The organism is Alteromonas abrolhosensis, assembly GCF_001953635.1.
GTDB classification, from domain to species: Bacteria; Pseudomonadota; Gammaproteobacteria; order Enterobacterales; family Alteromonadaceae; genus Alteromonas; species Alteromonas abrolhosensis.
The window spans coordinates 865,071-922,741 of sequence record NZ_MEJH01000003.1 but is presented as its reverse complement, the minus strand read 5'-3'; the positions used below and the strand labels follow the sequence as shown (position 1 = coordinate 922,741).

The window sequence follows — 57,671 nt, the reverse complement described above, 5'->3', positions numbered from 1 at the left end:
ATTGACAGTTTTGCGCTAAGTCTTTTACGTCGTAACCACGATAGGTTAAACCAGAACCTGATTTACCTACGGTTGATAATGCTGTTTTACCTGCAACTTGGCCGCGTAAACCCGCGCCACTTAACTGTTTAGCCATCTTGTTGTCTCCGGTCTTGTAAAATTTGTAAGGTACTTTTTTTTAAATTTAGAAATAAAAATTACATTGAACTCAGCAGGCGAGTGGGGTGCGAGGCACCGAGAGAGTGGGGGCGGTGCACAGGGCGTTACCCCTTTGAGGCATGGATGCCGAAACGGAGCCCCCATGGATGGGTTCACGGCGTGGTAACGCCCTGTGTACCGTTCCAGCTTCAATGGTGCCTCGCACCTCACTCGCTTCCTGCTGTTTCGTATTCGTGTTAATTCTTACCTTCGGCGAATAGGGCATCTAGTTTTTGCTCGTATTCGTGGTAGCCAAGATAATCGTAAAGCTCCATGCGTGTTTGCATGCTGTCCACAACGGCTTTTTGATCGCCATTTTCAAGTATAGATTTGTACACCATTTCTGCTGCTTTATTCATCGCACGGAACGCACTTAGTGGGTAAAGCACCATGTCAGCACCCCATTCACCAAGCTCTTCTTTGTTCCATAGTTCGGTTTTGCCGAACTCAGTGATATTGGCAAGGATCGGAACGTCTAACGCTTCAGCAAATGCACGGTAGTGCTCTTCGGTTTGTATTGCTTCGGCAAAAATACCGTCTGCGCCCGCTGCAACGTAGGCTTTAGCTCGTTCAATCGCTTTCTCTAATCCTTCCTGAGCAAACGCGTCGGTGCGCGCCATAATGAAAAAGTCTGGGTCAGTTCTGGCATCTACCGCTGCTTTAATGCGATCGACCATTTCTTCAGTGCTTACAATTTCTTTGTTAGGGCGGTGGCCACAGCGCTTTTGCGCAACCTGGTCTTCCATGTGCACTGCTGCCGCACCGGCTTTTTCCATGTCACGAATGGTTTTGGCAATGTTAAATGCACCACCCCAACCCGTGTCGATGTCTACCATTAGCGGAAGGTCACATGCGCTGGTGATTCTCTGTACGTCTGCAACCACATCATTTAGTGACGTCATGCCTAAGTCGGGTAGGCCGTAAGACGCATTCGCTACGCCGCCACCTGATAGATATATAGCTTGGTGACCAATAGCTTTCGCCATCATGGCGGTGTAGGCATTAATGGTGCCCACGATTTGGAGCGGTTTGTTGTTCTCTAATGCTGTTCTGAATTTCTTTCCTGCACTCATGATAATTACTCGCTTATTTGAAAGTAGGGTAGAGGTGAATTAGGTGTGAAGAAGACTTATTGGTGTTAGCCATTATTAAGCTTCTTCTCGATATTGTTTTTTGAATAAAGTATGTGGCGACGCATTAGCATTTCAGCCAGTTCCTCGTCGCGATTGGCAATGGCATTTACAATGTGTCTGTGCTCATCAAACGCTGTGCTTACGCGGGGGCCTGCCATCCCCAACTGTACGCGGTACATACGCACAAGATGGTAAAGCCCGTCTACAAGCACGCTGATAAGATGATCGTTTTTACTGCCAGTTACAATTCTGTAGTGAAAGTCTACATCACCAGCTTCTTGATAATAGCTTTGGCCATCTTTCACTTTATCGAAGTGGCTATCAAGCAATGCTTGCATGTCTGCAATCTCATCATCGCTCATATAGCGAGCAGCTAAGCGTGCGGCCATACCTTCTAACGCTTCGCGCACTTGATATAGCTGAATAAGGCCTTCAGGTGACAGTGCTACCACGCGGGCGCCTACATTAGCTTTCCGTTCAACAAGGTGACAAGTCGCTAAGCGATTAATGGCTTCGCGAATGACCGCACGGCTCACTTCATATTTTGTCGACAATTCCATTTCACTAAGCTTGCTGCCTGCTGGAATCGCACCTTCAACAATATCCTTCCTTAACTGAAAGAACGTACGGTCGGCGTTGGTGATGGCTTGTTCGCTTTTTGCTAACACTGTATAGAATCTTAAAATGACTAATGTCGACAATATATGCCTATTTACGGCCATTTTCAACCTTGGTGAGCTTGGATTGTCGACAACGACGATAAGATTTTGGTCTTATATTGGCGGTGTAAGCCAATGCGAAAGTAGGGAAAAGGATAAATTGATTTGCGCGTAATAGAGAAGGCGAGGTTCTCGCCAAAACGTTCATCGCATGTCGCGAGTGTGGCGCATTGATGTTTGCGAAAGTAGTTTTCAAAAATAGCGCGAATTATTGTTCAAAGTTTGTCCGTTTGGTCAGGGCTGTGATTAATGGAAATGGGCTTGGGGAGTAGTCTGGTGATTTTTATGTATAGTTATGATAAATAGATGTTTTTAAGTTTTTTATCGACAAGATGTAGTTATTGAGATACCTAACCAATTAGTCTAATTTTGAAGTCTTATTTTAGTAAAAGTGTAATATTTTACTTTGCAAGATCACAAACTAACGGTAACATATCGTTCCAGTCTTCAAGCCTAAATTCTTCTACTGAATTTCAGAGGACTGGAAAAGTAGTTTCTACTTTTAAAGCAGCGTTTTATTGAAAGTAAGTTTGTAATGTTTTATTGCGACTTACTTTTTTATTGCCTGTAATCCAGTATAAGCACACGGTTATGTGCGCCTCTTAATTCGTTGAGTTTAGTCTTTCAAAGTTCCAAAGAAGAACTTGAAGCGGCCAAAAAAACAATTTTACACCTAACACTCACGCAAAGGGGTTATACCATGAAAACCAATACTGACGTGTCAAAGGCACTCGCCAGTAAGCTTTCACCTGTCGCACTTGCAGTAGCGATGACCGTTCCAGCTCTTTCAAACATTGCCGTTGCTCAAGAAGCCGAAGCAACTGAAGAACAACAGTTTGAAGCCATTACCGTTACCGCAACAAAACGCCCTCAAGTTATCTATGAAGTTCCAATCGCTATTAGCGCCTTTGACGGCGACAAGTTAGCAGACCAAGGTATTACAGACTTAACAGACGTTGGTAAATTCGTTCCAAACTTAAACGTTACTGGTTTCTCTGCCGGTCACACATCTTCTGTAAACCCATTTATTCGTGGTATTGGTCTTCAAGACCACTTAATCACAACTGATCCGGGTGTGAGTGTTTATGTAGATGGCGTTTACCTGGGCCGTCAGGTTGGTCAAAACTGGAGCCTAAACAACATTGAGCGTATTGAGGTACTTCGTGGTCCTCAGGGTACGCTTTATGGTCGTAACTCAATTGGTGGTGCAATTAACATCATCACTAAAGAGCCTGATCAAGGCGATGTGACCAAAATCAACACAGAATTTGGTACCCGTGGTCGCGTTAAAGCAGATCTTTTTGTTAACCACGGCCTATCAGAAACCGTTGCGTTCAACATGAACCTGTCATTCAACAAGCGCGATGGCCTTGGTGAGTTCATTAACGTACCTAACGCTGAATATGATGTAGGTGAGACAGAAGACGTTTCTGGTCGTGTATCACTTAAGTGGGAGCCGTCAAATGACTTCCGCATGGTATTAACAGCAGACGCTAACAATGGTGACGGCGGTCTACGTCCTTACACCGTGCTTATCGATGAAGTGGGTTCAGTGCGTTACTTCGGTGGTGAGAATGGCGTTGGCGTACCACTACGCAATACTGATGTAACACCTGAAGGTTACGATATCTATGACAATGCCACAGGTACTGAAGCGGTAACTGGCGTATCAAATGAAGCTCGCGGTCTTTCACTGACAACCGAGTGGGATATCAACGAAGATTACACCGCTAAGGTTGTTGCAAGTCAGCGTACATCTAAGTACAAAGCGGGTCTTGATGATGATGGAACAATTTACTCGCTAGATCAGTTCCCAGAGCGCGGTGAAGCAGATCAAACTTCAATCGAGCTTCAGCTTAACGGCTACATCAATGAATACACTGACTTTGTAGCTGGTGTTTACTACTTCAACGAAGAAGGTAGCAACCGCCAGGGCGACGACTCTAGTTTTGATGGTGGCGCGAACCTTCTAGAGCTAGACCAAGAAACGACCTCAAAAGCCGTGTACGTAAATGTTCGTCGTGACCTTACTGACGAGCTTAGCGTATCTGGTGGTCTTCGTTACACGAAAGATGAAAAAGAAGCGTCAGCAAACGTATTTTCAGCACTTGGTACTATCTACGACTCAAACGACTGGGACGAAGTGACGTGGGAACTAGCCACTAACTACACCTTTGAAAATGGCATGACAGGTTATGCAACTATCCAGTCTGGCTACCAGTCAGGTCAGTTCCCTGCACGTCCTTACTGCCTAATTGGTCAGTTCTTCGGTGCGGGTGGCTTTGATGATATCGAAGGCGCACAAGCAGCAGTTCGTGCAAACAACTGTTTCACAGCCTCTGACAACATCACGGCGACGAACTACGAAGTAGGTATCAAAGGTCGAGTGAATGATTACTTCGACATTAGCGTTGCTGTATTTAACACTGAGTTTGAAGATCTTCCATACCAAGTAAGCCGCGTAAGCGAAGGTGGTTTCGATACAGCAAACCTTGTGGTAGAGCAAACATCTCGTGGTGTTGAAGCTGATGCTACGTTTAACTACGGTAACTTCAGCATGATGACCAGCATTGGCTATATGGATGTTGATGTTGAAGAGCAAGATGGCTTCAATCCTGTAGCGCCACTTACTCCAGACCTAACCCTTGCAATTGGTCCGCAGTATACCTTTGAGCTTGATGGTGGTGATTCGATTCGCGTGCGCGCAGATTACTCATATCGCGCAGAAATGTACGGCGAGCCTACTTCAGCGCCTGAGCGTATGACTAAACTTGATAGCCGTGAGCTTGTTAACTTCGATATCGCTTATACGCCAGCGAATGATGCGTATACCGTAGCACTTTATGGTCGCAACATTTTCGATGAGCGTTATGACAATGCGCGCTTGAACACAGGTGACTATATACTGCAAATTCTAAGCAACGATGCGAGCGAGTTTGGCGTTAGATTCTCAACTGAATTCTAATATCTACAACAAGTTACGAATATAAAGCCAGTCTTAGGACTGGCTTTTTTTTGCTTATTTTTTCTTGTTTTATATCCATTATTAGCATAGTTTTAAAGCTGTTCTGGAAATGCCCGATGATTATTTATGAAAGTAAGAGTACTTTACGGCATAAGTTTGCTTGCAGTTTCTACGCTTTTATTTGGCTGCACCTACACTGTGTATTTGCCCGATGACGAAGAAAGTCACGCTAGTAAAAACGATAAGGTTGCAGTTACTAAGCCTGAGTTTGGTAACCAATGTCGCTATAGCGGAGATGGCGAGTATGGCGTATGTCCAACGTCAAATGGTGACATGGTTGGCGCGTCGTGTTCATGCCCCACACCTTCAGGGCAAATTATGGGTACAGTGTCGAAATATTAGAAGCGCTTTTGCAGTAAGTAGGGCCTTTCAATCATACGGAGATGGAGCGTGGGATTGTTTACCAGTTTTAAAAAATCGCGATTAGAAAAAAAGTTTAAGAAAAATGAATGGGTAATCATTCAGCCTATTCCGTTCGCTCAATTTGAACAACTTATCGTAGACCATGTAGACGGCGGTTGGGAGATTGAAGATGACTACGAGCGACTCGCTGAGACTACAGCCAAATGGCAGTGTGAATTGCGCAAAGGGACGAGTATCTTAACCTGTGTGTGGACCGCAAAGCAGCAAGGTATTGTGTATGGCCCCGAGCGTGTGCTTAATGGTTTGTCTGAAAAGCTCAAGATACCTACATCTAAATCGATAGCAACAACGTGGTTCTAAAGCTCTATTAAAGCCACCCTTTTTGTTTTGCTATGCGAGCAGCATCCACGCGGTTGGTCGCGTCGAGTTTTGAGATAGCTTCCGATAAATAATTGCGTACCGTTCCTTCAGAAAGGAATAGCTGCTGTGCAATGGCTTGTGTTTTTAGGCCGTCAGAGGCAAGTTTCAGCGCCGACATTTCTTTTTGTGACAATGGATTATTATCATCGAGTGCCATTATCGCAAGTTCAGATGAAATTACCTTGTCTCCTGCAGATACTTTGTGGATAGCATCAATTAAATAGTCACTGTCAGACTCTTTTAAAATAAACCCCTTAACCCCAATACTTAAGGCGCGCTTAATATAGCCTGGTTTAGAAAATGTGGTCATTAATACCACCTTGCTACTGAGGCTTTGTTTTGTAACGTAAGCGGCTAAATCTAGCCCTGATACCAGTGGCATTTCTATATCGCTAAGAATAATGTGTGGGGTAGGGTTATCATTTAAATAATTAATTGCCTCCTGACCATTGCTGCATTTAGCGACAATAGTTAGGTCGTCTTCCAATGACAGCAGCATGGCGATGGCATCGCGGACTAAAGACTGATCTTCTACAATTAAAATGGAAGTGGTTGGTTCTAGATTCATTAAGCAGTTCCTATCGACGACGTTTGCTCAATATTAAGCTGTACAGTAACAACAGGAGTAGGGCTGAAGGAGATGTCCACATCTGCACTTAATGACGCCGCGCGCTCTCTAATTCCCATTAATCCGTTCCCTTCTTTTAATGGTGTAGAGTTCTCAACAACGCCATTGTCCTTATAGGTCATTTTCACCGTTTTTCCGATAGCTTCAAGGCCAAGCGATACTGCGTTTCCTTTTGAGTAGCGCAGTGTATTTGTTGTTAGCTCTTTGATAATAAGCGCAAGCTGACTTTCTTGTTTTGCGCCTAAACGCACCTCAGCGCTGCTGTCGATATTTGTTGTAACGTTAAAGCCGTTTTCTTCCAGTAGCGCCTTATCCTTTGCTATTTCATCGCTAAGGGAGAGCTGCTTAATATCTGACACCGCTTGGCGAATATCGCTTAGCAGCGCTTGCGAAAGCTGCGCCAATGCTTTCACCTCGCGATGCGCGTCTTCAATTTTGTTCCTACTAATAAGTTTGTCAGCCAGCTGTGCTTTTAATGAAATAGAGCTCAGTGCGTGCCCTGCCACATCATGTAAGTCTCTGCCTATTCGTTCGCGCTCAGCAATAGCAGACAATACCCGCAACGCTTCTGCCTGCTGGCTTTCTTTTATGCTATGAAGCGTTTCATTGCGCTCCATCACGCCAAACCCGAACAAAACTAAACTATTGAGTAACGATGCGCTTAAAAGAAAATGTGCATTTTCAAACACGGTAAGGTGCAGCGAAACGAGTAGTAACATCATAACGCCTATGCTCATAACCCCCGTCTTAAGCGAGTTGTAATATCCGACGATAAACGCAATAAAGCCGACAATTGTGGCTCCACCTGGGTTTTGAAAGCTGCATGCGACCGACAATAAAAACATAAGCAGCAAATAAGTGGGCAGTTTCTTAACCGGCTGGTTTATGGCCTTAACGTAAAGAATGACAAAACTAAGGTAGCCAAGGGTTTGCAGCACCCACGTTTCTAAGGGATGAGGACGAGAAACAATAAGGGGGACAAAGAAAAACAGCGAAAAAAACAAGCTACCGTGTGACCAGCGCTTTTTGCGCCCGCTTGCCAAAAGAGGCATGTCAGGCGCAGCACTTTCATTCTCGGTATAGGTGCTAGTGTGTTTATTTATTCGATCCGAGCCTTTACCTATATGAGCTGTAGGCACTGCTGAGCTGTTACTATTTCGTATGCTTTTTTCGCTGAGCATTGTGAGTACTTCGTCCCTACTGAAATACAACGGCAGACTTGCTAGTAATAAGCAACGTGCCTGAGATAATTAACATAATACCCAGCACGGCATAAATGTCGAAAGTTTGTTTCCAAAATACCACCGAAGCAGCGGTTATAAGCGCAATACCCATACCCGACCAAATGGCGTAGGCGACGCCAATTCCCATGTTCTTCAATACCATGGAAAACAACATTCCAGACACAGCATAGAAAAATATAGCGCCGTACCCAAAAGCCCACTTCTCCCATCCATTCGACATTTTTAGCAGCATGGTCGCGGTAACTTCGGTGATGATAGCAACAGTTAAAAGTAAGTAGGTCATTGTATATTCCTAATTATTAAGACTTGATTGTTTGAAAACGACGTTCGAGGGTGATTAACGACACAATGTATACAGCGACAATCACAGCCGAAATTGCTTCTACTCGAGCTTCCGGAAATAGATACCAGACGGCGACAATGCCAAAAGTTCTTGTGAGGGTATGAAAGTAGCCTATCCAGTGCTCGATAGCCCAAGATAAAGGCATCCACATCAGGCCTGCGAGAATACCAATACTGAGTGGCACGGTGGTGTGGTCTATTGCGGCAACAGGGAGTGCTATTGCGAACACCAAGAGGCTCATGATCATGCCTACAAAGAATAGGCGGTCGAAACTGTTCTTTGCAGCCTTTTTAGCGAAAAATCGCTCTCCGGTTAGGTAGGATAAACCAGCGCCTAGATAGAATATGGCACCAGTGCCGATATATAGCATCCAAGTTATGGTCAATTCAGACACGAAGGGGGCACTCATCCCTAGCAGAGCCCAAACAAGCGTGCCTGCCAGCGGCATGGCAATGAATCGGTTCTTTTTAAAATCTTCTCGTTGCTGTTCCAGTGAAAGAGGTGGATGTTGAACGCTGGTTATTGATGGTGAATGGGATACCTGTTCCATGTGCTTTACCTACTGTTGTAATAACGATAGGTAAAGTATGCGAAAGTTCCTTGGTCTGCGTTAGTCACAAACGTCATCAATCGCATGTGACATTTGTCACCCGTTCACTTAATGAAGCCTATGAGCTAAGTCTGCCGTGCTTTTTTCGCCTTACGCTTATTTAATACTGAATCACCGTCTTCTTTTGACAGCATTAAGCTGTCGTAAATACTAACAAGCGCCACGGCACCCATAAACATCATAGACAGCGTAAAGGTTTGCAAATTTGGCGCTCCGGCGCTTTGCCCAAGAATGAAGGCGGCTGCAGCAATAGCAAGCGCGGAAAGCGTAATGCCAAGGCCGCGGTTCATTTGCATTAGAATTGCGCCTAACGTGTTCGCGTCTCGCATTTTATTGGGTGGAACGTCGGCAAAAGCAATGGTGTTTATTAGCGTTAAGTGCATTGAGCGAGTGATACCGTTAACAAACAAAATAGCGGCAATAGTAAATGACGATGTCGTGTGGTTTATCATCGCCAAAGCCACAAAGCCAAGGGCGATGAGCACGCCGTTTACTACAAGCACGCGTTTGAAGCCGAAGGTATTCATGATCCACGTTGTCGCTGGCTTTATCGCTAAGTTTCCAGCAAACAGCCACAGCAAAAGTGAGCCGGCTTCTACAGGCGAATAACCTAGCCCAAGCTGCAACATTAGCGGTACAAGAAACGGGGCACTGCCAAGTGCTACGCGCACGACAGAGCCACCATAGACAGTGAGCCTAAATGTCTTATGCTGCATGGCGTCGAATGAAAACAGCGGGTTTTTAGCTGTTTTTACGTGCCGAACCGCAAATACCATAAGAACTAAGCCTAATGCGATGATGCCAAGTGAGTGAAGGAGTTTATCGCTGGTACTGGCTAGAAATTCGATCCCCGCCATGAATAGTGCAAAGCCGACCCCTGTGAGTAAGAAGCCTTTAATATCGAATTTACCCACATCGCCTTTGATGTTTTTGAGTAAATACAGAGACGCAATAATAGCGATGATACCCAGTGGAATATTCATATAAAAAATCCACTGCCAGCTAAAATGAGTCGCAATGTAGCCGCCTAATACAGGGCCTAGCAGGGGGGCGCTTAACGCAGGCCAGGTTATAATGGCCACGGTTTTTACTAGCTTTTCCTTTGGCAAGTCCCGCAGAACCACTAATCTTCCCACGGGAACCATCATTGCCCCGCCTAAACCTTGGAATATGCGGGATAAAGTGAATTCAAATAAACTGGTACTCAATCCACACAGTACCGAGGCTAAGGTAAATACAGCAATCGCTGCTACAAATATAGTGCGAGCGCCAAATTTATCGGCTGCGTAACCACTTAAAGGAATAAACAAGGTGACGGCTACCAAGTAAGCCGAGACACCAATAGAAAGGTGAGCTGCCGGTACATTGAAGTCGGCAGCAATGACAGGTAAAGCCGTGGTGATAACCGTGGCGTCTAGTATTTCCATAAAGAGTGCCCCTGCAACTAAAAGGGCAGTGGCTAACTCTCTATTGAACAATTTCAAAGGCTCTGACTACGCGTGCGACACCCGTAATATTACGGGCGATATCTACCGCAGCTGTCGCTTCCTGGTTGGTCAGTCGACCCATCAGAAATACTTCTGAGTCTTGAACTACTACCTTTACCTGTAATGCAGGTACTCGCTCGTCTGCGACTATTTTAGTGCGAACTTTCGATGCTAACCAAATATCGTTGGCTTGAGTCCCGGCGCCAATGGGGTCACCAATTCGAATTTGGTTGTGAATTTTTTTGATATAACTTACTTCTTGGGCGCGGCGCACAGCTTCGTCAACTAAGCCTTGGTTTGGCGCTTGCCCGGTTAGCAATGCTACACCGTTATAAACATCCACTTGAAGGTTAGCCTGCTCTTTAAGCGTATCGCTTTTTGACCACTGGTACGACACAGCAGCATCGGCATTTTGATCATCAAGTTGAGTGCCCACCGTACGTCTGTCGTTAGCCACTTTCGCTGCCATAGCGCCAGCAGCACCTACGGCCACCACACACCCTTGTAATGTAAGAATAAGGGCTAATAAAGAACCCAGTAGTCCTAAATTTTTCACTTGTGTCCTCATCATCTTTTTAAATTACTCGTCGCCGTGATCGGCTGGAAATAAGCTGTCATCAATGCATTCACATAAGTTGTGAATTACCAATAAATGAACTTCTTGAATGCGAGAAGTGCGGTTTGACGGTACGCGAATTTCTACGTCATGCTCACTTAAAAAGCCCGCCATTTCACCGCCGTCTTTGCCAGTAAGTGCGACAATTGTCATATCGCGAGATAATGCCGCTTCCATCGCTGCAATGACGTTACGAGAGTTACCGCTGGTTGAAATAGCTAACAATATATCTCCGGGTTGACCGAGCGCTCGCACTTGCTTCGCAAAGATTTCTTCGAAGTTATAGTCGTTTGCAATCGACGTTAGGGTAGAGGTGTCTGTGCTTAGCGCGATTGCCGGTAAGCTGGGGCGATCGCGTTCATACCGGTTGAGCATATTAGAAGCAAAATGCTGCGCGTCGCCCGCAGAGCCACCATTACCACAGCTTAGTACTTTATTACCTCTAATTAAGGCTTCTACTATCATGTACGCCGCTTTCTCAATATGCTCTGGTAATATTTCCGATGCCGCTATTTTGGTTTGAATACTCTCAGTAAAATTTGCTTTTATTTGTTCAATCATGTGTCGTCTCTTTGTTTTCACCTGACGGCAGACCATTTGGTGAAATTTGTAGCACTCATTGCAGCGCGCTGTTACATATCATCGTCAGTATCTGTGTGACACCTGCTTAAGCCGACGTTTCAAAGTGAGAAAGCTCGACTTAACGTTAATCATTAGCGCCATTTAATACGCGTTTTTTATTGAAGTGTTCGAAAAAACTCAACCAGGTTTCTAGCTTCATCTTCAACCTTAAAATTTTTCACAACGTGTTCGCGTCCGGCTTTGCCCATTTTTGCGAGTTTGTCCATATCTGAAAGAAGTAAATCCATCTTTTCTGTGACAGCTTGCTGGTCTTTGGTAGGAACAATATACCCGTCAACGCCTGGCCTAACGATGTCTTCCCATGCACCCGCCTGAGTAGCCAATACCGCAGCTCCAGCACTCATGGCTTCGGGCACGGTTAGACCAAAGCCTTCGTTATAGCTAAGCGCGCTTACTAGTGACAATGCACTGAAGATTTTAGGAATTTGCTCAAACGGTAGCTCACCGGTGAAAACAATTCGGTCGGTTAACCCGGCTTTAGAAATTTTTTCTTTAAGCTCGTTTACAAACTCTTGGTTACTTGAGGATATAGCACCTACAACTACTGCGTTTACGTCAGGGTATTTGGGTAATACTTTGATACACGCTTCAACAAATAGATGAACGCCTTTTTGTTCTCTTACTCTGCCCAAAATACCAATGCCGTACTTTCCGCCATAACCTAATGCCTGCCAAGCTTCTTGCTTGTTTTCTGCAGGCGTGTAGTTATCTATTTGAACGCCATGAAGGTTAATTTTTGCTGGAGGCTTATTTAAATATTTCGCAGAGCGGTTGCTCATGGCAATCACCGCGTCCATTTTATTACTTAACCACACAGTTGAAGCAGAACGCTTTCGCTGAGCGGCCGAGCTAAATACAAGCTTTATTTTGGCGCGAAAAACGTATTTGAGGATCACTCCCTGAATCATCTCGTCAACACGGCGTGCATGAAAAATTCGCCACTTACCGTTACTTAGCGGGCGTCGACACATTTTTGCGGCTTCCCAAAAGGTAATTGTCATCGATGGGTCTGGAACAAAGTGCTTGCCCATTATTCGCAAATTTATCATGTGCTTTTGAATTGATGTCACTTGCAGCATTGTCGACGTTACGCCAGAAAAGTTAGAGCTGGAGTTGCCAACTATTAATTCAATTTCTTGGTTATCAGCGCTGCTGGGCGAAATCTTGTTATTGGGATGACTCATTATTTGTGGGAACCTAAGAATCTTTCATCACATAGATGAAGGGTTGCAAATCATAAGATAAAACAAACGGAATACTCCTCGCCTAAAGACGTTTTCGTTTATTTTCGGACGCGTTCACCATCGGCACACGTTTATCGCCCTCTCAAAACAACGTCGGTCATATAACCGAACGTTTTCGGTCTTTAGCCAATGTTCTTCAACCACTGAAGGTTGCTTCCGTCTATGGCAACAACGTCTATTCGCAGAGGAGTAGACGCTGGATTTAAGCCATTATCTAACAAATAGAAATCAAACGCAGCCTGAATTCTCTGCAGCTTTTTGGCAGTAACAAACTCTAAAGCACTGCCAAACTGATTTCGTTTTCGGTATTTAACTTCGACACACACAATTGTGCTGCCATCTTGCATTACAATGTCGAGCTCACCGCGTCGGGTGTGGTAGTTTCGACATCGAAGAGTAAGGCCTTGTTCCATCAGATATTTACAGGCCTTGTCTTCTGCTGCACTCCCTTGCAGTACTGACATATTTTACTCCGAAAGCATTTGAACTTTTTCGTTACGAATAATTGCCTGAGGCTGCTTGCGTATTACTTCACCTTGTTGATTAAGTGAAAGCGTACCCGTTAACCCCTCGTGTGAAAGGTATTTCAGGGTGTTAAGCATGCCCAGTTGTGGAAGCAACTGATAAGCGTCAAAACCAAACGCAAACAAACGCTTCTGCATGGTATTTTGATTTTGCCAAGCCTGTTCGACTTCTTGCTGAAGAGGCTGCCATTTATGTGAAGGCATTAACCATGGCATATCGATAAAATGAACATTTTGCAGATCGCGCCACTGATTCTTACCACTGTCGTAATCCATCGAACGAGACGTGGCATATACAGGAACTAACTTACCGTCATACGGGTTTAAGCTCGCTTCAATGATTGGGTTAAGTAGCTCGGTATCTTGAGGAGATGCAAAAGCAACAATGGCATCAATATCGCGTCTGCTTCGCGGCATGTTGTACACTTCATCGTTAGTCATGTACTCAATTTGATTAATACGCTCATTACTTTGAGCTACATCTAACGCCTGTGTAATCCCTTCTCGAAGTGAGTTACTGTCGTTAAATGACACAGATGTGATATTAGCGCGTTGCTTGTTTTCCTGACTATTTAGCATTCTCCAGTGCTTTTTAAACGTGGTGTCCATTCGTTGATAAAGGCTGCTTTGTGCGGCAATCACAATGGGAGCACGGCAACCCTTGTTAAAGATAAATTCAGCAAGTTGCTTTGCCTCATCTTCTGGTGCCAGCCCGTAATAGTTAAGCGAGGTGGGTAAATCTAATGAACGGAATTCGTCTTGTGTGCTTTCACCAACGAGGTCTGTGCTGCTGGTCAATGAGCCTTGCGCTGCCAATGCATTAGAAGACGTCACCGCTGAGTTTTTTGCTGGTGCATTCTCTGGCAACTCTTCCGGTCGGTTTAATGCAAGTACATTTACACCCACAGGTAAAATGGGGATCAAGCTCTCAACAGTGTCTTTTAAAAGAGGGCCAATGATAAATTTGGTCTCGCCAATTTCACTTAGTAAATGCTGTGTGTCAGCATTATTGGTGTCGATGAAACGCAAGCGAGGTAGGAGGTGCTCATCTTGGCGCTTCTCTACATCGGCATAATAAGCCGCCATAATTCCATCTTTCACTACCTGCCCTGTGCGTTCTAGTCTGCCTGAAAGTGGAAGTAACACTGCGATGTCATTGGCGCCAGCATCAGTAAGCTGGGTGGCTTTAATTACATTTTCTGGCAGGGCATTTTCTAAGACGTGCCCGCGATAAACTTGTTTAAATTGCTGCAGGCTTCTGGCTAATTTGTTCGGTGACGACGCGTTCTCTTCGGTTAATTTGCGAAGCGTGATAAAAGGCGATAGGTCGGGGTAAGCTTTTCCAACTGAATCAAGTGAGGAAGTGGGTATGGAGGTAATCCACTCCCAAACCTGTTGCACTTTTTCATCGTCAGTTAAATTGGTTTTCAATACGCTATTTGCTGCGGCGGCAAAGTTGCCTTGTTTCGTGTATAACTGAGTTTGCAGTTCTGCTTTTTGAAATGCCGCTTCACCCGTTGCGTTCACACCATCTAACATTGCCAGCAGCTCTTCTGCCGGCGCATCAGGCATTCCCGCATAAGCTTTAGTAACTAAAAGGGAATAATAGGATTGATTTGCTCCTGTTACCCCATCTTCTTTTACTTCATACAGAACCTGCTGAGCTAATACAGGCTGGTTGTTTTGAAGGTAGAGATCAGCTGCTTGCAGTAATAGCTTGTCGCGCTGCTCTTTATTGCGGGTGCGCTCCCACACTTTTCTAGCTTCTACGAGTTTGTGCTCTGGAGTGACGTTCTCTTCAACCTGTGTGGTTTCAATTGGGTTCGGTTTCACTACCACAGGCTTTGACTGAGTTTTAGGGGTACTTCCACAACCCGATAACACCAATACCGAAGCAATGGCTGATAGCGTAAAAAATTTTCCAGCTTGTCCAATATGACGCACAGTTTCATTCCTTTTACATCGTTATAGGCCAAGTTTATCTTAACCAGTATGAAAATCTACGCTTGCCAGCATAATCTGGACTAATGGCGTGATACACTTATCGCATAATCTTCCAATTCAACGTAAGACTTAACCACTGTTATGACAGACATCGCTACCTTATATATTGTTCCAACGCCTATCGGTAATTTAGACGACATGAGTGCCAGAGCAATACGCGTATTAAGTGAAGTAAGCTGGATTGCCGCCGAGGACACCCGTCACAGCGCTCGACTTTTACAGCACTTTAGCATTGGAACGAAGACCCTTTCTCTGCACGAACATAACGAAGACAAGCGCACAGCCATGTTGTGTGAGCGCTTGAAAGGCGGGGAATCGGTAGCCTTAATTAGTGATGCTGGAACACCGCTCATCAGCGATCCGGGTTTTGTTTTAGTGCGCAAATGTCGCGAGCAAGGTATTCCTGTCATTGCACTACCTGGGCCTTGCGCCGCCATAACGGCATTAAGCGCGTCAGGACTTCCCACCGACAAGTTTATATTCGAAGGTTTTTTGCCGGTTAAAACCCAAGCGCGAGAAGGCGTGTTGTCAGCTCTACTAGATAGAACCTTTACCACGGTTTATTACGAAGCACCGCGAAGAATTTTAGACACGGTTACCGATATACAGCGCGTTTTAGGCGAACGCCAGATTGTGGTAGCAAAAGAGCTTACTAAAACCTTCGAAACCTATGTGAGTGGCAGCGCGCAAGATGTAATTGATTATCTCAATGCTGATGCTGCACACCAAAAGGGAGAATTCGTGGTCATGATAGGCCCTGCTAAGGTAAGTGACCAAGAAATACCCAGTGAGGCAATGTCGCTACTGAACGCCTTGTGCGAACATATGCCACTCAAAAAGGCGGCAGCCGTAGTGGCTAGTCACTACGACTTGAAAAAAAATGCGCTTTATCAAGCGGGACTAGACGCAAAAGCCTAGCCAACTAGATGTATTGTTGATCTTAAGCGGCGTGGGATAAATACAAAGGAGTGTAATTTACGTCAGCCATACAGTTGATAATAGGCTGAAGCTAAAGGAGGCGCATATGACAAAGACACTTAAGATCACCATGTCTGACGGAAAATGGTTGGTTGATATATTCTCTAAAGCAAACGATTCTGGTGTTTATGATTTAATTCATCCTAATACCTTTGCGGAAGTTTCCCTAAATAAAGGCGAAATGTACGGCTTTCGTTATAGCTTGCAGGGAAAAGCAGGAACCTCCTTCAAAATAGAGTTAGATGATGAAGTGTTAGCCGAAGGAGAAATTGATAAAACTGAAGCAGCATCGGGAAGTGGGGTCGTTTAGAGATCATTACTACGCATATTTGCGGTATACTCGCCTGATTTAGAAGCTTTCTTTAGGAACGAAGTATGCGCCAAACTCTCTCAGTTATTGTCATTACTAAAAACGAAGAAGATCGCATAGCTCGCTGTCTGAAATCTATCGAAAAAATAGCTGATGAAATTATTGTTTTTGATAGCGGTAGTACAGATAAAACGGTAGACATAGTTCGACAATTTACTGACAAAGTATTTATTACCGATTGGCAGGGGTTTGGTATTCAAAAGCAACGAGCTTTGGAAAAAGCTACGTGCAATTGGGTCTTGTCCCTCGATGCAGATGAGGAAGTGGACGAACAACTAGCGTCCACAATTTCAGCGTTACTCAAATCCGAACCTACGCATAGTGCCTACAAATTGCGATGGCGCAACATCTTCCTTGGTAAAGTTACCAGGTTTGGAAGAACCGGAAGAGCGCCAACAAGGCTTTTTAAAAGAGAAACGTCGCATTTCACCAAAGATATCGTTCATGAAAAAGTGGTTCATCAAGGTGACGCAATTTGTTTGAAAGGTGGCTATTTAAAACATTATTCAGTGCGCGATTTCGAACACTTATTGTATAAAAACCGTGATTATACGTGCTTGATGGCGACTAAAAAATTTAAAGCAGGTAAAAAGAGCCACGGAATTCCATTAGCGCTTTTACGTTCAATGCTCACCTTTATCCAAATTTATATATTTCGATTAGGTATATTGGATGGCAGCAGAGGGTTACTATTCGCGGTTTTGTTCGCGCAATATCAGTTTAATAAATATGCAGGCCTGTGGGCATTAGAGCAATCGAACTCTAGTAAATAATTAGCATCTACCAAATTAAAGAAAAAGCCCGTGACGTCTATGTCACGGGCTTTTTTCATAGTGAATCGCTAATAAATTTCCCGTCTCAGATTTAAGACAAACGGCCTTTGAAGTCTTCGTAGCTGAATTCGCGAACCAGTTCAAAGTCGCCGTTAGAGCGCAAAATACCGATAGCAGGATGTTCTACACCGTTGAAGAACGTGGTTTTTACCATGGTGTAATGCATCATGTCTTCAAACTGTAAACGATCGCCTGCTTTAAGTGGCGCATCAAATGAATAGGTATCAATAACGTCACCGGCAAGACACGAGTTACCGCCTAGCTTCACATTATATGCTTTTTCATCAGGCATGCCCGCGCCCAAAATTGTAGGGCGATAAGGCATTTCCAGTACATCTGGCATATGTGCAGTAGCTGAAATGTCTAGAATAGCGATATCTCCGTCGTTTTCTACCATATCAACCACTTCGCAAATTAATGGCCCTGTCTGCCATGCGACGGCAGAGCCTGGCTCAAGAATTACGTCTAGGTGTGGGTAACGGGCTTTAAAGTCTTTTAGTGTTTTGATGAGGTGCTCAACATCATACCCTTCACGGGTCATCAGGTGCCCACCACCTAGGTTTAACCACTTTAACTGACCAAGCCATTTGCCAAAGCGTTTTTCGATAGCTTCAAGGGTGCGTGCAGTAGCAAAAGAATCACACTCACAGAGGTTGTGGCAGTGGAAGCCTTCAATACCAGATAAGTCTACACCTTCAAGCTCACTAGCACGTATGCCTAAGCGCGAACCTGGCGCAGCTGGGTCGTACAGTGGCGTATCGGCTTCTTGATGCTCAGGATTAATGCGAAGGCCTAACGACACGCCTGCTAGCACGTCTTTATGCGCGTTCCACTGGGACAGACTATTAAAAGACAGGTGGTTAACAAGACCCGCCAATTCCTTTGCGTCGTTTGCTTTGTACGCTGGAGAATAAGCATGAACTTCTTTACCCATCTCTGCAGCAAGCTTTGCTTCCCAAACCGAACTGGCCGTTGCTCCGTGCAGATACTGTTTAATGATGTCGAAACAAGACCACATAGAGAAGCCTTTAAGGGCTAGAATAATACGTGCGCCAGATTCGTCTTGAACCCTTTTCATCAGCTCAAGATTACGAATTAATTTTGCTTCTTCCAGTACATAGCAAGGAGAGGGAATATCAGTGCGTTGAGTTAAATCGGTCAATGGGATAAAGCTCCAAAAAATAAAACTACTTTCAATATTTGCGCAACGCTTAATGTATTACATAACTGGCCTTAGCTCAAAAAATGGCTGCCTAGTGCAGTTTAACAACCTAGGATAATTTGAGACGTTTCGAATGCAGTTATAGCGTTAACAAAAAAGGGCGCTTTATTTAAGCGCCCTGATATTTCGATTATTTGGTGAAAGGGCTGCTTTCACATTCAAGTACGTGCCATGGTAGGCCGTGCTCATTAAGCATTTCCATGAATGGGTCTGGATCGAATTGTTCCATGTTCCAAACACCCGCTTCTTTCCACGTGCCGTTAAGCATAAGCGCCGCGCCAATCATAGCAGGAACACCAGTGGTGTAAGATACTGCTTGCGCCCCCACTTCTTCGTTACACTTCGCGTGGTCACAGTTGTTATAGATAAAGATAGTTTTTTCTTTGCCATCTTTAATACCTGTGATGTAAGTACCAATGCACGTCATACCGCTGTAACCTTCGGCAAGTGAGCCAGGGTTAGGCAGTACTGCTTTTAAGAACTCTAGAGGTACAATCTTCTGGCCTTGGAATTCAACCGGCTCAATGCTAGTCATACCAATACCTTCAAGTACGCGCAGGTGGTTTAAGTAAGCATCACCAAAGGTCATCCAGAAGCGTGCGCGCTTAAGGGTAGGGAAGTGCTTAACAATAGACTCCAGCTCTTCGTGGAACATTAGGTAAGACGCGCGAACACCAATGTTTTGGTAGTCCAGATCTTCACGTACACTTAGTGGATCCGTTTCTTTCCACTCGCCATTTTCCCAATAGCGACCGCGCTGAGTAATTTCACGAATGTTGATTTCAGGGTTGAAGTTAGTCGCAAAAGCCTGACCGTGATCGCCGCCATTACAGTCTACGATATCAAGGTAGTGGATTTCGTCGAAATAATGCTTAGCTGCATATGCTGTGTAAACGTTAGTCACACCTGGATCGAAGCCACTGCCAAGAAGAGCCATAATACCTGCGTCTTTAAACTTGTCCTGGTAAGCCCATTGCCACGAGTATTCGAATTTCGCTTCGTCTTTAGGCTCGTAATTGGCGGTGTCTAGGTAATCAGTATTAGTTGCAAGACATGCATCCATAATTGGAAGGTCTTGATATGGCAACGCTAGGTTGATTACTAGGTCTGGTTTTACTTCGTTGATAAGTGCTTCAACTTCTTTTGCGTTGTCAGCATCAACAGCGAAAACACCCTTAACGCGATCTGCACCTACTTCTTGTTGTAGCGCTTCGCACTTAGATACCGTGCGGCTTGCTAAGTAAATTTCGTCGAAATGTTGCGGTAAACGTGCACATTTTTTCACAGTTACCGACGCAACACCGCCAGCACCAATAATTAAAACGCGAGACATAATAACTAATCCCTAATTTTGCTAATGAATTTTGGGCTGAATGCTAGCAGACCAATGGGATTTGGCAAGCAAAGACAGCCCATGACAGTACAAAAAATTTTAATCGTTACAACGAATCTAAAAGGTATTGCACACCTACAAATGGCCTACCTTTTAAAGCGCTCGTTATTGACCGTTTATGGTCCACACCGAGATACGTCGTTTAATCGATGTTTGAGCTGATACGAAAACAGACACGTTTTTTATCACTAACGTGTCTGTAGTTCCGCTCGGTTAAAGGTCTTAATTCGCTAGGATTCTAGCGAGTAACCGTATCTATAGGCGGTGAAATGACTACCTTATCATCAACTTTGTAATAAGGGTAAAGAATCAATCGCTCTTCATGGTTTGGTGTTGCGGTAGCGATGGCGATGGCGTCGAGGGTTTTGCTGTCTTGCGTATTAACTGCCGCAGCATAAACCAATACGCTGTAGCTGTTTGTGTCGGTGGTGGTATCGATAATTCGCCACTGAAGCTGCTCGATAAGCTGCGACTCGCGCTTCTTGCCTTGCGTTTCGTCGTTGAAAATACATCCTACCCGGCCGTTTTCATAGATGGCCGCAAAGGGATAAAACACATCGCATACGGGTAACATAAGCTCACATAAGCTTAGTGACTTCGACACGAGTACGTTTAATGGCGTTGGCAATGTAACTGGACGGTCGATCATAGCGCATCTCCTGTGAGTTAGCGTTGCTGGACACTTGCTAATACCTACGCTTACAACGTCACATTAGTTTAATAATCACTATTGCGATAGCTAAACATTACCATTTCATACTAAAAGATTAAGAGACTAATCCTAAGGCGATTGCTTTTTATCGGTTCTTTTTCAACGCGACTTAATAGTTCGTCGATGAGGAAGTGGACACTAGCTTTAATGCGCTAAAAGTTGTTTTTGGTATTTCAGTGGTGTTGTTGAGTACCATTTCTTAAAGGCGTGGGTGAATGATGATTGTTCCTGAAATCCCAATAGGTCTGCGGTATCAGCGATGGAGTGATGTTTCAGTAATTCGTTTAAGCGAGCTTTGCGCTCATTGTTGAGAATTTGTTGAAAGCTGGTGCCACTTTGCTTCAATTTTCGCTGTAGAGTACGGGGGCTGATAAATAGTGCATTGGCTACACGTTGCTGATCGCAGTCTTTGAGTGTTGGGTTTGCCTTTAAAAGCGCAACAACTTTATGACTTATATCTTCATGCTGATTGGCGTTGAACTGGCTACTGGCAGATTGAATGCGATCACCACTTTTGCACGCCATTAGTTCTTCTTCGGTCACTTTCACCAGCGCACTAAACATTGCTTTGTTCTCGCTGGTAAATGGAATATGTAAAAGGTGCTGAGGAAAAATAATCGCATTGGTGTTGGCGTTATCAACCACCCCACAATTAAACCACTTCTCTAGTACCGCTTTTTCCGAATCGCTCAACGGAAAAGTAAAGGTAACGGCATTCAGTTTACAGGCAGAACCTAATATCTTGTAGACGGTGGCTACCCAGGCTGTGGTGTTGCGCAATACCATCTGCTTGCAATCTGCGCCTTTGGGTACCCACTCTACGCGGGTATTGTCTTGTTCGAAAAACACGCTAGTGGTGCCGATGTCAGCAACTAAAGCGTCAAAGCGGGTAAGCGCATTTATGGCTTGAGCCAAGTTTTCGCAGCTTTCAACAAGGTAACCCAGCACCCCGTAATCTTTCGCCTGAATATGTTTACCTAATTCAAAACCAAATAACGAATTGTTGGTTAGTGCTACCCCTTGGTTTAATAGCTCCACGTATACATCCATATCAACACGTGAAGAACCAGCCAGAGAGTACTGCTTCTGGGAAGTTAACGAAATATCGTCGGTATTAATTCCTAAGCTAACTAAATAGCTCACCGTACTTTGAATGTAGGCTGGGGAAACTGATGGCATATGCTTGTCGCAAAATAACAAAAACACTGTCGCATTAACGCAAGATAAAATAAAAATGTCAATTTATGCTAGGGCCTGTTGACCTTTGGTGTACGAATTTTGGTCTAAATGGAAGCCTTTTAATCGCGAAGCAGTCCTGCAAGCCTAGCGGGCTAAGTTAAAGGACTGTGACAAAGAGTAAAAGGCTTCCATTTAGACCCCTTCGGGCAGCGCCTTTGTGCCATCTATACTGCGTTGAATGTTCTCGATTTAGAACCACTAAACCGTCAAACATTCGCCTTGTCTAGATGGCACACAGACCGCTGCAAAAATGTACAACAAAGGTCAACAGGCTCTAGGAGCCATCAGAAAAGGAAATAACGTAGATGGTTAACGTTTACTACCAAAAAAATATTGCTGCAACGCCCAAAGAACTGCGCGATACGCTGCTTGATCACCAGAATTTAAGCGATTTTTTCAACGCGTCGTTTAAGGTATTGAAAGCAGAAAATGATAATGAGATTAGCGGCGGAAAGGGCTGCGTAAGAGAAGTCACTATTCTTGGTGTACGTTTTAAAGAAGAGATTGTTCACGCAGATACAAACGGCATTGAATATAGAGTCATTGATGACTTTCCAGTGAAGGCTCACAGGGGCGTTATTGCGTTCACGCAGCAGGAAAATGCCACAAACGTTTCTTATCGCATTACCTGTCGGGCGCCCTGGTATATACCAAACTGGTTACTGACGCGCCTGTTGCAAAACGATATTGAGCAATGTCTAGATAAGTTAGGAGCACGTTTTGATCCCCGTTGAACTTATTTTGCTAGGGTTAAGCCCTGTTTTTCTACTTTGCGTCTTTATTGAGTTTAAAAGAGCGCGACAGTTTTACGATGTTAAAGACAGTGTGAACAATGCCTTACTTGCACTACTGCATCAGGGCTCTGATGCATTGGTCTTGCTTCTATTAATGCCTTTTTTTATTTGGTTACACCAATTTTCACTATTTAAAATAGAGCTTAGTGCACTGTCACTTTTTGCAGGTTTTATCCTTCAAGACTTTTTGTACTACTGGTTTCATCGTGCTTCACACAACATACACTGGTTTTGGCTAGCGCATGTGGTACATCACAGCTCGACAAAAATGAATTTCACAACGGCCTTCAGGCAAAGCATTTTGTATCCTTTTGTCGGCATGTGGCTGTTCTGGGTACCAATGATTCTTATTGGTTTTTCGCCAAGTCTGGTCTTTGCCATTGTCGCTATAAATCTGGCTTATCAGTTTTTTGTACACACTCAAACGATTGGAAACCTAGGCTGGGTAGAGCATATCTTCAACACGCCTACGCATCACCGAATCCATCACGCTACGAATAAACCATATATCGATAAGAACTACGGTGGCGTGCTTATTACATGGGATAAGTTATTCGGCACTTTCGCTAAAGAAGACAAAACGATAACGATAAAGTACGGCATTATAGGAAAAATGCCTGAGGACAACCCGCTTAGCGCCAACTTCAGTCAAATAGGTGTGCTTCGTGAACAGCTTCAGCAGGCAAAAGGGATTAAAGCAAAGTTAAAGAGGTTGTTTGGCTATCCTGTCGCAAATTGATGAAATGGCCTTGCGCCCTGCAAACCGCCGGTGTGCAATATCACAATCCGCGAGCCGTCTTTAAACATACCTTTGGCCAGCATATCTTTAACTGCCCAAAAGGCTTTGCCGGAATAAACAGGCTCGATATCAAAATCGAAAGTATTTTTAAAATCGTTGCAGAAGGTTTGAAGCTCATTTGGCGCTTTGGCGTAACCACCAAAATGATAGTTGTGGTCAATATGCCAATTTGATCGACCAAGCGAGGCTGGAAGAAATTGCTCGACCAACGCCTCTAAATAGTCTTCACCTTTCAACACGCCAACACCGATAGCTTTGCAAACGACCAGTTGGTGCGTGTCTGCTGCATTATTTTTATTACGTTTATTTAATGCACTGACTATTCCCGCCAATGTAGCTCCACTAGCGACAGGAGCGACAATAAAATCAAAGTCTATGTCAATTTCATCAACCATGTCCTCTATCCCTTGAAGCGCTTGCGCTTGGCTTCCTCCCTCAGGAATGATGGTCGCATCAGGGTGCTGTTGCTTAAGTTGTTGTAAATATGCGCTATCGTTTCGCTTTTTGTACGTGATTCGGTCTACATAATTGATATGAGTACCCCAACTCTTCAGATCCTCAATCATGGGTGTAGGTGAAGCGCTGTAGTCACCGCGAATAATGGCGTTCAAAGGAATGCCCAATTTATGACAAACAAACCCTAGTGCATGAAGGTGGTTAGAAAAGCCTCCGCCGAAACTCACTATGGCTTTTGGCAACGGGCTTGTGAGCGCATGGCTTAGCTTGCGCCATTTATTACCTGACATCACAGGGTGAATAGCATCATCACGCTTAACAAATAGCGAAACTTTGTCGGCTCCTTCCCAAATTGGCCTAAATGGGATTAGCGGCGATGGCAGGGTTAGTGACGTTTTAAATGCATCAAGGGAAAGCACAACGAGAGCCTAGTGTCAGTTGATCAAATGTGTGAAGGCAAGAGTATAACCAGTTAGAAATTCAATAAAAGACCTGTAATTTTTATTACGGTTTATAAGAGCAAATTTATGGTTACTAAAACACATAGCCTACATCGCCAGTTGATGGAGCTCTTCTTATCGACACCTAGTAACAGCACCAAAACTAAATGGAAATTGATGGAAAATAGCGCTAGCAAGGCTGCAAAGGTATTTTCGTTCATTCTTTTTGTTTCGCTATCAATAAGCGGGCTAGCTATGTCAAACAATGCGGTAGCGCAAGAGCCAGATGCTAAGCACATCAATAGTTATGTGCCCAACGCAAAACTGGTTGGTAAAGGCATGTTCTCTTACTACTTCTGGGATGTGTATACCGGTGAGCTTTATGCGCCTGATGGCGCTTACCAAAACCAGCCCCCCTTTGCACTCAAGTTAACGTACCAACGAGATCTTGAAGGTAAAAAAATTGCTCAACGCTCTATTGATGAAATGAAAAAGCAAGGGGACGTGTCTGCTGATGATTCAGATAAGTGGCTTTCATTAATGGAAGCTATCTTTCCCGACGTGAGCGAGGGCGACGTTATAACGGGTATTGCCACAAAAGAAGGCACAAGCGTGTTTTACGTTAACGGTGAAAAGGCTGATGAAATCGACGACAAGGCATTTACACAGCGTTTTTTTGACATCTGGTTAAGCGATAAAACGTCTGAGCCAAAATTTAGAAAAAAACTGCTGGGAAACGGGTGAAGGCGGCTATTTATTAGCGTCACCCCTGGCTATCTCATTTATCGAGTAGGATTATGAAAGTGATAAAAAAGACGATGAACTTTGTATTAGGATTAGGGATCGCTGCACTGACAGTTGCGGGGCTTTCAGGCTGTTCAGTTTCGGTAGAAGGTGAAGACTATAAGTCTGTCTCGCCAGCCTTCAATATTGAGCAATTTTTTGATGGAAATGTTAAGGCGTGGGGCATTGTTCAAAATCGCTCGGGCGAGGTGGTGCAAAGGTTCGTAGTAGACATCGATGGTTCAGTAGATGGCGATACGTTAACCCTTGATGAATCCTTTAATTACGGTGTAGGCGAGGGCCCAACGTCCCGTACTTGGACCATTGTAAAACAGAGCGATAATAGCTTTGTAGGACGAGCAAGTGACATTGAAGGACCTGCCAAAGGCACAAGCTATGGGAATGCGTTCAACTTCCACTACGAGATGGATTTGCCGGTGGATGATACTACTTACTCAGTAACCTTTGATGATTGGTTTTGGGCATTTGACGACAGCACCATGATGAACCGTTCGTACATTCGCAAGTTCGGCATTGTGATGGCAGAAGTCACTATTTTTATGCAAAAACAAACAGATTAATACGCTATTTTTTTACCTTACACTAAACGCTGACCAGTAGATTTACTGGTCAGCAACTCGCTGCTAGTCGACCCTCCATCTCTCATATATTTTCCTTTTCGTTTCATATTTGAAACTAATCGCCATTTACTTTCGCATAACCCGTGAGGTGGCATTTCGTTCCGTGCTAATGTAAGCGTTTAATTCGTTATTTTTCTTTGCTTAGGAGCGTTCATGAAAGTTGCATTGATGATGGAAAACAGTCAGGCGGCTAAGAATCCGGTAATATTAAATGAGCTCACAAGCGTGGCGGACTCACTGGGGCACGCTGTATTCAATGTGGGTATGGACAGCGAAACTGATCACCATCTTACCTATGTACACTTAGGTATAATGGGGGCCATTTTACTTAATTCGAAAGCTGTCGATTTCGTGATTTCAGGCTGTGGTACGGGTCAAGGAGCGATGATGTCTTTAAATGCTCACCCGGGCGTGTTTTGCGGTTATTGTATCGACCCTTCAGATGCGTTTTTGTTTAACCAGGTTAATAACGGTAATGCGTTAGCGTTACCTTTTGCAAAAGGCTTTGGATGGGGCGCTGAACTGAACGCGCGCTATATCTTTGAAAAAGCGCTAACGGGCGAGCGTGGCGCTGGCTATCCCGTTGAGCGTAAAGAGCCTCAAGTAAGAAACGCTGGTATTCTTGCAGATTTGAAGCGTGCGTTGGCGCCTGAGAGTTATGTTGATTCACTGAAAAAAATGGACGTTGAGCTGGTTAAAACAGCTGTGTGTGGCGAGCGTTTCCAGCAATGTCTGTTTGAGCATGGTCAAGATGAAGATATTAAAGCGTATGTGAAGTCGCTATTAGCGTAAGCGGCCGCCACACACTACAACGTTAAAAATATTGTTTTAAAAGACGCTGATGCTCTGAAAAAGACCTCAGCGTTTTTTGTTCGCAAACAAAAAGCGAGAATCTAGAACTTAACGCTTAAACGTAAACACCACGCCCAACCCGTGCCCCTTCACAAGCGGGTCGTGAACAAACCAAATGTGACCATCGTGTAGCTTCACAATAGCAGATACTAGTGACAAGCCCAACCCATTCCCTTTACTGGTTCTACTTCCGTCTGCCCGATAAAATCGGCGTTCTAGATTAACAATTTCATGTTCACCCACGCCAATTCCCGCATCGTTCACAGCAATCACGATATGACTCGCCGTGGTAGAGAGCTGTACGGTGACCACACTATTTTCATTAGAGTACTTTATGGCGTTGTCTAACACGTTAGCTACAGCTTGAAATAGCAGGTTAGGATCGGCAAGCATAGTAACTGCATCGAGCTCGCTCGATAGGGTAATGTCGCGCTCTTCTGCAAGGGGGTGATATAGGTCAACTACGTCTTCTACAATAGCGCGTACGTCAGTGGTACAAAAGCCTTCTTTTTTATTGGTGGTTTCAAGCCCACTTATGCGTAACAAGCTGTTAAACATATTAAGCAGGTTATCGGCTTCTTGTGTTGTATCTTCCCTTAGTTGATCGTCTTCGATTTTTTCTAACGTGTTGCGAAGTCTAGATAGGGGCGTTCGCAAGTCGTGTGCAATGCTATCGGTCACTGACTTAATATTGTTGACTGAGCTTTCGATAGTATCGAGCATTTGATTAAACACCAATGACAAACTGCTCAGATCGTCCCAATTACTGTCAATTTCTAAACGCTCTTGCAAGTTTCCCGTTTTGATAATCTTATCCGCCGTTTGCGACATGCGGTTAATTCGATTTACCACGTAAACGGCTATGGCAAAACTAAGGACACTCAGGGTACAAAGCAACACCACAATGATCCAGCTGAAAGTTTTACCAAACCACTGTGCACTATATAAATCGTCAATGCCACGACCCACGTAAAGCACATGGTCACCAAGGGTAACTTCTCTCATAAGGGCTTGACGTAATGTTTTTCTCACGGAGCTATTGGGTCGGGTGATAACTATCTCTGAGATGCTAAAACTGGCGCCTTCATGGCGCTCCAGCACAAGAGGGACAGAGGACAAATTGCCTGCCACTACCTCCTCACCTTTACTTAGCACAACAAATGAGCGCAGGTGGTCGGTTTCTGAAGCTATCGATTTGTCACCAAGATAAGACTGGCTATCGCTTTTCGCTATCGCCAACTTAACGGCATCAATGCCGAGGTTTTCGTAGAGGGTTATCAGTGCATTAGTTTTGGCATTGACCGCAGCATGAGACTCTGAAATAAACAGGTCGCTGCTGGTCAATCGCCAAAAATAAACAATTAAAACGATAGCAATACAAGCTAGGGTGGTGAGCAATACGCCTACGCGAAAACTAGAACTACGCGTAAAGTCGCGTATTGCTATCATGCAAGCCCATCCGCTATTCGATAACCTGTGCCTCGCACAGTCTCTATAAGCGGGACGTTAAACGCTTTATCCACTTTCTGACGCAAACGGCTAATATGAACATCAATCACATTAGTTTGGGGGTCGAAATGATAATTCCAAACTTGCTCAAGCAGCATACTTCGCGTCACAACTTTGCCTTTATGACGAAGCAAACATTCTAGTAATTGAAATTCCTTAGACTGTAAATCAATCTCTTGGTCACCACGCAGAACTTTGCGGTTGACCAAATCTAGCGTAAGGTCGCCGACTTTTATAAGCGTCTTGTCTTCGCCTTCTTTATTACGACCTGCAAGGCCTTCAACGCGGGCAAGCAGTTCTTCAAAGGCAAAAGGCTTTGTGAGATAGTCATTTGCCCCTGTACGCAGGCCTTTAACTTTATCTTCAACTTGGCTTTTTGCGCTTAACAACAAAACAGGCGTTGTATTTCCTTCTTCGCGAAGTTTTTCCAACACCGAAAAGCCGTCAAGCTCAGGAAGCATTACATCTAATATCACCGCATCTAAATCGTTATTTGATGCTTGGTGGTAGCCTGATGCTCCGTCACCTACAGTAATACATTCATGCCCTTCACCCAATAGTCCGTTTGCAATGTGCGAGGCAACCTTAGGATCATCTTCTACAAGTAGCACTTTCATTATTACGCTTCTTTTGTTCGTCAACATTCACACGCTTGATTGGCGTCGCTGTTACCGTTATGCGGTATTTAAAAATCAGCGCGCGAAGACAAGCAGTCGCAAAGCGGTATCGCTTTCACATGCTTTTACGAGAGTTAAGTAATGAACCGATCACTTTTAAGCATTTTGGCTCGGCTCACCTCTGTCAAAACGCATATTGGCGTTATAAGGCGTAAAGTGTTGAACATCGCCTCGCGTACATTTTTCCTGCACTTCATGCCAATACTCGGGGGTCATCAAATCGCCGTGAAGCGATTTAAGAATATCTTTGAACTTGCGTTTACCTACAATAAAGTGTTCAAACTGCTCTGGAAATACATCATTAGGGGCTACCGATAAGGTATCAATTGCATAAGGATCATCCGATTTGGGTAGGGCCCTGAAGTTGCGCTCATTCATTAGACAAATTTCATCGTAATCGTAAAAAATCACGCGGCCGTGTCGCGTAATGCCGAAGTTCTTATGCAGCATGTCGCCAGGAAATATATTCGCCATGGCAATTTGTTTAATGCAAAGTCCAAGTTCATCAAGAGCGCGCGTAATTTTCTCTTCGTCGGTTTCTTCCTGTAAGTATAAGTTGAGGGGCGTCATCTTCCGCTCAATATACATGTGTTTAATGATGAGTTCTGATTCCGTGAATTCTAGGCTTGATGCACACGTCTCTTTAAGTTCGTCAACCAAATCAGGCTCAATTCTATCAAGCGGAAATCTGAAATTTACGTATTCGTGGGTATCAGCCATTCGGCCAACACGGTCCGACATTTTTACGAGTTTGTAGCATTCTTTAACGTGCTCACGGGTGATTTTTTTACTCTCTGCGAACTCGTCTTTAATTATCTTAAACACCACACCATAAGAGGGCAGGTGGAAAACCATCATTACCAGGCCGCGAATGCCCGGGGCAGCCTCAAATTTGTCGTCCGACTCGTCCACGTGCTGCAAGAAGTTGCGATAAAACACAGTTTTACCGTGTTTGTAGTGCCCCATGGCCATATACAGTTCGAAGTGTTTCTTATTTGGAAGAAGCTCTTGAAGGAAGGCGGCAACTTCCGCAGGGTTTTGGGTATCAGCCATAAAGTAGCTGCGCGCAAATCCGAAAATAACGCTTAGGTCTTTGCGATCAGTCAGCAGTGCGTCCACAAACATGTGAGGCTCGTTGTATCTGCGCATAGCGATGACAAACGGCAGCGTTTCATCGGGCATGCAAATACGCCCAATCAAATAAGCGGCTTTGCCTCTAAAAAAGGTGGGTTTGAGAATTTCCACAGCTTGAACACTGGCTAATTGCTCCTTATTCAAGCGAGCACGAAGCGCGTTTTCAAGGTTTTGCAGATCCCTTTCAAAGTTTTCAAACGGAATATTGTATCGATATATTTTAAAAATCGACTCGTACATTTCACGTACTGTGGTGGTGGTATCAAAGCTGTTAATCACTTTGTGTCGGTCTTGCCCAGGCAAGAAGCAGCGACTGGGCAGAACAAACATCATGTCGTTATCGATTTTTCTGTGCTTAAACAAGCGGCCAATTACAGAGTTGTAGAACGTTTCGGCTAGCTCAAACTGTGGATGGCCCTCTAGTTGCAAAGCAAACACTTTCTTAAGCTCTTGCCAAAATACGTCGTCTTTTTGGTGTACCTGAGTTAGCTGATAAATTTCGGCAACGGCGTCTGACAGGCTCTGCTCATAAATGGTTATTCGCTCTTTAGAAGCTAGCTGGGTTTCTTTCCAATTCCCTTTCTCAAACCTTTCTTGAGCGCCACGTGTGATGCGCGTGAACCAGCGGTAACTTTTATCGAAATGAGAAAGAATTTGGTAGGCGACTTTTCTCACCAAACTCTTATCTTGACTAGCAGCGAACTCTTGCATGGCCGTGGGATCCTTATTCTGTTACCCGCTATATCTACCACAAAATAAATTGCTTGAAGAGTGGAGATTGGTACAAATAGCGATTAAGTTACCAATAATCAGCCACTTTTTTGTTTTCTTATACTTTTGTTTAATGTATTCTGTTGACGGATTAATAACCAATTATAAGTTTGTATTTGATGGGTTTTAATATTCTTATTTGTGATGACTCGGCGTTAGCACGCAAGATGGCAAGAAGCAATTTGCCGGACGGTTTTGCTGAAACTATTTATGAAGTGTCAAATGGTATGGACGCTTTAGAAGTATTAGCACATCACACAGTAGATTTGGTTTTACTGGATCTGACCATGCCTGTTTTGGATGGTATCAGTGTATTAAGTGAAATAAAACGCCGTCAACTTGAAACGTTTGTTATCGTCGTTTCTGGTGATATTCAGCCTATGATGCAAGAGAAAGTGATGTCATTAGGCGCATTAGGCTTTATTGAAAAGCCGATAAAACGAGACGTGTTGAAGTCAGTTTTGCAGCGCTTTGGTTTTATTCTTCCCGTCACCTCCAAGGCAGCTATTGCGGTTTAATTACTATGAATGCATTTGAAAGGGCGAACGAAAGTTCGCCCTTTTTTATTGCGCAATTATTTATCTTAATTCTTGTTCTATATTCTGACTCTTGTTCTAGATAGCCAATACCTGAGTGCTAATTAGTCTTTATTAACTCCCAAACTCCCCACAAAAGGGGTCTGTTCAACTAAGTACTCATTGCTTGTGGTAGAGCAGTTAGTTAAACCAGTGGCGAGTTCTATTCGCGAACCAAACAAGCGATAGCATGACCGGTACCTCAACAAGTACGCCTACAACGGTAGCGAGCGCTGCACCGCTGTGAAGCCCGAACAGAGAAATGGCAACTGCAACTGCGAGTTCAAAAAAGTTCGACGTGCCAATCATACATGCAGGTGCCGCAACGTTATGCGGCAGTCTCAAACGTTTTGCTGCGAAATAGGCGATGGCAAAAATACCATAAGTCTGAATAAGCAGCGGAATAGCAATCAGCACGATATCTTGCGGCTGCGCTAAAATGGTTTCGGCCTGAAGGCCAAATAATATAATAATAGTTAGCAACAAGCCGATGACTGAAAATGGTTTGAACTTACTAACTAACGCATCAACAGCGCCATTGGTTGTACCTGTTTTCTGCACCTTGTTATTCTTGGTTTCCAATTGACGACGCGTGAAATAACCCGCTACCAATGGCAATACAACATACAGTGCTACGGAAAGCAGCAGGGTGTCCCAGGGAACTGCAATATCTGTTACGCCTAGTAACATGGCGGTAAGCGGTGCAAATGCAACTACCATAATAAGATCGTTTATAGAAACTTGTACTAGCGTGTAGTTAGCATCGCCCTTGGTAAGGTGACTCCACACGAAAACCATGGCTGTACAAGGTGCAACACCCAGTAAGATCATGCCTGCAATGTATTCGGTTGCAGTTTGTGGGTCTACCCAGTCGGCAAAAATACCCTTAAAGAATAGCCAACCCAATAGCGCCATAGTAAAGGGTTTGATAAGCCAGTTAACCACAAGTGTCAGTATAAGGCCCTTTGGTTTTTTCCCCACGTCTTTAATCGACGCAAAGTCTATTTGTACCATCATTGGGTAAATCATTAGCCAAATAAGTACCGCTACTACTAGGTTTACATGTGCATATTCCAATGCAGCAATCGAGGCAAATACGCCTGGCATTGTATAGCCCAAGCCCACTCCAGCAACTATGCAAAGACCTACCCACACTGATAAATAACGTTCAAAGAATCCCATTTTTCTTCGCCCTATATGGATTTTTGATTAACACGCTTACTTACTTCTTCTGCGCTTTCAACGCGCTCAGAATAGCGATCAACTAAAAAGTCTTTGTTGTCACGGGTAAGCAAAGTAAATTTCACTAGCTCTTCAACTACATCCACAATGCGGTTGTAGTATGGCGAGGGTTTCATGCGACCCTCATCGTCAAATTCAAGAAACGCTTTTGCAACAGAAGACTGGTTAGGGATGGTTAACATGCGCATCCAGCGGCCTAAAATGCGCATTTGGTTTACCGCATTAAACGACTGTGAACCGCCAGAAACCTGCATTATAGCCAATGTTTTACCTTGAGTTGGGCGTACGCCGCCAAGACTAAGCGGTACCCAGTCAATCATGCTTTTCATGATGCCTGTCATGCTGCCGTGACGCTCTGGTGAACACCAAATTTGTCCTTCAGACCATATCATAAGCTCACGCAGTTCCTTCACTTTTGGATGTGAGTCATCTGCAGTATCGGGTTGTGGCAATCCACGAGGGTCAAAGATTTTGGCTTCTGCACCAAAATACTCAAGTAATCTTGCCGACTCTTCAATGACCAAACGGCTATAAGAGCGTTCTCTAAGCGACCCGTAAAGTAACAAAATGCGAGGCTTATGCGCGGAAAACTTCGAGGCAAAATTGGCCATAATGGGCTTGTGCATTTGCTCCATAACCGCGTTAGTTGACGGGCTTTGTACCGTTGAGCTTTCTTGGCTGCTTGATATATCTTGGTTCATTGAATTACTGTTACCCATTACTGGGCTCCTAACTTTGATAGCGCCTCTTTAAGCGCTGCTTTATCTAAGTTTTTCTCAGCAAGTTCTGCTAAAGCTACTACACGCTTTTCAATAATATCGATGGTGTTGTTGAATGCCTTGGCCTTCTCTTGTTCGCTACCTTCTAACTTAGACGGGTCTTCTAAGCCCCAGTGCACTTTAAGTGACTTGCCGAAATAAACAGGGCATGACTCGCCCGCCGCTGAATCACAAACCGTCACTACAAGATCAGCATCGTAATTTTCAAATTCATCCCACGACTGGCTTTGAAGGCCGTCTGTACTGAACCCGCGCTCTGCAAGGTACTTAAGAGAAAGAGGGTGTACTTCTCCTACAGGTTGGCTGCCAGCACTACGTGCTTCAACATTGCCGTTCGAGGCGTTGGTGATGGCCTCGCAAAGAATGCTGCGGCAACGGTTGTGCGTACAAATGTATAAAATCTTCATATAAAACCTTGGTTGGATGATTGATGCTACGTGGTGTAGTCAACAAAAAACGACTAGCTAATAACTAAATGGGTGGCGCAATATCAGGTTTGCGATACACACTGATGTAACGCTTAATACTGCGGCGCTAGCAATTCGCGCACGACAGGTTCGCTAAGGCCTTTGAAATATATTCATCGTTATGAATAGCGGTACTTTTAATGACTTCCAGTGCCCAAGCAGGTAAATCGGGGTGAAGTTGGTAGTACACCCATTTACCTTTGCGAGTATCCAATACTAATCCGCACTTTCTTAAATCGGCCAGATGACGAGAGATCTTTGGCTGGCTTAGTTCAAGCGCTTCAGTAAGATCGCATACGCATAGCTCACCTTTAACACTAAGTATCAGCAGTGTCTTTAAGCGGGTGTCTTCCGACAGGCATTTGAAAAACGTTAAAGGCTGTAGCAGCGAAGAAACAGAGCAAATCGACATAAGATACATCACATATGAAATTTCGTATGTGACACATCGTATATGAAATTCCGTATGTGTCAATAACGAATCTGAAATTCCATATGTGTTTGATATAAATGAGAGGGTTTTAACCTCCCACTAATTACGGTAGCCCAGAGATTTAGTGGTTTTCGGGAGCGGCAGCCTCGAACGACATCGCTACTTGTTTACCATTTACCTGGTTGTAGTGGGTGATTACTTCGCTCATGAAGGCGTACCAAGTAGGGTTCGGATGCCAAATCGCCATAAGGTCTTTTTTGGCGGTTAATTCATTTTCACCAAGTACGTTAATTCTGTATAGATACGTAAAAGCAGCACCACGCCAATTTAGTTTACAGTGCGTGAGTACCTTGTCTTCATTCTCATTCACGCTTTGCATAAATGCGGCATAATTTAAAAAGTTAGCTAGGGTAGGGCCTTCCCAATCAACAGGCACATTAAAGTAGTCGAGGCCTAATTCTGAGGTAGTTAAAATTTCGCTGGATCGATCTCCGGGGATCAAATCTATCACGTGCGTCACCCCTTTCTCTTTTAGCAAAGAGAGATGGGATGAATCAGGCAAACCTGAAGAGAACATATATGGCGCGTTTTCTTGGAAATTGGTGAGTGTTGCAAGTGTGGGCTTGGTATTCATTTGCGTTTGGTCACTGGTTTGCGGTGTTGAATTGTCTTCATGATATGCGTTTGCACATGCACTTAAACCTAGCACTAAGCTGATACATGCCGCACAAACTGCGAGACCACGCTTAGACGTTTGGAATGATAATGTCTCTTTTAATATTTTAAGTGCTGCTGATTGGGGCTTTTTCATAATTTAGCGCTCGATGTTGACACTGGTTAATGGTGGCGTTGTTGCCATTTGTTACGTTACACATTTGATTGCTTGTTGTCCAAACGGCAATGTCACCACTATGTAAACAGGCCCTAACCGTGGCATAGATAACAACTACAGAATTGAATTTTTTATATCACCATTAAGTTTAATTATTCACTGCCTTAGGTTTTAAAGAAGGCGTCCTATACCAGTGCGCACAGATGACTTTGGTTTGTATTTACAGCTCAGCCAGATTGAAAAAGGAACGCCTATAAGAGCAGGTAGAACCCAACTGACAAGTTGCAGTGACGGCGAGCCTTCAAATAATGCGCGTCCTCCAAAGGCAAAAAATGCGGTATACGCACCAATACCAGAGCCGATGATATGCCCGATGTGCTCAGTTACCCACGCACCTGCAACGATGTCTTTTTGATAAACATAGCGCACAATACCAATGGCATTTAACAGCGCGATAGGGGCAAAGATGCAAGTTAGCGTAATGCCGTACGTAATACCCTGATACAACGCAATGGAAGCAACGACAAAAAGCAGTGCGGGGAGCCATAAATATTCAATAGTGCGCAGCTGATTAAGGTTTTGCTTCACTATAAGCACCGCTACAGAATGCCTTACGTTGTTCCACACCAACAGGCTTAACATCAGCAAAAAGAGATATTGTCCTCTAAGGTATGCAGTGAAATAAGCAACAGACTCAAAGTGCTCGGGCATTGCCGGGTAGATGACTAGCGGAATAAACAACACCATTGTAGAGCTGATAACGCCACTAATAGACGTAAATAGCATCGCTTTTATATAGTAACCACCAAATTGCTTGTGGGCTTTTCCGCCCTTTCTCGTAAGACTAGGCACCCAAAACAGTAAAAGTGACAGTGCACCCGTTAAAATATGAAGCGTTACTATAAAGCCATGAATTGTTTGCATCTTGCTTTCCTTTGGCAATGATCAAAATTGTAGGCTTATAGTGATAACTTCACGAGATTGACAACAGTGCCAGAAGTCATGAAATAAAAAGTGACTTATGGCCTATGCATTGAACCGTGTTTTTTGTCAAAGTAGCGCTATAAGAACGAAAAGATACAGGTATTCAAAAACGAATGAAAATCTCAATCCCTGCTCACTGGCGGGTGAGCATCGACATTGAGCGCGCATCTGCATGCATTACGTGGATGTTTGTAAGCGGCTCTGCACTTTACTTCCTGTATCATCAATACTCATTCCTGCATTGGCGAACCCTCTCCGCCATTGCTATTTTTTGTATGCTAGCTGTGACTTTTGTGATCGTCAGTAGGCATGACCACAGTATGCCTTCGTTAAGACTGCCAATGTTATGGGCGATGTTTCTATTAGCGGTGCTGTGCCAATTTTTGCTTCCCTATGCCTACCTTGCCATCTTCATTGTTATTTGGTCCGCGATTCTTCCTTACTATGTTAATTGGAAAAAGTGCGTCGTGCTTTCATTACCGTTGGCTTTGCCAACCATCCTCATTCAAGGGTGGGTGTGGCAAGAGCAGCAAGCTGTCTTAACCGGCGCGCTTTTTTGGACATTCAATTTATTTGCCATGATCATGTCAAACACGGCCATTAAAGAATCGAAAGCGCGTGAAGAAGCCGATGCGCTCAATAGACAATTATTAAGTACTCAGCAACTAATGAAGCAGGCGCTTACTCAAGATGAACGCCTGCGTATAGCGCGAAACATTCACGATGTTTTAGGGCATCATTTGACGGCGCTTACCATCAACCTTCAAGTCGCGTCGAGAAAGGCGGATTTATTAGAGAGCACTGAATCGCAAACTATAAAGCGACACGTTGAGCAGTCCCACAGTATCGCAAAGCTTTTACTCTCTGATGTCAGAGAAGCGATTTCTGATATTCGGGAAAATGCGGCTATCGATTTTTCACTAGCGGTGAACGCTCTGATTAAAGATTTGCCTAGGCCAATGGTAAATCTGCACATTGACGATGATTTAATGTTAACCAACGTGCGAATTGCCGACTGCCTGTTGCGAAGTATGCAAGAGGCGCTAACTAACGTGATTCGCCATACACAGGCGCATTATTTTTCCATATCACTGACGCAACACAACGGCGCTTATGACCTACTAATGCAAGACAGTATGGTGCCGCATGCTGCTGATAAGACACTAAGTGGCGAACAGCCAAGTAGCATACTGCTTTTCGACAAAGCACCATGTGGCTATTCAGAAGATGCTTATTCAGAAGGCGTTCAAAAGAAAGTAGGACCAAGCGAATCGGACACTTCAAGTCTTGTGGTGGCTGGCAATGGCCTTAAAGGAATGCAGGAACGGGTTCATGAGCTAAATGGAACTATCAGCTGGCATCAAACCGAACAGGGTTTTTGCATCGCAATTCACATTCCGGAGGGCGAATGAAAACACGCCTTATTTTAGTTGAAGATCAAATGCTGGTGAGGGAAGGCATCAAATCGCTTTTAGGGCTTGATGATAGCGTTGAGGTTGTTGGCGAATACGAAAATGGTCAGCAGCTCATTGACAGTGAAAACGGTTCAAACTGCGATGTGATATTGATGGACATACGCATGCCCAAATTATCGGGTATCGATACTTTACTTGCGCTGAGAGATAAGGGGATTAAAACCCCGGTGTTAATGCTTACTACGTTTGACGATCACGAGCTGGTAAACGGTGCTATGCGCGCCGGAGCAAAAGGCTATCTACTTAAAGATGTGTCGCTAGAAACCCTAGTAGACACTATTACACAAATAAAAAATGGCAAAACGTTAATTCAGCCCGCGGTGACCGAAAAAGTGTTACAAGGCTTGAAAGGACTGAACGTAGAATTTGAGTCGTTTGAAAATCCAGAGCCTCTTACTGAGAAAGAAGTCGAAATTCTCCGTTTGATCGCTGCGGGTTACAGTAATAAAGAAATTGCGGATGCAATGTTCAAATCAACAGGCACCATTAAGAACCAAGTTTCTTCAGTCATGGCTAAGCTTGGTGTACGAGATAGAACGAGGGCAGTGCTCAAGGCGTTAGAGCAGGGGATATTGTGATCAACAAAAGGAGAAGCAGAGCTTCTCCTAACGTGTTTAGAGCTAAGGCTTAAACTATTTATTCATATGCACAACAGAGCGTATGCTTTCACCTTTATGCATTAAATCAAACGCGTTGTTGATGTCATCAAGTCCCATGGTGTGAGTAATAAATTCTTGAAGCCCGAATTCCCCGTTTAGGTATTGCTCTACAATTCCTGGTAGTTCTGAGCGACCTTTAACGCCACCAAATGCTGTACCGCGCCATACACGACCAGTCACTAACTGGAAAGGACGCGTTGATATTTCCTGACCGGCGCCAGCAACACCAATAATGACTGATTCGCCCCAGCCTTTATGGCAGCATTCAAGCGCAGAGCGCATAACGTTCACGTTACCAATACACTCAAACGAGTAGTCAACGCCACCGTCTGTCATTTCAACAATTACTTCCTGAATAGGCTTGTCGAAATTCTGAGGGTTTACCACGTCAGTTGCACCAAGCTGTTTTGCTAGGTCAAACTTACTTTCATTAATATCAATACCAATAATGCGACCGGCGCCAGCCATGCGTGCACCGATAATAGCGGATAAACCAATACCGCCTAAGCCAAAGATAGCAACCGTGTCGCCCTCTTGTACTTTCGCGGTTTTAAGTACTGCGCCCATACCGGTGGTTACGCCACAGCCAAGCAAGCATACTTCTTCTAATGGGGCGGTTTTGTTAACTTTCGCTAGCGAGATTTCGGGCAAAACTGTGTACTCAGAAAATGTTGAGCAGCCCATGTAATGATAAATTGGCTCACCATCTTTTGAGAAGCGGCTTGTGCCGTCTGGCATTAGGCCTTTACCTTGGGTTGCACGTACCGCTTGGCAAAGGTTGGTTTTGCCCGATGTGCAAAACTTACACTCGCCACATTCTGCGGTGTAAAGTGGAATAACGTGATCGCCAACTTCTACGCTGGTCACGCCTTCACCCACCATTTCAACAATACCGCCACCTTCGTGACCTAAAATTGAAGGGAATACGCCTTCTGGATCTTCACCTGATAATGTAAATGCGTCAGTGTGGCACACACCAGTTGCAACAATGCGTACAAGCACTTCGCCCTTTTTAGGAAGCTCTACATCAACTTCTTCCATCTTTAACGGCTCACCTGGGCCCCAAGCCACCGCAGCTTTTGATTTAATGTGGGTTTGACCTTCCTGCAATGAATCTTTGAATGACGCCATGTAATGACTCCTTAACCATAAATAAATGATGATGTTTTATAGGCCAAAGTATAGGAGACGGATTACTATTGATAAATACAGTTTTAGTAAATCACTTTTTCATATTTGTAATAATTGGCTTGGCGAAATAGAATTTATGTAGTGAAAAAAGTTTTATATTGAATGAGCTCAAATTTGTGAGTAGCAATAATGAAGTATTTAGAAGGTATAGCTGAGTTTTGTGCAGTGGCAGACGTGGGAAATTTTACCGGTGCTGCAAATAAGCTCGATACATCAGTAGCGCAAATAAGCCGAAAAGTCTCGTCACTAGAGAAGCATCTTGGCGTTAAATTATTGCAACGCACAACGCGAAGCGTATCGCTTACTGAAGCGGGAACTCAGTACTTTCAGCAGGCATTGCCTGCCTTAAAAGCCCTTGAAGATGCACAGCTATCTGTTAGCGCACTCCAAGCATCGCCGCAAGGCTTGATCAAACTCACTGCGCCGGTGGCGTTTGGCGAAGCATTCATCGCGCCATTGCTCAATACCTTTATGCAAAAGTACGCTGGCATTAGTGTGCAGTGTACGTTCTCAAATGAAAAACTCGATATTGTTGAGCTTGGTCTCGATCTCGCTATTCGTATTGGCAAATTAGAAGACTCGACACTGGTTGCTAAAAAGTTGGCTACACGTCATTTGTTTGTATGCGGAAGTAGGGATTATTTTAAAGAACAAGGTCAGCCCAAAAGTATTGAAGCGTTAAAAGAGCACTCGCTGCTGGTGGGGTCACAACCATATTGGCGTTTACTTATCGATAATAAAATTCAATCGATTCCTGTACAGGGGAGAGTACGGTATAACAGCGGGAATGCCCTATGCAGCGCCGCGGTTGCTGGCTTGGGTATTGCACAACTCCCCGGATTTTACGTGCGTAAAGCGTTGGCGTCCGGTCAGCTAATAGAGATTTTTCCTGAGTATAAAGATAAACAAGAGGCTATCTGGGCTGTCTTTCCTTCAAACCGCAATGTTGCGCCTAAAATTAGGCTACTTGTTGATTTCTTGGCTCAACATATAGTTTCAGATAGCTAAAGTGCATCCGCAAAAATAGTGATCGAAATGAAGAACCTGTGCCTAACCAATCTGTAATAAACGTGATTAGCAGGTGATGAAGTGCACAATGATGAGGGAAAAATTCACGTACGCGGCGCCCGTGTACACAACTTAAAAAATATCAGTATCGATATACCGCGAAATGAAGTGGTGGTGTTTACCGGTGTATCTGGCTCAGGAAAATCTTCTTTGGCTTTCGGTACGCTTTACGCAGAAGCTCAGCACCGCTATTTAGATTCAATATCACCTTATGCCAGACGGTTAATTGACCAGGTGGAGAAACCTGACGTAGACGCGATTGACGGCTTACCGCCTGCTGTGGGCCTACACCAGCGCCGTGGCGCACCTCCAGTTCGTTCTTCCGTTGGCAGCATCACCACGCTATCTAATAGTCTGCGAATGCTTTATTCCCGGGCCGGGGATTATCCCAAAGAGCAGAGCATTGTCTACGCAGACGGGTTTTCTCCTAATACACCTGAAGGTGCATGTGAACACTGTGACGGTATTGGAAAAGTTTTTGACACACAAGCTCATCGCCTTGTACCTGACGACAGCCTCACCATACGTGAGGGCGCCGTGGCAGCTTGGCCTGGTGCGTGGCAGGGCAAAAACCTAGTAAGGGTACTGTTATCGCTAGATATCGATGTTGATATTCCATGGAGTGAACTGCCTCAAAAAACGCGTGACTGGATCTTATACACCGACGAAATGCCTCAGGTACCCGTATATCGAAACTATAACCTAGCGCAAACCCGTAAAGCACAACAAGAGGGCGAACCTGCCAGCTACAATGGCAAGTTTATCAGCGCGCGACGTCATGTGCTCGATACCTTCAAAACGTCTCAAAAAGAGAAAATGAAGCAGCGAATTGCTCCCTTTATATCTGTTGAAGCATGTCCGGTTTGCCGTGGAAAAAAGCTTAAGCAAAATGCGCTGGCAGTGAAAATTGATGGCTTAGATATTATTGAATTTTCAAGGCTGCCACTGCAGCAAGTTCACGAAAAGCTTCAGGCGTTAAGAAAGTCAGTGAACGGCGATACTTCAGAGCGTGGTCAGGTGATACGCAATATTACTGGCGACATTATCGAAAGAGTGAAGCCCATAATAGCGCTTGGGCTTCATTACCTTTCGTTAGATAGAAGTACAACAAGTATCTCAGTAGGCGAACTACAGCGATTGCGTCTGGCGACCCAGCTTAAATCGAATTTATTTGGCGTTGTCTTTGTTATGGATGAACCCTCATCAGGTCTTCACCCTCGTGACGTAGAAGGGCTTATTCGCGCGCTTCACAATATCACCGAAACGGGAAATTCACTGCTCGTTGTCGAGCACAACCCTTACGTCATTAAAGGTGCTAACTGGGTTGTAGATGTAGGACCGAGAGCGGGAGTGAACGGAGGTGAGCTTGTCTATAGTGGGCCGGTTAAAGAACTGGCAAGCACAAAAAACTCTTTAACAGCAGACTATGTTTTTAACAATAAAGCACTGAGCCAGCGTATCAGACGTAAATCATCAGGTGTATTGCGTTTAAAAGACGTGTCCAGAAATAATGTCAGCTATGTTGATATTGATATTCCACTAGGTGTGATGACCTGTGTCACAGGCGTTTCCGGCTCTGGAAAGTCGAGTTTAATTAGCCAAGCATTAGTTGAGTTAGTCAAAGATGGTTTAAACTCTGCTGAGAAAGAAGGGATGCGAGCTAATGAAACGAGAGAAACGAGAGAAACGGAGGAACTGCTTACTGACGCCAATTCGCTTCTTGCTAACGACACCTTCTCACATAAAAATGAACCGCGACAAGGCCGTATTGAAAGCGGACTTGAAGAGTTAAGTCGTATGGTTGTGGTAGATCAGTCTCCCATCGGCAGGACACCCCGTTCAACTTTGGCAACCTATACCGGCATATTTGACCAAATCAGAAGTTTATTTGCTTCAACCGAAGAAGCAAAATCCCGTGGTTACGATGCGGGTCATTTCTCGTTTAACGTTGCAAAAGGGCGGTGCTCACATTGTGAAGGCTTGGGTGTGGTATCGGTAGAACTATTGTTTATGCCGAGTGTTTATTCCCCCTGTACCGTTTGTAACGGTCAGCGTTTTAACGATAACGTACTGGAAGTTGGTTACAACGAGCATTCTATCGCTGATGTACTATCGCTTACGGTTGAAGAAGCACTATCTGTATTTAGTGGTAATCAAGTTATTAGGCGGGGACTTAAAACGCTAATGAACGTAGGGCTTGGCTATCTGACCCTTGGTCAAAGTGCCACTGAATTATCAGGCGGGGAGGCGCAGCGCATTAAATTAGCGTCAGAACTTAAACGTGCTCAAAATGCTAATACCCTATACGTGCTTGATGAACCTACAACAGGTTTACATCTTTCAGACACTGCATTACTTATGCAGCATTTAAGCACGTTAGTTGAAGCGGGGAATACGGTGGTGATGGTCGAGCACAATATGCAGGTGGCTGGGGCTTGCGACCACATTATTGATATGGGGCCAGGCGCTGGTAATGAGGGAGGAGAAATAGTTGCTGAAGGTAGACCAGAGGAGGTTGCTAAAGTCCAGCAAAGTGCAACAGCCCCATTTTTGAAGGCGAGTTTGGCTTAACGAAAGGTTTTGATTGAGTGAGTTCCGTTTGAATGATCTCAGAGATAAGTCGTTGTTTAAAGCTACTTGAGTACTAGTAAGCCAGCAAATAAACAGCTTGAATTCGTATTTGTACCTTAAAAAGAAATATTAATTAAAGAGTGTTGCACTTTTTGCAATACAGTGTGGTGAAAACTGCGGTTGACATATAGACGTCTATACGGCAAATTGCTTGTATGAAAAAGATTCTACTTATTGGCACCACCATTATGTCGATTACCACCTTAAATAGGGCGGTCGCTGACTAGTGCAAGTAAGCAAAAGACAACGAAAGCCCGCCTAACATAGAGCGGGCTTTTTTTTACATACGTTTTAGCATGCGTAACCTTAAGGAGCAGCATATGAAAGTCTTAAAGTTTGGGGGTTCTTCTCTGGCCGATGCACCGCGATATATGCGCGTTATGGAGATTAGCACGGCAACCCACCAAACCGACGGTGCTGCGGTTGTACTCTCTGCCCCAAAGGGGGTAACGAACGCGCTTTCACTTCTTTGTGAACAAGCAGCCGCGGGTGAAGATTTCCAACCATTATTCAATAAGTTGAACGATACGGTTACCGGCATCGCCAACAACCTAAACGAAGAACTCGACGGGTTTGCACATGCAAGCGTAGTAGACTTCATCAATAGCCACCTATCAGTACTAAAACAGCACCTCGAAGGCATTAAGCTGCTTGGTGTAGCACCGGACAATATTGCAGCCGGTATTCTAAGTATTGGCGAGTACATTTCGGTAACGCTTTTTAGCGCTATGCTATCTGCCAAAGGTATTGCTAACCGCGTAATCGACCCGGTTAAATATGTACTTGCCGAAGGCGACTACTTAGATAGCATCGCCGATGTATCGCTAAGTAAAGCGCGCTTTTCAGATGTACCTACTGACGGCAGTGAATTTCTTATCATGCCAGGATTTGTGGCGGCTAACGAAGCAGGTGAGAAAGTCACACTTGGGCGAAACGGATCAGACTACTCAGCGGCCATTCTAGCGGCGTGTATCGATGCAAACTGCTGTGAAATTTGGACTGACGTAGACGGTGTATATAATGCTGACCCTAACCAAGTGGAAGGGGCGGTACTGCTAGATAAGCTGACTTATCAAGAAGCAATGGAGCTGTCTTATTTCGGTGCCAAGGTGCTTCACCCAAAAACTATCGGCCCTATTGCGCAGCATCACATTCCTTGTTTAATCAGAAACACATTAAACCCAGCTGCGCCAGGTACGCTAATCAGCAATGAAAAAAGCGAAGTGTGGACGTCGGTTAAGGGTATTTCACAGCTTGATAACGTCACCATGTTTAACGTTGCAGGGCCAGGCCTTAAAGGTATGGTGGGCATGGCAAGCCGTGTATTTGAAGTTATGTCGAATGCTAATATTTCGATAAGCCTTATTACCCAGTCTTCGTCAGAATACTCAATCAGTTTTTGTATTCAAAGCAAAGACGCTAGCCGTGCCCTAACACTACTTGAAGATGCCTTCGCGCTAGAGCTACAAAATCAATTGCTTGACCCTATCGAAGTGCGTCATGACCTGGCCATTGTTACTTTGGTGGGCGACGGTATGCGTCAAACCAAAGGGCTGGCAGCGCGTTTCTTTAACTCGCTTGCCCAAGCGCGAGTAAACAACGTAGCTATTGCTCAGGGCTCTTCAGAGCGCTCTATTTCAACGGTAATTGAAAGCAAGCGTGCTAAGAAAGCGGTAAAGGTTATTCACCAGAATTTTTTCTCTGACCGCCATACCATCGACGTATTCCTAGTAGGGTGTGGCAATGTGGGAACCGAACTGCTAGGTCAAATTGAAAAACAACAGCCGGCTTTGCTAAAACGCAATGTACAGCTGAGAGTTTATGGCATTGCGAATAGCCGGAAACTGCTGTTAAACAGTCAAGGTATTGATTTAAGCGGTGACTGGAAAGCGGCACTTGAATCGGCAAGCGAAGGATTAAGCGTAGAGCGCCTGCATCAGTTCGCTAACGACAATAGCCTGGTAAACCCGGTGATTGTTGACTGTACTAGTCACGAAGCGATTGCAGAGCAATATGTAGATATGATGGAAAGCGGTTTTCACGTAGTAACGCCAAATAAAAAGGCGAATACGAGCGCTATGTCTTACTACCGCAAGCTTCGCAAAACCGCGCAATCTACAAACCGCCAGTACCTTTATGAAACTACCGTGGGCGCAGGGCTACCGGTTATCGACAACTTACAAAAGCTATTTAGTGCCGGCGACACGTTACACCGTTTTGAAGGAATTTTATCGGGCAGTTTGTCTTATGTATTTGGCAAGCTTGAAGAGGGCATGAGCCTGTCACAAGCAACACAAACAGCCAAAGACAACGGTTTTACAGAGCCAGACCCACGCGACGATTTAAGCGGCATGGACGTAGCACGTAAGCTTCTTATTATGGCCCGTGAAGCTGACTTAGCGTTAGAGCTATCTGACATTGAAATTGAGTCTGTGCTGCCAGCGGGCTTTGCTGAAGATTGTTCAATTGACGAATTTATGCAGCAGCTACCAGAGCTAGATGCATCGTTTTGCGACAAGGTTGAAGCAGCTAAAGCAGAAGGTAAAGTGCTTCGTTATATTGGCAGCATTGAAGACGGAAAATGCAAAGTAAGTATTCAGGCTGTTCCGGCGAGTAACCCGCTTTCACAGGTAAAAGATGGTGAAAACGCGTTGGCCATTAACAGCGACTACTACAGCCCAATCCCTTATGTAATCAGAGGATACGGAGCTGGTGGTACGGTTACGGCTGCAGGGGTGTTTGCTGATATTCTGCGTACTATGCCATGGAAGCAAATGGCGCACTAACTGCTACTAACTGCTAAACAGCGCTTAGTATACTTAGCGTAATGGATAAGTGGCTAAAGTAAGATATTCGAAGGTGTGACTTAGGTCAGTAATGTTACGGCGTTGATTTATGGCGCTAATTTGAAGAGCTAATGTTAAGAGCACGCCACAAGCGAAGTAAGAGAAATAATATGAAAGCACTCAAGGCCTTTGCGCCGGCATCAATAGGAAATGTGAGCTTAGGCTTTGACGTACTGGGCGCAGCGCTTGCGCCCGTTGATGGCACTAAGCTAGGTGATGAAGTTGAAGTAAAGGCGGCTGAATCATTTTCACTAGAAACGGTGGGGCGCTTTGCCCATAAACTCCCAGGTGATGCAGACAGTAATATTGTAACTAAGTGCTATCACTATTTCTGTGAGCAAATGGAAAAGGCTGGAAAAACAACGTCGCCTGTAGCGCTAACGCTTCATAAAAATCTTCCAATAGGCAGCGGGTTGGGTTCAAGCGCCAGTTCTATTGTGGCAGCGTTTGCAGCGCTAAATGCTTACTTCGACACCCCGTTCGATGAAGATACTTTGCTTATAATGATGGGTGAGCTTGAAGGGCAAATAAGCGGTAGTATTCACTATGATAATGTAGCCCCTTGTTATTTAGGTGGTATGACGTTAATGACAGGTAGCGATGCGCCGGTCACGCTGTCTTTGCCTTTAAACGACGAATGGTACTATGTCGTTTGTTATTCAGGCATTAGCGTATCGACGGCGGCGGCTCGCAATATCTTACCTAAGCAAGTAGATATGGCGACAGCGCTCACGTTTGGGCGACAGCTAGGTGTGTTTGTACATGGCTTACATGTAGGTAACTTTGATTTGGCAGCGTCTGTAATGAATGATGTCATAGCCGAACCTTACAGAAAATCGCTACTGCCTGGCTTTGATGACGCTCGTGCGTTTAGTGAGCAAGCGGGCGCCCTCGCTTTTGGTATTTCTGGCTCGGGACCAACGGTGTTTGCCGTGTGTCCAAGTAAAGCGCAGGCGGAAAAAGTCGCCGTCTATTTAACAGAGAACTACATTCAAAATGAAGATGGCTTTAGCCATGTGTGCCAAATACCGAGCCAAGGAACCATTGTTTCTTAAGGTACATAGCTTTCTAAGGTACATGGTTTCTTAAAGGCAAATGATTTCCTAAAAGCACAATAATTTTTTAAAAGATTAAAAGGGCAAAGTACTTGCCCACATAAAAAGGTAACAGCAAGTGGAATTGGTAAATTTAAAAGATTCATCGGACACAGCAAATTTTGCTGAAGCCGTTAAGCGGGGCTTAGGTAAAAACCAAGGGCTTTATTTTCCAGAGCATATTCCTACCCTAGACAATATTGACGAATTATTGGAAAAGCCTTTTGTCGAGCGCAGTATTGAAGTACTTCGCGCGCTTATTGGCGATGAGCTGAATAATGGCGAGCTAGAAGAAATTGTTCAGACCGCATTTGCTTTTGGGGCACCAGTTGAGCAGGTCAACGATAACGTATACTGCTTAGAGCTTTTCCACGGCCCAACGCTTGCGTTTAAAGATTTTGGCGGCCGCTTTATGGCGCAAACTTTGTCGCGTATTAGTGAAGGGAAGCCAGTCACCATTCTAACGGCAACTTCAGGTGATACGGGCGCAGCGGTTGCACATGCATTCCACGGTATTGACAATATCAACGTGGTTATTTTATTTCCAAAGGGCAAAATCAGCGCGCTACAGGAAAAGCTATTCACTACGCTAGGCGGAAACATCCATACCGTTGCAGTAGAGTCAGACTTCGATGCATGCCAATCGTTGGTTAAAACCGCGTTCGACGACCCTGATGTTCGCGAAGGCCTCCACCTGAACTCAGCCAACTCTATTAACATCAGCCGTTTATTAGCCCAAGTGTGCTACTACTTTGAAGCCGTAAGTCAGTTGCCAAAAGAGAAGCGCGAGCAGTTAGTTATTTCAGTACCTAGCGGTAACTTCGGTAACTTAACCGCAGGTATGATTGCTAAAGCAATGGGGTTGCCAATTAAACGCTTTATAGCGGCAACTAACCTAAACGATACTGTGCCTCGCTACCTTAAAACGGGTGAGTGGGCGCCGAAGGCGACCGTGGCTACCATGTCTAACGCAATGGATGTTAGCCAGCCAAATAACTGGCCGCGTATTGAGGCCCTTATTGAGCGTGGTTATATCGACAAAGCTTGCCTAAAAGGTGAGATGGTCGACGAAGAATATACGCAGCTTGCTATGCGTCAATTGGCGCAACAGGGCTATACCAGCGAGCCTCATGCCGCGATTGCCTATCGCGCAGTAAGTCACGACTTAGAAGACGGCGAAATTGGTTTGTTCTTAGGAACAGCGCACCCGGCTAAGTTCAGAGAAACCGTTGAAAACGTGCTAGGTAATCCAATCAGCTTACCGAAAGCGTTGGCCGATGTAGCAGGCGAAGACAGCTTAGCGGTAGACTTGCCAGCGTCTTACGATGCGCTTAAGCAGCATATGTTGGAATTGCTGAAGTAATGACACCCTCGGCTATGACATGGCAAACCGCGCTAAGCGATGAAAAGCAAAAAGACTATTTTGTTGCGTTGCTTGAGCGCGTGAAGCAAGCGCGTGAGGCGGGAAGCATTATCTACCCGCCTCAGTCCGATGTATTCAATGCGCTTACATACACACCGCTAGATGAAGTTAAAGTCGTGATCTTAGGTCAAGATCCGTACCACGGTCCTAATCAAGCTCATGGGCTTTGCTTTTCAGTAAAAGCCAGCGTTAAAACGCCTCCATCGCTTAAAAACATGTACAAAGAGCTGTTGACCGACATTGATGGTTTCACCGAGCCTAATCACGGCACGCTGACTTCATGGGCGGAACAGGGCGTGTTGCTACTTAATACCGTATTGACCGTTGAGCAGGGCAAAGCACATAGCCATGCGAAATGGGGATGGGAAACCTTCACCGATAAGGTTATCGATGTGGTCAATGAGCACTGCCAAAACGTTGTGTTTCTTTTGTGGGGAAGCCACGCGCAAAAGAAAGGTAAGCACATTAACCGTGAAAAACACCACGTTTTACATGCACCTCATCCATCGCCACTCTCAGCCCACAGAGGCTTTTTAGGTTGTAAACACTTCAGCCAAACTAACCAATATCTAATTGAAAAGGGCAAAGACCCCATCAATTGGCAAGTATAGTCACTGGCGAGCAAGGCAACTAGCCACGCAATAAGCAGGGATGCCTTATGCTGCTTCTTCTCTCATTAGCTAGATTGCTATGAGAACACTTCGTGCGGCCTAGCCACATTTAGGCATAAAGCGTACACCTTAGCTGTTAGGCTATTACATGGAGCCTGCGTAGAGACACCACGCTTGCACGCGAAGCATTTACAGCACGCTAGAAAGTAAAAAGGCCGCCTGTGTAACAGGCGGCCTTCGTTTTATCTTTCCAGTGTTTCTAGCTCGTACTCGAAACCACAGTCGAGTTCGGCAAGTTCTTTTTCTAATTTGTAGCGATCTTGTAGCGCTTCGATTTCTCTCCACTTACGTTTTTTGCTTTTGGTTTTCGCTGGGCTTGCTTCGATGTCTAGCATGGCAAATAGATCTGATTTATCCACTGGGATCTCCTTTTTATACCACTACAACTAATACAGAGTTTTTGTTTTTAATTCCCTCTGTACAATTTTGTATCACAGCCGCCACTAAAATAAAATAGTTTAATTTACCTTTTATTAACAAAATGTGACGATATGATGACAACGGTAAGGAAATGTCCAGTGTGTATGAAGCGTGAACAATAACTGTATGTAATTGATCCTATTTGTTTTGTTAGTAATCAATTGTACAGTGTTACGGATATCAAAAATGTCTGTCGTATAGTCGATGAAAACCGCAACAAAAAACGGCTAGCTTCGGAAAAAGCTAGCCGTTCAGTTTGTTATTTGCACCAATTGGGTGATTTTAAATCACCTCGCATTCCTTATTTTGGTGCATTCGCTGCTCTGAATTTGGCAATCAATTGTTGTGTTGAAGCGTCGAAATTATCTTTGTCTGCCTCGCCTTGAATGCCTGCAAGTACTTGGTTTCCTAGTACTTTACCTAACTCTACGCCCCATTGGTCGAATGAGTTAAGGTTCCAGATAACACCCTGAACGAATACCTTATGTTCATACATTGCAACCAGCGCGCCAAGTGTTTTAGGCGTAAGGCTATCAAACAAGAAAGTATTGCTAGGCTTGTTGCCAGGCATGGTTTTATGAGCGGCCAAGCGTTTGCGTTCAGTGTCGTCTAGGCCTTTACCGTCAAGGTCTGCATAACACTCTTCAAAGGTTTTACCCTGCATTAGCGCCTGAGTTTGACCAAAACAGTTAGAAGCAAGCATGGCATGATGCGTGTCGTCTTGATTAGGGACGTTAAGCGGCAACATGAAGTCTGCCGGGATAACGCCAGAACCTTGGTGAATAAGCTGGTGGAAGCTATGCTGGCCGTTTGTACCTTCACTGCCCCAAATAATTGGGCCAGTAGGGTAGTTTACGTTCTCACCTTCTTGCGTCACTTCTTTACCATTACTTTCCATATCTAACTGCTGCACGTAAGCAGGTAAGCCACGAAGATAATGATAGTAAGGTAATAAAACGTGTGATTGTGCGTCGAAGAAGTTTCTATACCACACACCTAGCAGTGCAAGTAGAACCGGCATGTTTTCTTCTAGAGGTGCGGTTGTGAAATGGGTGTCCATGTCAAACGCACCTTCAAGTAAACCTTTGAAGTTTTCAAACCCAAGGGCTAGCGAGATAGGCAGGCCAATGGCAGACCACAGTGAGTAACGACCGCCTACCCAATCCCACATAGGGAAGATATTGTCGGCGCTAATACCGAATTCGGTGGCTGCTTTAACGTTTGAAGACACGGCTACAAAGTGTTTAGCGATATCTTCTTGTGTACCGCCAGACTTTAAGAACCAGTCTTTAGCCGTAAGTGTATTTTGAAGCGTCTCTTGGGTAGAGAAAGACTTTGACGACATGACCACTAAGGTCTCTTCAAAATCTACGCTAGATAGCACGTCGTGAATGTGACAACCGTCAACGTTGGCAACAAAATGAACCTTCACAGCCTCAACTGTATGCGGCTTAAGTGCCTCAGTCATAATCTTAGGACCAAGGAACGAACCACCAATACCAATTGCCACGATGTGCTTGATAGGTTTGCCGGTATAACCTTTGTGTTCACCGCTATGAACCGACGCGGTAAACGCCTCGATTTTTGCAAGCGTAGCATGCACTTCAGGCATTACGTCTTCGCCATCTACCAGCACTTTACGGTCTGAGAAATTACGAAGCGCGGTGTGAAGCACAGCGCGACCTTCTGTTGAGTTAATCTGCTCACCAGAAAACATCGCGTCGCGAAGGGTTTCTAGTTTGCATGCTCGAGCAAGGTCAAAAAGCCCTTTAAGCGCCTCGTCGTTTACACGGTTTTTGGAGTAATCAAGAAAAATGCCGCAGGCTTCAAGCTGCATTTTATCCGCGCGACTTGCATCTTGTGCAAACCAGTCGCGCATATGCGCATCTTTTACCGCTGAAGCAAGTTCAGACAGTTTTTTCCATTCGGGAAGAGAAGTTAAAGCACTCATGGTTTCTATGGCCCTTACGCGCTTAGCTTTTCGCGAAGCATGGTTTCAAGTTTCTCTTGATCAGCGGCAAAGTTACGAATGCCTTCAGACAGTTTTTCGGTTGCCATAGCATCTTCGTTCATGGCCCAGCGGAATTCGCTTTCTGTTAAGCGATCGCCTGGTGTCTTTGTAGCGCCATTGTCTTTCAGTTTAACTTCTAGTTCGCCAGGCTCGTTTGCCAGTTCTTCTAGCAGAGCAGGGCTAATAGTTAGACGATCACAACCTGCCAACGCTTGAATTTCACCAATGTTACGGAAGCTTGCGCCCATCACTACGGTATTGTAGCCGTGGTCTTTGTAGTAGTTATAAATTTTAGTTACAGATACTACGCCTGGATCTTCATCTGGTGCGTAAGACTCAGTACCGGTCGCTTTTTTGTACCAGTCTAAAATGCGCCCTACAAATGGAGAGATAAGATAAACACCGGCTTCTGCGCATGCTTGCGCTTGGGCGAAACTAAATAGAAGGGTTAAGTTACACTGAATGCCTTTCTTCTCTAGTTCTTCTGCTGCTTGGATACCTTCCCAAGTAGACGCAATTTTAATAAGAATACGTGACTTATCGATACCAGCGTCTTCATATAGCTGAACCAAGCGCTCCGCTTTTTCGATAGTAGCTGCAGTGTCGAACGATAAGCGTGCGTCTACTTCAGTTGAGATTCGACCTGGAATCGTTGCAGAGATTTCTTTACCAATCGCTACCGCTAGTTTGTCTGCTGCATCAGTAAGCTGCTGGTCGGCGTCGTTTGACTGAAGTTTTGCCCATGCAACAGCATCATCAATCAGGCTTGCATATTGAGGAAGACCAGCCGCTTTTAAAAGTAGCGACGGGTTAGTTGTGGCATCGACTGGTTGATACTTTTTAATGGCATCGATGTCGCCCGTGTCGGCAACAACGGTAGTGATATCACGTAATGAAGCTAACTGATTGCTCATAATTCTCTCTATTCGTTATCAAAATAAATTTGGACAACTCGCCGGAAAAGCCAGTTGAATAAAACGGTTCGCTTGCGCGTGTGTAGGGTTTCGCGCTTGCGTTCTTTTTACCAGACCTTAATTCTTTAAAAACAGTACTGGTACATGAAATCTTTAAAAACAGTACTGGTACATGCAGCGCTTTGGTAATTGAGGTACGTTCACGGAGGGTGTATCTCAATTATTGTTTGAATAATTATTTGTAACGCTATTTATATCAAACCCGTGTGACAATTCATACATTCAATAGCGACAAAATGGCTAATCGGATTTCTCTGTTAAGCCAATTTACGTCTTTCTTATGCCATTTTGCTTTTTAAAGCGTATCCGATGGTACAATAAGCGCGTAAAACCTAAGGAGTCGAAATGTTAGTTGTAGTATCCCCAGCAAAAAACCTAGATTTTGAAAGCAAAGTTCCTGTGAGTCAGTTCACTCAGCCTGCCATGCTTGAAGACACTGAACGTTTGATGGAAGTTTGTCGCACTTTATCTCCGGCTGACCTATCATCGCTCATGAAAATAAGCGACAAGTTAGCAACGTTGAACGCCAACCGTTTTGCTGAGTTCTCTACACCGTTTACTCCCGATAATGCACGCCAAGCAATGTATGCGTTCAATGGCGACGTGTACACAGGGTTGGATGCATACTCGCTTGATAGTGAAAAGGTCGAATATGCGCAACAACACCTTCGTATTTTGTCTGGCCTATATGGACTACTTCGTCCACTAGACTTAATGCAGGCCTATCGTTTAGAAATGGGCACAAAATTAGCAAACCCAGAAGGCAAAGACCTGTATGCGTTTTGGGACGATCGCATTACCTATATGCTTAATAAGGCATTAGAAGCGCAGGGTGATAACGTGTTGATTAACCTTGCTTCGAATGAGTACTTTAAAGCGGTGAAGAAGAAGTCGTTAGACGGCATGATCATTACGCCAACGTTTAAAGACTGCAAAAACGGTCAGTATAAAATTATCAGTTTCTTCGCGAAGAAAGCCCGTGGTTTAATGGCGCGTTATATTCTTGAGAACCGCGTAGAAGACGTAGAAGGTCTGAAAAACTTCGACGTAGACGGTTACGAGTTTAGCGAAGAGCAGAGCTCATCAACTGAACTTGTGTTTCTGCGTAACCAAGAGAGTTAATACTCCTAGCAATTTATAATTGAACAGACCTGAACAGTGTCGTTCAGTATCAGAAGAAACATCATTGCGCCAGATATATAGCCATCGTAGAGTACGGTGGCTGTATTTGACTTCAATCACCCATCTACAAAACTGGGAATCGAATCCTTTCATTCCTTTAAGAACCATATATCGTAAAAACCTTAGCGAGATTAGCTATCATACCAACTACTGCATGCTACACTGTTCGCATTACCAATTATCTACAAAGTAGGGCAAAACCTTGAGCATATTAGTCCGCAATCTACCTAAGTCATTCACTCAGGAAAACCTTGAAGACTTGTTTTTTGAGTTTGGCACCATAACGTCGTGCGACCTAGTGATGGATGATGCTTCGGGTTTATCGAAAGGCTTTGGTTTCGTTGAAATGAGCACGCAAGAAGAAACCGATAAAGCTATTGAACGACTTAACGCCAAAGTTATCGACGGTAAGAAAATTCGTGTTAAATGGTCAAATCAAGAGAAAAAGCAGGCCGCGGCGATAGATAGTACGCCAGCGCCTAAAAGAGACATTCCTGAAGATGTTTGGGGAACCGCCACGCGTAATAGTTCTGAGCGCGAAAACGACGCAGAATAATGGTGGGATAAGTTTACCTGTAAGTGCTGACAACCAAGGTTGCCAGCACTTAAACTACTTATCCAGATACGGTTGCTGTTTGTACTTGATTATTGCGAGCGGTCATAACAATGGCCAGCCATATCAGAACACCACCACCGGCCAGCGCTAAACCTACCCAACCCGTTGATGCATAGCCGTAACCTGCTGACAGAGTCATACCCGCCAACCAAGGGCCCAGTGCGTTAGCGGTGTTAAACGCCGCATGATTCATGGCGCCGGCTAAGGTTTGTGCTTTGCCTGCCACGTCCATTAGACGAGTTTGAAGTGGCACTACCATTCCGCCCCCAATGCCGATGAAAAACAGTGATGCTGCCATTAAGTACGGATTACCCATAGACGCAGCATAAGCTGCAGCTGATAGGCCCAGTAATACCTGAAACGTAATCGCTGACGTCAGTAGCCTGCCTTCAGAGTAGCGGCCTGCAATAATATTGCCCAAGGTCACGCCTATGCCATAAACAAGCAAGGTGGCCGATATCCCCCATTCTGGTGACGATGTCGTATTGAGGAAAGATGCGCTGAAATAAGAATATACTGAGAACATGCCCCCAAAGCCAATCGCGCCCATAAGTAGTACCAGCAGCACATCTTTGTTTTTAAGGGCTTTAAGCTCAGTTAGTGGTTTGGCATCTGGGTTCGGCCCACGATAAGGTGCGGTTTTCCACACCATTACTGCGGTAACCAAAGCAAAGGCTGAAATGATAAAGAAGCCGGTTCGCCATCCGAACATTTGTCCAATACCGCTAATTGACGGCACACCAATGATATTAGCAATAGCCAAGCCTAGAATGACGTTACTAACCGTTTGCGCACGTTTGTTTTTACCAGCAATGTCTGCAGCAAAGAGCATCGCAATACCGAAATAAGCGCCATGAGGTAAGCCAGCTATAAAACGGGCTATATTCATAGTCCATTCTGACCAGGCAAGCGCTGTTAGTAGATTACCACCGGCATAGAACACCATCATTGAAATCAGCATGGTACGACGGGCAAGCCGGGAAAAAAAGATAGTGATAAGCGGCGCGCCCACTACTACACCGATGGCATAAGCGCTAATCGCATGACCTGCAACTTTTTCTGAGATGCCAAAATCTTCAGCGAAGTAAGGTAATAAACCCATTGCAGCAAACTCGCTACAACCAATTACAAAGGTACCGAAAGCCAGCCAAAATGTAATGGTGGCCAGCGAATATTCACCTGTCCCGTTGGTGTGACTTGATGAGGCTTCCTTAGACAAGGCTTGGTCAGTTGTTATCTTGTCAGTCTGATTCGTCATAAACTTCCTTTTGTTCCTTCATTTTTACCATTCAATTGCACGGTGGTTTTAGCTAGGCTCTGTTGAATTTTTACTGCTCATGTCGACGAAAATTCGTACGTCAAAGCTAGACACGCCTTATGCAGTCAGGGCGCTGCGGTGAAATGCAAAAACTGGCCTAATGGCATAGCAGCCAGTTCTCTGTTGCTAGAGACTATTGATTGGCAGATCAATAGCCCAAAAAACTTGCGTTTATACTATTCGCTTAATGCGTCAGATCGTAGCATTGCCAGAATACTAAGTAACGGTAACTGATAAGATTTCTTAATCAATTCAGCGATTTAAATGTTGCCCTTTTGTTAACTAATTAAATCGCTAATATTGCGTAATAAATCGCGTTAGGACGTAAAAAATCCAAGGAAGTGTTTTCTTTGGAAAAGTTTTTACAACTTCACCTGCATCAATCTGCTGCCTATAAACATTTAGGAAAACGCGCTTGTAACTTCAGTGATTGCACTTCGTTCCTATTCTCACGCTAAAAACAAATTTCTTGACTTTGAACTGTTCAATATATAGAACGTTCTATAAATGGAACACTTTAAAGTTAGCGTAGTGTGAATCAATCAACGTTGAATATCTTGGGCAGGCACTTGCAAAATCTCAGGCAAGAAAGGGGCGTTTCCCTATCGCAGCTGGCGGCTGGGGCTGGTATTGCCAAGTCGAATCTTTCCAGGCTTGAGCAGGGCAATGGTAACCCCACGCTTGACACCATTTGGAGGCTAGCCAAACAGTTAGACGTACCATTTGGTCAGCTAGTGCAGCCTCTTAGCGCAAGCGTTGGGGAAAAGGGGGTTGAAGTGCGTTTAATCGAGCAAGGGCAGGGCACACCAAATGTCGACGCTTATTGGATGTCGGTTGCACCAAACACATTTCGTGAGGCTGAAGCTCATGCCACTGGAACGGTCGAAACGATTACCGTTGTGAGCGGTTCTCTAGAAGCGGGGAATAGTGGAAATACTCAATTGTTGCTCCCGGGTCAAAGTGTAGCATTTAGTGCTGATTTACCGCACATCTACAAAACGCTAGATGAGTGGGCGACATGTCTTATCACCATCGTATATCACAAAGAGACAAAGGAATGAGCCAAATTTCATCAAAAAGTGGACTTAAGCAAGGTGTTATAGATGGGTTACCTTTGCTTGGCGGTTATATCCCCGTCGCCATTTCGTTTGGCGTTATTGCGGTGCAGGCTGGTTTTTCTACGTTAGAAGCCACGCTTATCTCCGTATTTATTTACGCGGGAGCGTCGCAATTTCTGTTAGTGGCTATGGTGGCTTCAGGGTCGCCGCTTTGGCTAGCGGTGTGTATGACTTTGTTGGTTAATGTGCGCCACGTGGTTTACGCACCGAATTTAGTGCCGTATTTACCGCAAAGTAAAGCGTGGCCTTATTTAATGCATGGCCTTACCGACCAGATTTTCGCGCTAGCTCATACCCGCTTGCCTTCTATGGAAGACGCTAAGAAAGTAGAGTGGTTTAAGGGCGTGTCAATGGTAGCGTGGCTTAGCTGGATATTGGGCACAGCCCTAGGGGGCGTGGCTGGTGAGTCTCTTACCCAGCAATGGCCTATATTGGATAGTGTTATGCCCTTTGCCTTACCTGCACTTTTTTTGGTTCTGCTAGCGCCGAAATTTTCGAGCAAACTGTGGAGCGCTACCTTGCTTGTAACTATGTCGGCAGCGTTATTTATTGCCCTTAGCTCATTTAAAAACGCTGCAATTCCTTTGGCAGCGCTATGCGGTGCGATAACGTTTTACGTTCTTACATCGCATGTTGATAGGAAGCAATCCCATGCAAACTGATATCTGGATCGCTATCATTGTCGCAGCCATCGGCACATACGCGTTACGCGTAGCTCCGCTGTTGTGGACTCAACGTCACTTCAATAAACACAAAGCTAACAATACCGAAGCGCGCTTACCTACATGGCTAAGCGTGTTAGGGCCGTTGATGATTGCGGCCATGTTAGGCGCATCGCTCATCCCTAAGACCCCGTCTG

The 57,671-nt window shown here is 44.7% G+C and carries 57 protein-coding genes (2 of these 57 cut by a window edge); 25 read left to right on the top strand and 32 right to left on the bottom strand.

What is annotated here, in order from left to right:
- The 3 genes from prpC to BGK61_RS06145 form a co-directional block, all read right to left on the bottom strand.
- Positions 1-136: the beginning of a bifunctional 2-methylcitrate synthase/citrate synthase gene (gene prpC, locus BGK61_RS06155; protein ID WP_014999368.1), read on the bottom strand. The gene continues 989 nt to the left of window position 1, outside the view; only the first 136 of its 1,125 coding nucleotides appear in the window; its start codon is at positions 134-136; its stop codon lies beyond the left edge, outside the window.
- Positions 137-395: 259 nt separating this feature from the next.
- Entirely contained in the window at positions 396-1,271 is an 876-nt protein-coding gene (gene prpB, locus BGK61_RS06150; RefSeq protein ID WP_014999367.1) for a methylisocitrate lyase, read from the bottom strand.
- A gap of 65 nt (positions 1,272-1,336) precedes the next feature.
- Positions 1,337-1,999, bottom strand: coding sequence for a GntR family transcriptional regulator (locus BGK61_RS06145; RefSeq protein WP_076011679.1), 663 nt, complete (start codon positions 1,997-1,999; stop codon positions 1,337-1,339).
- A gap of 751 nt (positions 2,000-2,750) precedes the next feature.
- On the opposite strand from BGK61_RS06145, the gene BGK61_RS06140 reads away from it, so the two are divergent.
- The 3 genes from BGK61_RS06140 (at position 2,751) to BGK61_RS06130 (ending at position 5,798) form a co-directional block, all read left to right on the top strand.
- Positions 2,751-5,015, top strand: a complete 2,265-nt coding sequence (locus BGK61_RS06140; RefSeq protein WP_014999365.1) for a TonB-dependent receptor — start codon at positions 2,751-2,753, stop codon at positions 5,013-5,015.
- Between the two features lie 126 nt (positions 5,016-5,141).
- Positions 5,142-5,417, top strand: coding sequence for a hypothetical protein (locus tag BGK61_RS06135; protein WP_014999364.1), 276 nt, complete (start codon positions 5,142-5,144; stop codon positions 5,415-5,417).
- Positions 5,418-5,465: 48 nt separating this feature from the next.
- Positions 5,466-5,798 carry a hypothetical protein gene (locus BGK61_RS06130; RefSeq protein ID WP_014999363.1) on the top strand — a complete coding sequence of 111 codons (333 nt, stop codon included), beginning with the start codon at positions 5,466-5,468 and terminating at the stop codon, positions 5,796-5,798.
- 7 nt (positions 5,799-5,805) lie between these two features.
- Here BGK61_RS06130 and BGK61_RS06125 read toward each other — a convergent pair whose 3' ends face one another.
- The 10 genes from BGK61_RS06125 to BGK61_RS06080 form a co-directional block, all read right to left on the bottom strand.
- On the bottom strand, positions 5,806-6,426 hold the full coding sequence (locus BGK61_RS06125; protein ID WP_076011678.1) for a response regulator transcription factor: 621 nt from the start codon (positions 6,424-6,426) through the stop codon (positions 5,806-5,808).
- Positions 6,426-7,667 (bottom strand): sensor histidine kinase, encoded by a 1,242-nt coding sequence (locus tag BGK61_RS06120; protein WP_076011677.1) that lies wholly within the window; start codon positions 7,665-7,667, stop codon positions 6,426-6,428. Before BGK61_RS06120 ends, BGK61_RS06125 begins: the two co-directional genes overlap by 1 nt.
- A gap of 16 nt (positions 7,668-7,683) precedes the next feature.
- Positions 7,684-8,013, bottom strand: coding sequence for a DMT family transporter (locus BGK61_RS06115; RefSeq protein WP_014999360.1), 330 nt, complete (start codon positions 8,011-8,013; stop codon positions 7,684-7,686).
- 16 nt (positions 8,014-8,029) lie between these two features.
- The gene (locus BGK61_RS06110; protein ID WP_014999359.1) at positions 8,030-8,623 is read right to left on the bottom strand and encodes a DUF7010 family protein; all 594 of its coding nucleotides are present in this window, start codon (positions 8,621-8,623) and stop codon (positions 8,030-8,032) included.
- 125 nt (positions 8,624-8,748) lie between these two features.
- The gene (locus BGK61_RS06105) at positions 8,749-10,167 is read right to left on the bottom strand and encodes an MFS transporter (RefSeq protein ID WP_411454513.1); all 1,419 of its coding nucleotides are present in this window, start codon (positions 10,165-10,167) and stop codon (positions 8,749-8,751) included.
- Entirely contained in the window at positions 10,151-10,726 is a 576-nt protein-coding gene (locus BGK61_RS06100) for a BON domain-containing protein (RefSeq protein WP_083648676.1), read from the bottom strand. The genes BGK61_RS06105 and BGK61_RS06100 overlap by 17 nt, the downstream gene beginning before the upstream one ends.
- 24 nt (positions 10,727-10,750) lie before the next feature.
- A complete protein-coding gene (locus BGK61_RS06095; protein WP_014950522.1) occupies positions 10,751-11,347 on the bottom strand; it encodes a phosphoheptose isomerase in 597 nt (198 codons plus the stop codon).
- A 176-nt stretch (positions 11,348-11,523) separates the two neighbouring features.
- Complete coding sequence (locus BGK61_RS06090; RefSeq protein ID WP_076011674.1) at positions 11,524-12,612, bottom strand: glycosyltransferase family 4 protein; 1,089 nt, start codon at positions 12,610-12,612, stop codon at positions 11,524-11,526.
- 182 nt (positions 12,613-12,794) lie between these two features.
- Complete coding sequence (locus BGK61_RS06085) at positions 12,795-13,136, bottom strand: YraN family protein (RefSeq protein WP_014999355.1); 342 nt, start codon at positions 13,134-13,136, stop codon at positions 12,795-12,797.
- Between the two features lie 3 nt (positions 13,137-13,139).
- A complete protein-coding gene (locus BGK61_RS06080) occupies positions 13,140-15,140 on the bottom strand; it encodes a penicillin-binding protein activator (protein ID WP_076011673.1) in 2,001 nt (666 codons plus the stop codon).
- A 141-nt stretch (positions 15,141-15,281) separates the two neighbouring features.
- On the opposite strand from BGK61_RS06080, the gene rsmI reads away from it, so the two are divergent.
- The 3 genes from rsmI (at position 15,282) to BGK61_RS06065 (ending at position 17,321) form a co-directional block, all read left to right on the top strand.
- Positions 15,282-16,118, top strand: coding sequence for a 16S rRNA (cytidine(1402)-2'-O)-methyltransferase (gene rsmI, locus BGK61_RS06075; protein ID WP_014999353.1), 837 nt, complete (start codon positions 15,282-15,284; stop codon positions 16,116-16,118).
- 106 nt (positions 16,119-16,224) lie between these two features.
- A complete protein-coding gene (locus BGK61_RS06070) occupies positions 16,225-16,488 on the top strand; it encodes a hypothetical protein (RefSeq protein ID WP_014999352.1) in 264 nt (87 codons plus the stop codon).
- A gap of 65 nt (positions 16,489-16,553) precedes the next feature.
- A complete protein-coding gene (locus tag BGK61_RS06065) occupies positions 16,554-17,321 on the top strand; it encodes a glycosyltransferase family 2 protein (RefSeq protein WP_076011672.1) in 768 nt (255 codons plus the stop codon).
- A 91-nt stretch (positions 17,322-17,412) separates the two neighbouring features.
- Here BGK61_RS06065 and nspC read toward each other — a convergent pair whose 3' ends face one another.
- From nspC to BGK61_RS06045, 4 genes are all read right to left on the bottom strand, one after another.
- On the bottom strand, positions 17,413-18,543 hold the full coding sequence (gene nspC, locus BGK61_RS06060) for a carboxynorspermidine decarboxylase (RefSeq protein ID WP_014999350.1): 1,131 nt from the start codon (positions 18,541-18,543) through the stop codon (positions 17,413-17,415).
- 190 nt (positions 18,544-18,733) lie between these two features.
- The gene (locus BGK61_RS06055) at positions 18,734-19,936 is read right to left on the bottom strand and encodes a saccharopine dehydrogenase family protein (RefSeq protein WP_014999349.1); all 1,203 of its coding nucleotides are present in this window, start codon (positions 19,934-19,936) and stop codon (positions 18,734-18,736) included.
- 298 nt (positions 19,937-20,234) lie between these two features.
- Positions 20,235-20,645: a hypothetical protein gene (locus BGK61_RS06050; protein WP_014999348.1), complete on the bottom strand. Its 411-nt coding sequence runs from the start codon at positions 20,643-20,645 to the stop codon at positions 20,235-20,237.
- A gap of 207 nt (positions 20,646-20,852) precedes the next feature.
- The gene (locus BGK61_RS06045; protein ID WP_076011682.1) at positions 20,853-21,851 is read right to left on the bottom strand and encodes an AraC family transcriptional regulator; all 999 of its coding nucleotides are present in this window, start codon (positions 21,849-21,851) and stop codon (positions 20,853-20,855) included.
- A 401-nt stretch (positions 21,852-22,252) separates the two neighbouring features.
- On the opposite strand from BGK61_RS06045, the gene BGK61_RS06040 reads away from it, so the two are divergent.
- Both BGK61_RS06040 and BGK61_RS06035 read left to right on the top strand, forming a co-directional pair.
- Entirely contained in the window at positions 22,253-22,681 is a 429-nt protein-coding gene (locus BGK61_RS06040; RefSeq protein ID WP_014999346.1) for an SRPBCC family protein, read from the top strand.
- On the top strand, positions 22,668-23,480 hold the full coding sequence (locus tag BGK61_RS06035) for a sterol desaturase family protein (protein ID WP_014999345.1): 813 nt from the start codon (positions 22,668-22,670) through the stop codon (positions 23,478-23,480). Before BGK61_RS06040 ends, BGK61_RS06035 begins: the two co-directional genes overlap by 14 nt.
- On the opposite strand, the gene BGK61_RS06030 is transcribed toward BGK61_RS06035, so the two are convergent.
- Positions 23,462-24,415 (bottom strand): 1-aminocyclopropane-1-carboxylate deaminase/D-cysteine desulfhydrase, encoded by a 954-nt coding sequence (locus tag BGK61_RS06030; protein WP_014999344.1) that lies wholly within the window; start codon positions 24,413-24,415, stop codon positions 23,462-23,464. The genes BGK61_RS06035 and BGK61_RS06030 overlap by 19 nt on opposite strands.
- 108 nt (positions 24,416-24,523) lie before the next feature.
- Between BGK61_RS06030 and BGK61_RS06025 the strand changes: the two genes are divergently transcribed.
- The 3 genes from BGK61_RS06025 to BGK61_RS06015 all read left to right on the top strand — a co-directional run bounded on the left by BGK61_RS06025 (position 24,524) and on the right by BGK61_RS06015 (position 26,652).
- On the top strand, positions 24,524-25,180 hold the full coding sequence (locus tag BGK61_RS06025) for a chalcone isomerase family protein (protein WP_076011671.1): 657 nt from the start codon (positions 24,524-24,526) through the stop codon (positions 25,178-25,180).
- A gap of 59 nt (positions 25,181-25,239) precedes the next feature.
- The gene (locus BGK61_RS06020; RefSeq protein WP_044557046.1) at positions 25,240-25,800 is read left to right on the top strand and encodes a DUF3833 domain-containing protein; all 561 of its coding nucleotides are present in this window, start codon (positions 25,240-25,242) and stop codon (positions 25,798-25,800) included.
- 213 nt (positions 25,801-26,013) lie between these two features.
- Positions 26,014-26,652, top strand: coding sequence for an RpiB/LacA/LacB family sugar-phosphate isomerase (locus BGK61_RS06015; RefSeq protein ID WP_076011670.1), 639 nt, complete (start codon positions 26,014-26,016; stop codon positions 26,650-26,652).
- A gap of 108 nt (positions 26,653-26,760) precedes the next feature.
- Here BGK61_RS06015 and BGK61_RS06010 read toward each other — a convergent pair whose 3' ends face one another.
- The 3 genes from BGK61_RS06010 to aceK form a co-directional block, all read right to left on the bottom strand.
- Positions 26,761-28,161 carry a sensor histidine kinase gene (locus BGK61_RS06010; protein WP_076011669.1) on the bottom strand — a complete coding sequence of 467 codons (1,401 nt, stop codon included), beginning with the start codon at positions 28,159-28,161 and terminating at the stop codon, positions 26,761-26,763.
- Positions 28,158-28,838 carry a response regulator transcription factor gene (locus BGK61_RS06005; RefSeq protein WP_014999339.1) on the bottom strand — a complete coding sequence of 227 codons (681 nt, stop codon included), beginning with the start codon at positions 28,836-28,838 and terminating at the stop codon, positions 28,158-28,160. Before BGK61_RS06005 ends, BGK61_RS06010 begins: the two co-directional genes overlap by 4 nt.
- Before the next feature lie 156 nt (positions 28,839-28,994).
- On the bottom strand, positions 28,995-30,743 hold the full coding sequence (gene aceK, locus BGK61_RS06000) for a bifunctional isocitrate dehydrogenase kinase/phosphatase (RefSeq protein WP_076011668.1): 1,749 nt from the start codon (positions 30,741-30,743) through the stop codon (positions 28,995-28,997).
- A 179-nt stretch (positions 30,744-30,922) separates the two neighbouring features.
- On the opposite strand from aceK, the gene BGK61_RS05995 reads away from it, so the two are divergent.
- Positions 30,923-31,321, top strand: coding sequence for a response regulator (locus tag BGK61_RS05995; protein ID WP_014999337.1), 399 nt, complete (start codon positions 30,923-30,925; stop codon positions 31,319-31,321).
- A 198-nt stretch (positions 31,322-31,519) separates the two neighbouring features.
- On the opposite strand, the gene arsB is transcribed toward BGK61_RS05995, so the two are convergent.
- The 6 genes from arsB to BGK61_RS05965 all read right to left on the bottom strand — a co-directional run bounded on the left by arsB (position 31,520) and on the right by BGK61_RS05965 (position 36,055).
- Positions 31,520-32,560, bottom strand: a complete 1,041-nt coding sequence (arsB, locus tag BGK61_RS05990) for an ACR3 family arsenite efflux transporter (RefSeq protein WP_076011667.1) — start codon at positions 32,558-32,560, stop codon at positions 31,520-31,522.
- An 11-nt stretch (positions 32,561-32,571) separates the two neighbouring features.
- Positions 32,572-33,339, bottom strand: a complete 768-nt coding sequence (arsH, locus tag BGK61_RS05985) for an arsenical resistance protein ArsH (protein WP_083648675.1) — start codon at positions 33,337-33,339, stop codon at positions 32,572-32,574.
- Positions 33,339-33,806 (bottom strand): arsenate reductase ArsC, encoded by a 468-nt coding sequence (locus BGK61_RS05980; RefSeq protein ID WP_076011666.1) that lies wholly within the window; start codon positions 33,804-33,806, stop codon positions 33,339-33,341. The genes arsH and BGK61_RS05980 overlap by 1 nt, the downstream gene beginning before the upstream one ends.
- A gap of 127 nt (positions 33,807-33,933) precedes the next feature.
- Positions 33,934-34,287, bottom strand: a complete 354-nt coding sequence (locus BGK61_RS05975) for a metalloregulator ArsR/SmtB family transcription factor (RefSeq protein WP_411454517.1) — start codon at positions 34,285-34,287, stop codon at positions 33,934-33,936.
- A 133-nt stretch (positions 34,288-34,420) separates the two neighbouring features.
- Positions 34,421-35,110: a protein-tyrosine phosphatase family protein gene (locus tag BGK61_RS05970; RefSeq protein WP_076011665.1), complete on the bottom strand. Its 690-nt coding sequence runs from the start codon at positions 35,108-35,110 to the stop codon at positions 34,421-34,423.
- A 192-nt stretch (positions 35,111-35,302) separates the two neighbouring features.
- Entirely contained in the window at positions 35,303-36,055 is a 753-nt protein-coding gene (locus BGK61_RS05965; protein ID WP_076011664.1) for a hypothetical protein, read from the bottom strand.
- A gap of 173 nt (positions 36,056-36,228) precedes the next feature.
- Here BGK61_RS05965 and BGK61_RS05960 point away from each other — a divergent pair, with 173 nt between their 5' ends.
- A complete protein-coding gene (locus BGK61_RS05960) occupies positions 36,229-37,527 on the top strand; it encodes a sensor histidine kinase (RefSeq protein WP_076011663.1) in 1,299 nt (432 codons plus the stop codon).
- Positions 37,524-38,168, top strand: coding sequence for a response regulator (locus BGK61_RS05955; protein ID WP_076011662.1), 645 nt, complete (start codon positions 37,524-37,526; stop codon positions 38,166-38,168). The genes BGK61_RS05960 and BGK61_RS05955 overlap by 4 nt, the downstream gene beginning before the upstream one ends.
- Positions 38,169-38,222: 54 nt before the next feature.
- Here BGK61_RS05955 and BGK61_RS05950 read toward each other — a convergent pair whose 3' ends face one another.
- A complete protein-coding gene (locus tag BGK61_RS05950; RefSeq protein WP_076011661.1) occupies positions 38,223-39,380 on the bottom strand; it encodes an S-(hydroxymethyl)glutathione dehydrogenase/class III alcohol dehydrogenase in 1,158 nt (385 codons plus the stop codon).
- Between the two features lie 189 nt (positions 39,381-39,569).
- On the opposite strand from BGK61_RS05950, the gene BGK61_RS05945 reads away from it, so the two are divergent.
- The 6 genes from BGK61_RS05945 to ung all read left to right on the top strand — a co-directional run bounded on the left by BGK61_RS05945 (position 39,570) and on the right by ung (position 49,113).
- Positions 39,570-40,448: a LysR substrate-binding domain-containing protein gene (locus tag BGK61_RS05945; protein WP_014999326.1), complete on the top strand. Its 879-nt coding sequence runs from the start codon at positions 39,570-39,572 to the stop codon at positions 40,446-40,448.
- A gap of 81 nt (positions 40,449-40,529) precedes the next feature.
- Complete coding sequence (locus tag BGK61_RS05940; RefSeq protein ID WP_076026030.1) at positions 40,530-43,079, top strand: excinuclease ABC subunit UvrA; 2,550 nt, start codon at positions 40,530-40,532, stop codon at positions 43,077-43,079.
- 380 nt (positions 43,080-43,459) lie between these two features.
- Positions 43,460-45,925, top strand: a complete 2,466-nt coding sequence (gene thrA, locus BGK61_RS05935) for a bifunctional aspartate kinase/homoserine dehydrogenase I (RefSeq protein ID WP_014999324.1) — start codon at positions 43,460-43,462, stop codon at positions 45,923-45,925.
- A 170-nt stretch (positions 45,926-46,095) separates the two neighbouring features.
- The gene (gene thrB, locus BGK61_RS05930; RefSeq protein ID WP_076012605.1) at positions 46,096-47,040 is read left to right on the top strand and encodes a homoserine kinase; all 945 of its coding nucleotides are present in this window, start codon (positions 46,096-46,098) and stop codon (positions 47,038-47,040) included.
- Between the two features lie 118 nt (positions 47,041-47,158).
- On the top strand, positions 47,159-48,442 hold the full coding sequence (gene thrC / locus BGK61_RS05925) for a threonine synthase (protein ID WP_014999322.1): 1,284 nt from the start codon (positions 47,159-47,161) through the stop codon (positions 48,440-48,442).
- Positions 48,442-49,113, top strand: a complete 672-nt coding sequence (gene ung, locus BGK61_RS05920; protein ID WP_076012606.1) for a uracil-DNA glycosylase — start codon at positions 48,442-48,444, stop codon at positions 49,111-49,113. The genes thrC and ung overlap by 1 nt, the downstream gene beginning before the upstream one ends.
- 242 nt (positions 49,114-49,355) lie before the next feature.
- On the opposite strand, the gene BGK61_RS05915 is transcribed toward ung, so the two are convergent.
- The 3 genes from BGK61_RS05915 to tal form a co-directional block, all read right to left on the bottom strand.
- Entirely contained in the window at positions 49,356-49,532 is a 177-nt protein-coding gene (locus BGK61_RS05915) for a DUF3545 family protein (protein WP_012519516.1), read from the bottom strand.
- A 362-nt stretch (positions 49,533-49,894) separates the two neighbouring features.
- The gene (gene pgi / locus BGK61_RS05910; protein WP_076012607.1) at positions 49,895-51,544 is read right to left on the bottom strand and encodes a glucose-6-phosphate isomerase; all 1,650 of its coding nucleotides are present in this window, start codon (positions 51,542-51,544) and stop codon (positions 49,895-49,897) included.
- A 14-nt stretch (positions 51,545-51,558) separates the two neighbouring features.
- Positions 51,559-52,518, bottom strand: coding sequence for a transaldolase (gene tal / locus BGK61_RS05905; RefSeq protein ID WP_014999319.1), 960 nt, complete (start codon positions 52,516-52,518; stop codon positions 51,559-51,561).
- 405 nt (positions 52,519-52,923) lie between these two features.
- Here tal and yaaA point away from each other — a divergent pair, with 405 nt between their 5' ends.
- On the top strand, positions 52,924-53,700 hold the full coding sequence (yaaA, locus tag BGK61_RS05895) for a peroxide stress protein YaaA (RefSeq protein WP_076012608.1): 777 nt from the start codon (positions 52,924-52,926) through the stop codon (positions 53,698-53,700).
- A 262-nt stretch (positions 53,701-53,962) separates the two neighbouring features.
- On the top strand, positions 53,963-54,316 hold the full coding sequence (locus BGK61_RS05890; protein WP_044556834.1) for an RNA recognition motif domain-containing protein: 354 nt from the start codon (positions 53,963-53,965) through the stop codon (positions 54,314-54,316).
- A gap of 58 nt (positions 54,317-54,374) precedes the next feature.
- On the opposite strand, the gene BGK61_RS05885 is transcribed toward BGK61_RS05890, so the two are convergent.
- Entirely contained in the window at positions 54,375-55,634 is a 1,260-nt protein-coding gene (locus BGK61_RS05885) for an MFS transporter (RefSeq protein WP_076026029.1), read from the bottom strand.
- 593 nt (positions 55,635-56,227) lie between these two features.
- On the opposite strand from BGK61_RS05885, the gene BGK61_RS05880 reads away from it, so the two are divergent.
- The 3 genes in view from BGK61_RS05880 to BGK61_RS05870 are tightly spaced (each overlapping or abutting the next) and all read left to right on the top strand, a layout consistent with a single transcriptional unit that may run on beyond the window.
- Positions 56,228-56,755, top strand: coding sequence for a helix-turn-helix domain-containing protein (locus BGK61_RS05880; RefSeq protein ID WP_014999315.1), 528 nt, complete (start codon positions 56,228-56,230; stop codon positions 56,753-56,755).
- A complete protein-coding gene (locus BGK61_RS05875; RefSeq protein WP_014999314.1) occupies positions 56,752-57,474 on the top strand; it encodes an AzlC family ABC transporter permease in 723 nt (240 codons plus the stop codon). The genes BGK61_RS05880 and BGK61_RS05875 overlap by 4 nt, the downstream gene beginning before the upstream one ends.
- Positions 57,464-57,671 carry the 5' portion of an AzlD domain-containing protein gene (locus BGK61_RS05870; protein ID WP_076012760.1) on the top strand. Its footprint extends 140 nt past the window's final position, so the window shows 208 of its 348 coding nt (coding positions 1-208); it begins with the start codon at positions 57,464-57,466; its stop codon lies off the right edge, out of view. The genes BGK61_RS05875 and BGK61_RS05870 overlap by 11 nt, the downstream gene beginning before the upstream one ends.

Excerpts from the sequence above, each read along its gene's own strand:
- prpB (WP_014999367.1), bottom strand. The coding sequence starts at position 1,271 with ATGAGTGCAGGAAAGAAATTCAGAACAGCATTAGAGAACAACAAACCG.
- BGK61_RS06140 (WP_014999365.1), top strand. The coding sequence starts at position 2,751 with ATGAAAACCAATACTGACGTGTCAAAGGCACTCGCCAGTAAGCTTTCA.
- BGK61_RS06135 (WP_014999364.1), top strand. The coding sequence starts at position 5,142 with ATGAAAGTAAGAGTACTTTACGGCATAAGTTTGCTTGCAGTTTCTACG.
- BGK61_RS06125 (WP_076011678.1), bottom strand. The coding sequence starts at position 6,426 with ATGAATCTAGAACCAACCACTTCCATTTTAATTGTAGAAGATCAGTCT.
- BGK61_RS06120 (WP_076011677.1), bottom strand. The coding sequence starts at position 7,667 with ATGCTCAGCGAAAAAAGCATACGAAATAGTAACAGCTCAGCAGTGCCT.
- BGK61_RS06115 (WP_014999360.1), bottom strand. The coding sequence starts at position 8,013 with ATGACCTACTTACTTTTAACTGTTGCTATCATCACCGAAGTTACCGCG.
- BGK61_RS06110 (WP_014999359.1), bottom strand. The coding sequence starts at position 8,623 with ATGGAACAGGTATCCCATTCACCATCAATAACCAGCGTTCAACATCCA.
- BGK61_RS06095 (WP_014950522.1), bottom strand. The coding sequence starts at position 11,347 with ATGATTGAACAAATAAAAGCAAATTTTACTGAGAGTATTCAAACCAAA.
- BGK61_RS06090 (WP_076011674.1), bottom strand. The coding sequence starts at position 12,612 with ATGAGTCATCCCAATAACAAGATTTCGCCCAGCAGCGCTGATAACCAA.
- BGK61_RS06085 (WP_014999355.1), bottom strand. The coding sequence starts at position 13,136 with ATGTCAGTACTGCAAGGGAGTGCAGCAGAAGACAAGGCCTGTAAATAT.
- rsmI (WP_014999353.1), top strand. The coding sequence starts at position 15,282 with ATGACAGACATCGCTACCTTATATATTGTTCCAACGCCTATCGGTAAT.
- BGK61_RS06070 (WP_014999352.1), top strand. The coding sequence starts at position 16,225 with ATGACAAAGACACTTAAGATCACCATGTCTGACGGAAAATGGTTGGTT.
- BGK61_RS06065 (WP_076011672.1), top strand. The coding sequence starts at position 16,554 with ATGCGCCAAACTCTCTCAGTTATTGTCATTACTAAAAACGAAGAAGAT.
- BGK61_RS06055 (WP_014999349.1), bottom strand. The coding sequence starts at position 19,936 with ATGTCTCGCGTTTTAATTATTGGTGCTGGCGGTGTTGCGTCGGTAACT.
- BGK61_RS06050 (WP_014999348.1), bottom strand. The coding sequence starts at position 20,645 with ATGATCGACCGTCCAGTTACATTGCCAACGCCATTAAACGTACTCGTG.
- BGK61_RS06040 (WP_014999346.1), top strand. The coding sequence starts at position 22,253 with ATGGTTAACGTTTACTACCAAAAAAATATTGCTGCAACGCCCAAAGAA.
- BGK61_RS06025 (WP_076011671.1), top strand. The coding sequence starts at position 24,524 with ATGGTTACTAAAACACATAGCCTACATCGCCAGTTGATGGAGCTCTTC.
- BGK61_RS06015 (WP_076011670.1), top strand. The coding sequence starts at position 26,014 with ATGAAAGTTGCATTGATGATGGAAAACAGTCAGGCGGCTAAGAATCCG.
- BGK61_RS06010 (WP_076011669.1), bottom strand. The coding sequence starts at position 28,161 with ATGATAGCAATACGCGACTTTACGCGTAGTTCTAGTTTTCGCGTAGGC.
- BGK61_RS06005 (WP_014999339.1), bottom strand. The coding sequence starts at position 28,838 with ATGAAAGTGCTACTTGTAGAAGATGATCCTAAGGTTGCCTCGCACATT.
- aceK (WP_076011668.1), bottom strand. The coding sequence starts at position 30,743 with ATGCAAGAGTTCGCTGCTAGTCAAGATAAGAGTTTGGTGAGAAAAGTC.
- BGK61_RS05995 (WP_014999337.1), top strand. The coding sequence starts at position 30,923 with ATGGGTTTTAATATTCTTATTTGTGATGACTCGGCGTTAGCACGCAAG.
- arsB (WP_076011667.1), bottom strand. The coding sequence starts at position 32,560 with ATGGGATTCTTTGAACGTTATTTATCAGTGTGGGTAGGTCTTTGCATA.
- arsH (WP_083648675.1), bottom strand. The coding sequence starts at position 33,339 with ATGGGTAACAGTAATTCAATGAACCAAGATATATCAAGCAGCCAAGAA.
- BGK61_RS05980 (WP_076011666.1), bottom strand. The coding sequence starts at position 33,806 with ATGAAGATTTTATACATTTGTACGCACAACCGTTGCCGCAGCATTCTT.
- BGK61_RS05975 (WP_411454517.1), bottom strand. The coding sequence starts at position 34,287 with ATGTATCTTATGTCGATTTGCTCTGTTTCTTCGCTGCTACAGCCTTTA.
- BGK61_RS05970 (WP_076011665.1), bottom strand. The coding sequence starts at position 35,110 with ATGAAAAAGCCCCAATCAGCAGCACTTAAAATATTAAAAGAGACATTA.
- BGK61_RS05965 (WP_076011664.1), bottom strand. The coding sequence starts at position 36,055 with ATGCAAACAATTCATGGCTTTATAGTAACGCTTCATATTTTAACGGGT.
- BGK61_RS05960 (WP_076011663.1), top strand. The coding sequence starts at position 36,229 with ATGAAAATCTCAATCCCTGCTCACTGGCGGGTGAGCATCGACATTGAG.
- BGK61_RS05955 (WP_076011662.1), top strand. The coding sequence starts at position 37,524 with ATGAAAACACGCCTTATTTTAGTTGAAGATCAAATGCTGGTGAGGGAA.
- BGK61_RS05950 (WP_076011661.1), bottom strand. The coding sequence starts at position 39,380 with ATGGCGTCATTCAAAGATTCATTGCAGGAAGGTCAAACCCACATTAAA.
- BGK61_RS05945 (WP_014999326.1), top strand. The coding sequence starts at position 39,570 with ATGAAGTATTTAGAAGGTATAGCTGAGTTTTGTGCAGTGGCAGACGTG.
- thrA (WP_014999324.1), top strand. The coding sequence starts at position 43,460 with ATGAAAGTCTTAAAGTTTGGGGGTTCTTCTCTGGCCGATGCACCGCGA.
- thrB (WP_076012605.1), top strand. The coding sequence starts at position 46,096 with ATGAAAGCACTCAAGGCCTTTGCGCCGGCATCAATAGGAAATGTGAGC.
- ung (WP_076012606.1), top strand. The coding sequence starts at position 48,442 with ATGACACCCTCGGCTATGACATGGCAAACCGCGCTAAGCGATGAAAAG.
- pgi (WP_076012607.1), bottom strand. The coding sequence starts at position 51,544 with ATGAGTGCTTTAACTTCTCTTCCCGAATGGAAAAAACTGTCTGAACTT.
- tal (WP_014999319.1), bottom strand. The coding sequence starts at position 52,518 with ATGAGCAATCAGTTAGCTTCATTACGTGATATCACTACCGTTGTTGCC.
- yaaA (WP_076012608.1), top strand. The coding sequence starts at position 52,924 with ATGTTAGTTGTAGTATCCCCAGCAAAAAACCTAGATTTTGAAAGCAAA.
- BGK61_RS05885 (WP_076026029.1), bottom strand. The coding sequence starts at position 55,634 with ATGACGAATCAGACTGACAAGATAACAACTGACCAAGCCTTGTCTAAG.
- BGK61_RS05875 (WP_014999314.1), top strand. The coding sequence starts at position 56,752 with ATGAGCCAAATTTCATCAAAAAGTGGACTTAAGCAAGGTGTTATAGAT.